Below are 47,246 nucleotides of genomic sequence, written 5' to 3'. Positions count from 1 at the left end.
AGCCAAAACAACCAATCAATAAAACAATTGGTATCAACAAACTTGGCACACTATTGAGTTCTCAAACAACAGACACACCCGGCACCACCACAACCAATCGGCCGTGGATCGCTCCGGAGCAACTTTTCAAACTTACCCGTTTTCCCGCCCCGACGCAAATCCATATTCCAGGACCCACACCAGCAGAAAACACATCCCCACCAAACAAAGGCGCTCAAAAGAACAACCAACATTTGGTCTTGAATTAGGGGGTTTGGCCGCCCGCGGTAACCAGCTCTTCGCTGTTCCCCTCGCGGCGACTTAGAAAACAATACACCCACCCAACCCCCACCGCAAATCCACCCCCACAACAGGCCCCAACCCCGCCATTCCGGGCCCAAAGCCGGTATCGGCACCCAAACCCGGGCGCCGCCGTCGTACATAGCTTCTGTGTGCTGCAGCACAAAGGCCAACACTGCGCGGGATCTCGACAAGCTCGATCACCAGACGGGGCTCTATCAACAGGAAGAGCACGATCACTGGAAGCCTTAAACGCAGAAGGGCCGGCAACCAAATGGTTGCCGGCCCTTCTCAAGCAGCTGGAATCAGCGGTGCTGGATTACCAGGAAGACTTGGTGATGCCCGGGAGCTCACCGCGGTGAGCCATGTCGCGGAAGCGAACACGGGAGATACCGAACTTCTGGAAGGTACCGCGGGGACGGCCGTCGATGATGTCGCGGTTACGCAGACGGACGGGCGACGCGTTGCGGGGAAGCTTCTGCAGGCCGAGGCGTGCAGCTTCGCGAACTTCGTCGGTCGAGTTGGGGTCAACCAGAGCCTTCTTCAGTTCGAGGCGCTTTGCAGCGTAACGCTCAACGATGACTTTACGCTGTTCGTTCTTTGCGATCATTGACTTCTTAGCCATGTGTTTAGCGCTCCTCTCGGAATTCGACGTGCTGACGGATCTTGGGATCGTACTTCTTCAGAACCATACGGTCCGGGTCGTTACGACGGTTCTTCCGCGTCACGTAGGTGTAACCCGTGCCCGCAGTCGACTTGAGCTTGATGATCGGACGTACGTCCTTGTCCTTAGCCATTAGAGCTTCACTCCCCGAGCAAGGATGGCGGCGACGACAACGTCGATGCCGCGTACGTCGATGGTCTTGATGCCCTTTGCAGAAAGCTGCAGAGTGACGTTACGGCGCAGGGACGGAACCCAGTAGCGCTTCTTCTGGATGTTCGGATCGAACCGACGCTTGTTGCGACGGTGCGAGTGCGAAATGCTGTGCCCAAAGCCCGGCTCGGCTCCGGTCACTTGGCAGTGTGCTGCCATGACTTCTCCTCAAGAATTGAATGTAATGATCCGCATATCTGCTGCAGGATCATGCGGCTAAGTGCGACCCAAAGTGATCAGGGTGAACGGTTAGTCACGCAACTTGAGCCCCTAACTACCGGCTACCCTGGAGAAAATTACCGGGCCACCGGAGCAATTGCGCACGCTCCGCGCACTTAGCGCTCACCAAGTCTACGAGTTCACGCAATTAAAGACCAATCCGGGCTCGGACGGTGTATAAGGGCGCCGCTTCAGAGGCGCGTGAGCTGGGCGTACTTGGGCGCCAGTCCGTCGCCCGAGGACTTGCCGGTGACACGGCGGACCACCCAGGGGCCGGCGAATTCGCGGACCCAGCGGGCGTTGGCGCGGAGGGCTTCGGCCCGGTTCAGCTCGGGCACCGGGGTCATGGGCGGGACTTCGATCGAGTGGTCGTGCTCCAGGACGGTAAGGACGCGTTTGGCCATGTTGGCGTGCCCGGCGGCGGACATGTGCATCCGGTCCTGGGCCCACATGCCCCAGTCGTAGTACTCGTTGAAGCGCCAGTAGTCCACCAGCAACGCTCCGTGGTCCCCGGCAATGCCGCGGACCAGTTCGTTGTAGATGGCGGTGCGGCCGCGCATGGTGCTGAAGACCTTGGAGCCGCGCGCGTCGAAGCCGGTGAACATCACCACTGTGGCGCCGGTGGCCGCCAGCTTGCGGATGCCGGCGTCGTACTCCGCCAGCAGATCGTCGATGTCGATCTTGGGCCGCAGAATGTCGTTGGCACCTGCGTAAATGGTCACCAGGGTGGGGTTAAGTTCGACGGCGGCGTCCACCTGTTCTGCCATGATCTGGAGGAGCTTCCTGCCGCGGATGGCCAGATTGGCGTAGCCGAAGCCGGGATCCGCCGCGCCCAGCTGCTCCGCCACGCGATCCGCCCAGCCGCGGACGCCGTTGGGGCGGCTGGGATCGTCATCCCCGACCCCTTCCGTGAAGGAATCGCCGAGCGCTACATACCGGGTCGAAAAGTCCATGGCGTCAGTCTTTCATCTGTTGCCGGGAGCAACCAAGGCGGGCCTGTCCGGACGGTGTCCATCAGGGCGACGGCTTATGGCCGGCTTTCGGTCTCGCGGAGGATCCAGTGGTCATCGTCCAGCCGGGCCACGATCTTTTCGCCGATGCGGGCGAGGTCATTGACGTCGCGTTCCGTCAGCGCGTCCAGGAACTTGGTGCGCACCGCCTCCACGTGCCCCGGTGCGAGTGCCTCCAAAGTGGCCATCCCGACGTCGGACAAGTGTGCGGTGGTGACCCGTGCATCGCGGGGGTGCGGACGCCGCTCCAGCCATCCGCGCTTCTCCAGCTTGGCAACCACATGCGAGAGCCGGGACAGCGACGAACTCGTACGGGCGGCCAGTTGGCTCATCGGCAGGAAGCGGCCCTCGGCTTCGGACAGCATGGCCATGACGTTGTAATCGAACAGGGACACCTTGCCAGCGGTGTGGAGCTGGTTGTCCAGGGCAGCCGGCAGGAGCGTGTTGATGCTCAGGAGTGCCAGCCAGGCACGGCGTTCGTCGGCGTTGAGCCAGCGCGGTTCGGTCATGCGTCCATTCTAGAAGCAGAGCGTGGTTGAGCGTTCAAGTGACGCACCCGTTCCCGTGGACCCATCCGGGTAGGCTGACTTTATGTTTGTTGTATCGCTGACCTACAAGGTGCCCGAAGACATCGTGGACTATCACCGCCCTGCGCACATGGCGTGGGTTAAGCAGGCGTTCGACGACGGCGTGTTCCTTGCGTCCGGACGCCAGGTTCCCGCGGTGGGCGGTGTGCTGTTGTCCAAGGCCGACCGAACCACACTGGATGCTGCGTTGGCCAAGGACCCTTTCTACAGCAACGGCGTGGCCGAGTTCGAAGTTATCGAATTCACCGCCACGACCGTGGCGGAGGGTTACGAAAACCTGCTGGACACCTAGGCCCCTGCCCCTGCGCCAGCAGGCACCGGGGAACTGCCCGGCATCCCCGGCAGCTCCCCGGAAGGACCTACTGCTCCAGAACCAGCAGCTGCGCCTTGTCCGGCTCCCAGGTCACGAACAGCTCCGCGCCTGGCGCGGGCCGACCCGTCGCATCTGAACTGAGTTCGCGCACCTGGAGCTCGTGGCCGCCGGCCGTGAGGCGGTGGCGCACCGTGGCGCCCAGGTTGGTCGAGGAGACCAGCGCCGCCTTGCCGCAGTTGTCCGGGCCTGCTTCGGAGCTGAACTTGAGGTGTTCGGGACGGATGGACACGGCGTAGTTCTCGCCGGTGACGCCGCGGTCGCGCACACGGCCCAGGCCCAGGCCGCCGAGGTCAACCAGCGCCTCGCCGTCCTTGCGTTCCAGGACGGTGCACGGGATGAGGTTGGTGTCGCCCAGGAAGCTGGCCACCCAGTCCGTGAGCGGGTGGTTGTAGACCTCTTCGGGCGGGCCCGACTGGACGATCCTGCCATCCTTCATCACCACGATCCGGTCGGACATGGCCATCGCCTCGTCCTGGTCGTGCGTGACGAAAAGGACGGAGATGCCGAGGCTCTTTTGCAGCGTCTTGATCTCCTCCTGCATGTGTTCGCGGAGCCGCTTGTCGAGGGCGGCCATGGGCTCGTCCAGGAGCAGCGCGGCCGGGTTGAACACCAGCGCGCGGGCCAGGGCCACGCGCTGCTGCTGTCCGCCGGAGAGCTGGCGGGGCTTGCGGTCGCCCATCTTGCCCAGACCCACGCGTTCCAGCGCGCTATCGGCGCGTTGACGCCGTTCGGCCTTGGGCACCTTGCGCATCCGGAGCGCGAACTCCACGTTTTCGCGGGCGCTCATGTGCGGGAAGAGGGCGTAGTTCTGGAACACGACGCCCAGGTTCCGGTCCCGGGGCGGGAGCGAATCCACGGGCTTTCCGTCGATCAGGACGCTCCCGGACGTGTGCTCCTCGAAGCCGGCCACCATCATCATGGTGGTGGTCTTGCCGGATCCGCTCGGTCCCAGCAGGGTGACGAATTCGCCGGGTTCCACCACCAGGTCCAGCTCGTCGACGGCAACTACGTCGCCGTACGTCTTGCGGACCTGCCGGAGTTCAATGGAACCCTGCCTGGACGCCGTCGTCCGGGTGCTTGCTGCTGCGGAAATCACTGAAGTAGTCATGGGCCTTCCTTAGTTTGGTGCGGACACGGCCAGCGGCAGCATCCTGGCGGTGGAACGCCGTTTGAGAACGAACATGACCTGGAACAACAGCCCCAGGGTGGCCACAGTGACCAACAGGGCCGAGGACACCGCGATCTTGGGGGTCAGGTTGAACTGGATGTCGGTGAACATCTTCACGGGCAGGGTGGTGGCGCTGGGCGACTGCATGAACAGCGACATCACGGTCTCGTCGATGGATACCGAGAAGGCGAACAGCGCCCCGGAAACCAGCCCGGGCAGGATGACCGGCAGGTAGACGTGCCGGAACACGGACAGCCATCCGGCGCCCAGGCTCTGCGCCGAATTGACCAGCGCCGGGTTCAGTCCGGCAAGGCTGGCACGCGTGGTCAAGTACACGTAAGGGGTGGCGATGACGGCATGCGCCAGGCCGATGGGGAGGATGCTGCCCAGCACGCCGAGCGAGATGAAGAACTGGTAGAACGCCAGCGCCAGCACCACGGTGGGGACGATCATCGGCGCCAGGATCAGCCCGACGACAGCCTGCTGGCCCGGGAACTTGCGTCCGTGCAGGCCAATTGCCGCGGTCGCGCCGAGAATCACACCGATCACGACGGCGATCACTGCAGATTGGAGGCTGGCCGTCAGGGCCGAGGTCCAAGCCTTATCAGCGAAGAACCCGGCGACGGCGGCGAACGAGATCCCTTCAGGCGGGAACGTGATGTAGCGGCTGTCGTTCAGCGCGACCGGGACCACGATCGCCGTCGGGACCACCAGGAACAGGAACACCGGAATGGAAAGCAGCGTCAGCAGTCGCTGCCGGGGATTAGTTGTCTGCATGTTGGCCTCCCGCCTTGAGCACTCGCTGGTAGATGGCAACGAGGATGCTGACCAGCACTGTCAGGATCACGGCCAGGGCCGCGGCCCCGGAGAAGTCGGTGAGCTGGCGCGCGTAGTAGTCGATCTGGTTGGCGATCATCATGTCGCCGGGTCCGCCCATGACCACCGGGGTGATGAAGAAGCCGGTGCTGATGATGAACACGAGCAAGCCTGCCGCGGAGATGCCCGGCGTGCTGAGCGGCAGGGTGATCCGGCGGAAGATCGAGGCTTCCTTGGCCCCGAGCGAACGCGCCGCCAGGGCAAGCCGGTCATCGATGGAGGTCAGCGAGGAGAAAATCGGGAACACCGCATACGGGAGCAGGCAGTGAACCATGCCGATGATCACGGCCAGCCGGTTGTGCAGCAGCTCAATGGGAGCATCGGTGAGGCCCACCGTCTGGAGGAAGGAGTTCACGATGCCGTTGTCCTGCAGGAGCACGGCCCACGCGAAGTTCTTCACCAGGATGCCGGTCCAGAAGGGCAGCAGCACCACGGCGAACAGGATCACGCGGGTCACCGTGCCGGAGCGCCACAGCACCAGGGCAATGACGTAGCCCAGGACCACGGTGACGACGGTGGATGCCAGGCTGATGCTCAGGGTGTTGATCAGGGAACGGACCACCAGCGGGTCTTCGAGGACGCGCTGGTAGGCGTTGCCGGTGAAGCTCGAGCCCACCAGTTTGCCCAGCGGACTGAGGAACAGTACGACGTCGAAGGCCAGGATCGGGGCCAGCAGCAGCCACCAGGTGGTGCGCCGCCGTCGGGGTTTCTCCTGCTCCGGTGCCAGGGCGCGTCCCTCCGGACGCGCGCGTTGCAAGGTTGCGTTGCTCATGTCAGCTGGCCTGCCACAGCTTGAACTGCTGCTCGGTCTTCTTCAGGTTCTCCGACCACCATTTGTCGTCACGGACCAGGATCTTGTCGGCCAGGCGCGGGCTGGTGGGCAGGGTGTCTGCGACCTCCTTGGGCAGCTTGGACAGCGCCGCGGTGTTGGCCAGGGTCAGGTTGGTGACCGTGTCGAAGGCAGCGCCGGCCTCGGCGTCGTTGGACATGAAGTTCATCAGTTTGAAGGCGGCTTCCTTGTTCTTGGCCCCCTTCGGCACCACGAAGTAGTCGCCGGCCAGGACTGCGTTTTCCGCGCTGAAGTTCAGCTTGGCGCCGTCATTGCGGGCCGCGTTGATGCGGTTGTTGAAGCTCGTGGACAGCGAGACCTCGCCCGAGGTGAGCTGCTGGATGGGCTCCTGGTTGGCCGCGTGGTAAAGCAGGCGGTCCTTGCCGGGGTGGTGGCCCAGCACGCGCAGGGCCCGGTCGACGTCGAGCGGGTAGATCTGGTCGAACGGCACGCCGTCGGCCAGGAGTGCGGCCTCCAGCACGGAGCTGTCCGAGAGCTGGTTGTAGACCGAGCGCTTGGTATCGTACTTGCCCTGGTCGAAGAACTGCGCCCAGTCCTTGGGGGCCTGCGCATCGGGGATGGCCTTCTGGTCCCAGGCCATCACGAACAGGAAGCTCAGGTACTTGATGCCGTACTCCGCCTTGGCGTACCCGGGCAGGCCCTTGTCGCTGATGATGTCGTAGTCGAACGGCTCCAGGAGGCCTTCTGCCACGGCCGTTTCGTACTCCGGGGCGGTGATTTCCACGAGGTCCCACTGCACGTCCCCGGACTGCACCTGGGCCTTGAGTGCGGCCAGGCTGGTGTTGGCCAGCAGCGTGGTCTGGATCCCCGACTGCTTGGAGAAGGGGTCCAGAATCGTCTGGGTCAGCTGGTCATTGTAGGAGCCGCCGTAGGAGGTGACCGTGACTGTCTTGTTGGCTGCCGCGCTATCGGCGGGCTTTGCCCCGCAGCCGGACAGTGCCAGGCCTGCAAATGGGGTCAACGCTGCTGCTTTCAGGAGTTTCCTGCGGTCAAAATGAAGGGAACTGTCAGTCATCGCGGTGGTGCCTCTCAAGGCTGGGGCCCTCCCGGCGCACGCCAAAGGACGCCGTGTGCCGAAGGGGCAGGTTGGGGATTCCGCGTTCACGCTGGCATCCCGACGGCGGCGGTTCACGCCCCGAACGGCCCACACAGCGCTGAGCGGACTAGAGCTGACGCGTTGAGTCGTCGTCAGTGCCGCAACAGTATCTGTGATGTTGCACACAAGTCAACAGCTGTTTACAAACCACTTGCTTTCGGGCTGTTCTTGAGCACCGCGTCCCGGTCCATCAGCTTCTTCAGCCCGCGCTTCCGCGGCACCCTGACGGGTTCCGGCCAGCGCGGCGCCAGTGCATCCCCGAGGGTGACGCCCCTGATTTTGCGGCCAAAAAGCGGCAGCACCCAGTCGTTAACCCAACGCCGCTGCCGCTGTTCCCACTCCCGGAGGCTGAGCCGCTCCGGTGGGTCCCAGTCCTTGAGCCGGATTTTGTGGGGCACCCCGAGCTGGTCCAGCACCTGCCCGGCCAGGTACTTGTGGCCCGCTTTGGACATGTGGAGGCGGTCCGAGTCCCACATCCGCCGGTCATGGAAGGCATCCAGGCACCAGTAATCCACCAGGACCGTCCCGTATTTCACAGAGACCTCGCGGACGCGCTGGTTGTAGACCGTGTTCCGCTTCTTCAGCAGCTCCAGAACGGCCGAGACTTTGACGTCGAAGCCGGTGAAAAGGACCACCGTGGCCCCGGTCCCGGCCAGTCGCGCCACGAGGTCCTCGTACTCGTCCATCAGGGCAGCCATGTCCGTTCCGATGTCCAGGATGTCGTTTCCGCCGGCGTACAGCGTGATCAGCGTGGGCTTCATGGCCAGCGCCGGTTCCAGCTGCTCGGTGATGACGTGACGCAGGCGCTTGCTCCTGATGGCAAGGTTGGCATATTCCCACCCCGGCTCAGCCTTGGCCAGTTTCTCCGCCACCCGGTCAGCCCACCCCCGGACGCCGTTGGGCAGCCGCTCATCCCGGTCCCCAACACCTTCTGTAAACGAGTCCCCCAAAGCAACAAACACCCGCCGGCCCTCACGGTCCGAGAGTAAAGGATTAGAACCCATCCACTGAAAGTAACCGGCCAAAGAAACGCCAAGGTAAACGGACAGCAACAGGACGTGCAGAAAGGTTGCGACCCAGGGGCAGAGTGTGGGGGCGCGTTTGCAGTGCCGCGTGCTAGGCGTGTCCATCAAGCCGCCGCCTCTGATCATCGGCAGCTGCTCAGCCTTTGTCACATTTTTGCGACCTATGGTCACGATCAGGTAACGTTGGCGGCTGGCCCCAATGCAGGGCCCCGGGCGCCCGATCACTGGACCCCCGATGCGCCCCTTCGGCGCCTGCTAGCTCCGGCCCTGCCAAGGGGCCCAAGGATGCTTTCCGCACTTTCATCGTCTCAAGTGCATCAGTAGTTTCTTCCAGTCCTAGCCCGGAGGTATCTTGTTCAAGAAAATAGCCATCATAACCACCATGGGTGCTTTGTCCCTGACAGGATGCAGCCTAGCCCCTACGACCAATGGGGCCTCTGCCCCATCCTCGGCTGGCCGCGCGTCCACTCCAGCCCCCACTGCCGCAGCCACGGCGTCTTCAGCCGCAGCGTCTCCGGCGCCCACGGCTTCGAGCAGCGGCCAGACCCCCGCTTCGGCGGAGGCAGCCCCGGCGGCAGCCGTAGCGCCGCCGGCGCCCGCGCTTGCCGCTGCCCCGGCCCCGGCCCAGCCGGGGCCCGCAGCCGGCCAGGCTCTCGCCACGACGGGTGACGGTGCGCAGGCAGCTGCCGCCTTCGGTTGGGGCCCGGTCCTGACGGGCGACGAATTCTCCTACACCGGCGCACCGGACCGGACAAAATGGAGTGTCTATAACAGTGCTGGGCATGCCGGCAAAGGCCTGCGCAGTCCCCAGGCTTGGTCGGTTGCCAACGGCGTGGCCACCGTCAGCGGAGACGCAGCCGGCACCACGGGCGGGATGTCGGCAAAGTTCGCGGAACAAAGGTATGGCCGCTGGGAAACGCGCATGAAAACCAATTCACGGGACCCGAAATACCACCCGGTCCTGATCCTTAACAACAACGCTGCCCCGAACTGTGCCGAGATCGATTATGCCGAGGGCAGCTCAGTCACCTCCGTGATGAGGTTCTTCCTGCACTACGCCTGTGGTGGAGCGGATTTCCAGACCACAGCGGCGACGCCCGTCGATAGCACACAGTGGCACAACTACGCGGTGGAGTGGACCCCGGCCGGCATCAGCGGATACGTCGACGGAGTAAAGACCTTCACTGACCCGAACCCTGCGCACCAGCCCTCTGTCGCCATGAAGCAGACATTGCAGCTGGATTGGTTCCCGGACGGCTCCGCCACCAAGCCCTCGCAGATGCAGGTCGACTGGGTCCGCGTCTACAAGTAAGACAGACCCACCGGGACCTGGCGAGTTCCAGCGGTCGTTGCAACACCCTGACTTTTCGGGAGTGGCAACGACCGTGGTTCGTTAAGGTGATGATTCATCAAGATCCCGGTGGCAGGGGAAGGGCCAGAAGCGCTCGGCTAGACCTCGGCCTTACCCTGGCGCCAGTACCCCATGAAGGCAACCTGCTTCCGGTCGATCCCCACGTCCCGCACCAGGTACCGCCGCATGTCCTTGATGACTGCAGCCTCACCGGCGATCCAGGCGTAGAAAGGCATGGCGCCGGCAGGCATGTCGGGGTTCTTGGTGGCCTCGATTTCGGCTGTCTCCATCCGCGCGGGGGTCTCCCAGAGGATGTCCACGTCCACATTGACGTCTTCGGGCTCCGGGCCCGCGCCGGCGTCGGACGCTTTGATGCCCACCCAGCCGGGAACGGGAATTGCAGTGCGCACTGCCTGCTGCAGCAGCTCGCCGTGCGGGCGTGAGCGGCCAATGGCGGCGCCGCGGGCAAGCCAGGTGATGTCGATGTCGGCGTCCGTCTTGAGGTCGAGGAAGTCGCCCGCTTCCGGTACTTCCAGGAGGGCGTGGCCGGTCATGTAGGACGGCAGGCTATCGAGGATGGCGGAGATAGCGGGGATGGCGGTTTCATCGCCGGCGAGAAGGACACGCTGGGCCATTCCGGGCCGCCACTCGATGCCACCGTAGACCTCGGCGGTGTAGCACTGGGCGGCTCGGCTGTTGGGGCCGATGATAGTGATGGCGTCGCCCGGCTGGGCGTTCTGGGCCCAGTTCGCGGCGGGACCGCCGTGGCCGTCGGCGTCGAAGTGCATCACGAAGTCGACGTCAATTTCCGGATAAACGGCATCAAGCCGGGACTGGCGGACCGTGTACGTGCGCATGGAGCCGCGTACGGCGGGGTCCATGGCCAGCCATTCCCGGTACCAGCCGGCCTGCGCCATTTCGAAGACCGGCAGGGGCAGCTTTGTGCCGTCGGACGCCAGGGAAGGGATCATCAGTTTGATCCGCAGGTCGAGCGTATCTCCGTTCACGCCGAAGTCCCGCAGCGAGTAGCCGCCGAAGGTGATCCGGCGGAAGTTGGGGCTCAGCTCCTGCACCGAGGAAACGGTCACCTCGAAAGCCAGGGTCATGGGCTCGGTGGCGGCGATGTCGCGGGTCTTCATGAAACGAGCTCCAGTTCGGTTGCGGCGGTGTGGTGGCGGCCGATGGGGATGATCAGGGGTGTGCCCGAGACGGGATCGGGAATCACCCGGGACTCAAGGCCGAAAACGTCGCGGACCAGCTTTTCGGTGACAACAGTTATGGGGTCACCCAGGGCCACGATCTCGCCGCCCTTCATGGCGATGACATGGTCCGCGTAGCGTGCCGCCAGGTTCAGGTCGTGCAGGACGATGGCCACGGTGGTGCCGCGCTTGCGGTTCAGATCCGTGACCAGGTCCAGGACTTCCACCTGGTGCGCCAGGTCCAGATATGTGGTGGGTTCGTCCAGCAGGAGCACGTCGGTTTCCTGGGCGAGCGCCATGGCGATCCAGACGCGCTGGCGCTGGCCGCCGGACAGTTCATCGACGTTCCGCTCAGCGAGTTCCAGCGTTTCCGTCGCTTCGAGCGCGCGCTGCACGGCGGCGTCGTCCTCGGTGCTCCAGCTGCGGAAGAAGCCCTGGTGCGGATACCGGCCGCGGCCCACGAGGTCGCGGACAGCGATGCCGTCCGGCGCCGTGGGGTGCTGCGGGAGGAGCCCCAGGGTGCGCGCCAATTCACGGGCCGGGCGGGCGTGGATGTCCTTGCCGTCCAGGGTCACCGTGCCGGAGGCGGGCTTAAGGAGGCGGGACAGGCCACGGAGGAGCGTGGACTTGCCGCAGGCGTTGGCGCCCACAATCATAGTCACCTTGCCCTCGGGGATTTCCGCCGTGAGGCCGTCCACCACGCAGCGCTGGTCGTATTTGAGGGTGAGGTCCTGGGCGCTGAGAACGGCCATGTCAGGCATCCTTTCGGTTGGCCGTGACCAGAAGCCACAGCAGGAACGGGGCACCGAGCGCGCCGGTGATAACACCGACGGGCAGCACGGTGCCGTCCAGCAGCAAGGGGGCGAGGTTGGCCGCGACGTAGTCGGCGGTGAGGACAATCAGCGCACCCACCAGGGCCGACGCCGGGAGGCTGGCTTTACGGGTGAAGCGCCGGGCGATGGGACCGGCCAGGAAGGCGACGAACGAGACCGGCCCGGCAGCCGCCGTCGCCACTGCGGCCAGTGCGACGGCGGTGACCACCACGGCGAGGCGCGTGAACCCGACGCGGATGCCCAGCCCGGCCGCGGCGTCGTCGCCGAGTTCCAGGATGCGCAGCGGCCCGGCAAGGGCGATGACGGCGGGGACCAGGACCAGCAGCGCCAAGGAGAGCATGCCCGCCCGGTCCCAGTTGGCGGAGTTGAGGGAGCCGTTGAGCCAGACGAGTGCGTCGGCTGCCGTGCGGATGTCCGCACGGGTCATCATGAAGTTGACCACCGCATGCAGGGCGGCGGCGATGCCCACACCGGCCAGAATCAGCCGGTTACCCGCGGCGTTCCCCCGGGTGCCGCCGCCGGAGCCCAATGACGGACCGCGGGAGATGGCGTAGATCAGCGCTGCGATGCCCAGCGCGCCGCCAAGTGCCGCCCCGGACACGGCGGGACCGGTGGCGCCGAAGATCACGATGGCGGTGACCGCGGCCGCGCTGGCTCCGTAGCTGATGCCGATCACGTCCGGGCTGGCCAGCGGGTTGCGGAGCATGGTCTGGAACAGGCCGCCGGACAGGCCGAACGCGGCGCCGATCATCACGCCGATGACGGCCCGCGGCAGCTTGTTCTCCATGACAATGAAGCTTGCGCCCGGGATTCTCTCGCCGCCGGTCAGATGTCCGATGAGGATCTTGAAAAAGTCCGGGACGGTCACGGTGTAGCTGCCCAGCAGCACATAGATGGCGAACATAACCACGACGCCGAGGGCGAGGAAGGCGGTCCGCCAGTGTTGCGCTATCAGTTTTGGTCGCTTAGACCCGGTTTTGGCAACCGGAAGTGATAGGTCAACGGGGGGTTTGGTTTCGACGAGGTTCACAATCCGGCTCCCTTGCCACGGCGGATGAGCCAGACGAAGACGGGCGCACCCACGAGTGCGGTCATGATGCCGGCCGGGACCTCGCCGGGAAGCAGCACAACGCGGCCGATAATGTCCGCGCCAAGCAAAAGTGCCGGCGCGAGGACCAGGGAGAACGGCAGGATCCAGCGGTAGTCGGGGCCGGTGAGTGAGCGGACCGCGTGCGGAATGACCAGGCCAACAAATCCGATGGGCCCTGCCAATGCAGTCGCGGAGCCGCACAGCAGCACGATGCCCAAAGCTGTCACTGCACGCGTCAGGCCCACACGCTGGCCGAGGCCGCGGGCGATGTCATCGCCGAGAGCCAGGCTGTTCAGGATGCGGCCGGTGGCCAGGATGATGAGCGCACCTACGGCCAGGAACGGCAGGCCCGGGAGCACAACGGCCCAGTCGCGGCCGGAGATTCCGCCCACCTGCCAGAAGCGGAAGCGGTCCAGGGTGTCCTGGCTGGAGACGAGGATGACGCTCATCAGGGAATAGAGCCCGGCGCTGAGCGCGGCGCCGGCGAGGGCGAGCTTGACCGGCGTCGCACCGTCCCTGCCCATGGACGCAACAAGGTAAACCACGACGGCGGCGGCGCCGGCGCCGATGAAGGCGAACCAGATGTAGCCGCTGAGGGAGGTGACGCCGAAAAGATAGATGCCGGTCACCACGGCCAGCGCGGCCCCGGCGTTGACGCCCATGATGCCCGGATCTGCCAGCGGATTGCGGGCAACGCCCTGCATGGCGGCGCCGGCCAGGCCCAGGGCACCGCCAACGAGGATTCCCAGGACAGTGCGGGGGATGCGCGCGTGGACCACAGCGTGGTCGCCGTTGGCGGGATCGAACTGGGTGATGGCCTGCCACACGGTGGCCACGGAAAGCCCGCGGGCGCCGATGGCCAGGGAAGCGGCGGCTAACAAAGAAAGTACGACGACGGCGGCCAGCAGCCAGGCAACCTGCCTGGTTCTGAAGCGCGGGCGGGCGGCGTCAGGGCTCCGAGGGGTGAGCTCTCGGCCCCTTCGCGTCACCAAAGCGCCGAGACGTCGTTCCTCGGTGCCCGCCGTCGTCGTACTTTCCGTCATGGAGCGGTGCCTACTTCACTGCATCTGCGGCGGTGGCGAGCTGCGGGAGGAACGTGTCCAGCGCCCACGGCAGGCTCAGCGGCGAGGAGGCGGAGATTGCCAGGACCAGGCTCTTGTCCGCATCGGCAACGAACGCGCCGTTCTTGATGGCCGGAACCTGGCCCAGCAGGGGGTCGGCCTTGACGGCATCAGCGGTCGCGGCATCCTCAACCGAGCTTAGGAAGATATCGGCCTCAAGTTCGTTGGCCTTCTCGGCAGCCCACGGCACGAAGAAGTCCTTGGAGCCGGCGGAAGCCTTCTCCGCGACCGGGGCCAGTTTCATCCCGATGGCTGACAGGAACTTCGGACGGTTGTCATTGGCGGTGTAGAAGCCCGTGGCGGTGAGGTCTGCGGGATCGGTGTAACCGTAGATGAAGCTCTTGCCGGCGATCTGCGGGTACTTGGCAGCTTCCGTCTTGACTGTGGCCTCAGTGTCGGCGATGAGCTTGGTCGCCTCAGCCTCCTTGCCCAGGGCCTTGCCGATGATGGAGGTGGAATCCTGCCATGAGGTTCCATAGGCAACCTCGGGGTGCGCCACCACGGGGGCGATCTCGCTGAGCTTCTTGTAGTCCTCTTCGGTAAGGCCGGAGTAGGCAGCCAGGATGACGTCCGGGGTGAGCTTGGCGATCTCGGTGAAGTTGATGCCGTCGGCCTCGGAGAACTGGACCGGAGCCTTGTCGGAACCGAAGCTCGCGCCGAGTTCCTTCAGCGCCGCGTCCTTCCACGGCGTGGAGCCCTGCTCGTTGCCGCCCCATTCGTTCTTGGGGACTCCCACCGGGACCACGCCGAGGGCAAGGGCAACGTCGTCGTTGACCCAGGAAACGGTGACTACGCGCTTGGGCTGTTCCTTGACGGTGGTTTCACCGAAGGCGTGCTTGATGGTGACCGGGAACTGCGAGCTGCTGGAGCTGGAGCTGCTGGCGTCCGAGGTGGAGGACGCGGGGCCGGTGGAGCAGGCGGACAGTGTGAGTGCCGCGGCGGCCAGAACGGCCGTTGCCTTGCCGGCTGACTTGAACAGCGTGCGGCGGGTGGCTCTCGGGCCGGAGAAGAGGGGGGAAGTCACGGAGCTCCTTAGGTGAATGATGCGAACCTAAGTAAGGGTAGCCTAGCCTGCTCGTAATTAGAAAAGCTTTCTATTGCGTAATTGATCATGTGACGCAATATATAGCGCCAGGTCATTGCCGGCAGGGGGTGAACGATGGTTCACTCTCAAGGGGTAAACACGCGTTCACCTTGCCGCGTGCCCCATCCCAGTCCACACCTGAAAGCACCTGATGCCGCGTTCCAACGCCAACACCAAACGGGGCCCGTCCCCGTCCGCCATCACCGCCGTACTTGCCCTCAGCGGCACGGTGGTGGCCCTCATGCAAACACTCGTAGTGCCGCTCCTGCCGGATTTCCCCCGGATCCTGGGTATCACCGCCGACGACGCCTCCTGGCTGGTGACGGCCACCCTGCTCGCGAGCGCCGTGGCAACACCCATCGTGTCCCGCAGCGCGGACATGTACGGCAAACGCAAGATGATGGTGGTTTGCCTGGCAATCATGGTGGCCGGCTCGGTCATTGCCGCGGTTGGCGGATCCTTCCTGTGGCTGGTCATCGGCAGGACGCTCCAGGGCTTCGCATCTGCCCTGATTCCGGTGGGCATCAGCATCATGCGCGATGAGCTGCCCAAGGAGAAGATGGGCTCCGCCGTTGCCTTGATGAGCGCCACCCTGGGAATCGGCAGCGCCATGGGCCTGCCCCTGGCCGGGGTGCTGTACGAGAGCCTGGGGTGGGCCTCGATCTTCTGGGTGTCCGCTGCCGCGGGCGCACTGCTGCTTGTTGCCGTGGCCCTGGTGGTCCCGGAATCCAAGGTCCGCACACCCGGGCGCTTCGATTACGCAGGGGCGCTGGTGCTCTCCGCAGCCCTGGCTGCCCTGCTGCTGGCGATCTCCAAGGGTGGCGCGTGGGGCTGGGGCTCGGAGCCGGTGCTGCTGCTGTTCCTCACGGCCGCAATACTCCTGGCTGCTTGGGTCCCGTACGAGCTGAAAGTCAGCCAGCCGATGGTTGACCTGCGGACATCGGGCCGCAGGCCGGTGCTCATGACCAACGTGGCCTCGCTGCTCATCGGCTTCGCCATGTTCGCCAACATGCTCCTCACCACCCAGCAGCTCCAGCTGCCTGCCGCCACGGGCTACGGTTTCGGGCTGAACGTCATCACCGCAGGGCTGTGTATGGTCCCCTCCGGGCTCGCGATGGTGATTTTCGCGCCTGTTTCCGGACGTATCATCCGCGTCTTCGGCGGTAAGTCTGCGCTGATCGCCGGCGCCGTCGTGATGATTGTGGGCTACGTGAGCCGCGTCTTCTTCTACGACTCCATCGCATGGGTGATCATCGGTTCAACCGTTGTCAGCGTGGGAACCGCAATCGCCTACGCGGCCATGCCCACACTGATCATGGGCGTGGTGCCGATCACCGAGACGGCCTCGGCCAACGGGCTGAACAGCCTGGTCCGGTCCATCGGCACCTCGACGTCGAGCGCAGCGGTTGCCGCGGTCCTGACCTCGGTCAGCATGACGGTGGGGGCCGTGCAGCTTCCGTCCTTCGATGCCTTCAAGGACGTGTTCTGGCTGGCCGCGCTGGCAGCGGCAGCATCGGTGGCGGCCACGGTCTTCATCCCGAAGGCCACGGCAGCCCGCCGGCCCTCCGCAGCTGACACCGCTGTCTCCGTCAACACCGCCGAAATCGTGGTGCAGGGCCGCGTCCTTGCACCGGACAACCGCCCAGTCACTCCCGCCGTCGTGACCGTACTTCAGACCGCCGGCGAGCCGGTGGACTGGAGCCGGGTGGATACGGAAGGCAATTATTCGGTGGCCCTCCCCGGAGCCGGGAAGTACCTCATGGTGACCAATGCGGCAGGCTGGGCGCCGATGGCCGAGGTCTTCGACTTCGACGGCCGCACCCGGCACCAGAACTTCCTGCTTCGGGACCGGCTGGAGATCAGCGGACTGGTCACGGCCGGAAGCGCGGCTGTGGCCGGCGCCGTGGTGACGCTCCTTGAGGCAAGCGGGGGTTACGTGCACACCACCCTTTCGGACGACGACGGCGCGTATGCGTTTCCGCTGCCCCTCGCCGGCCGCTACGTCGTTAGCATGGTTGATCCGGCGACGCATCAGGCCATGGCGAGGAAGCTCGCGGTGGACAACCGCTCCGTCACCGTTGATCTCGCCGCGCCGCGTGTGGAGGAAAAGTCCATGGAGCCGGTGGGCGCATGAGCAGCCGCAGCCACGACGCGATCTTCAGCGCCGCCGGGCGGCTTTTCGGGGAACGCGGCTACCGCGCCGTCACGGTGCGGGACATAGCCGCGGACGCGGGCGTTTCGGCGACCCTGGTCATGAAACTCTTCGTCTCCAAGGAAAAGCTCTATGCCGCGGTCCGGCCCGACGAGTCGCAGCTCGCCGAACTGCAGGTCCCGACGTCGGAACTCGGCAGGGCCCTGGTGTTCCGCGTGCTGATGCGCCGGGAGCGCGGAACGCAGGAGCCGTGGGCCACCATCCCGTTCGCCGTGCTGGACTCGCCCGACCCCGAGGCTGCCCGGACAGATATCCGCGAACGGTACCTCGCCACCACCGCCCGGCTCATCGGGGATACGACGCCGGAGCGCCGGTTCGCCTCCACCGTGGTGGCCCTGATGACCGGCTTCGGCGAGACAGTCCGCACCCTGGACCTCTTCGACGGCTGGGAATTTGACGAGCTGGTGGGGCACTACGGCGCAATCGTCCAGGCCCAGATCGACGCCTGCACGGCTGCCGGGTAGACGCTCTCTCACTAATGTAGGAAAACGACCAACGCTCTCCCACTTTCTTGAGGAAAGTGAACTGGTCCCGAGAAGTTGGACTGGCCAAATAGGATCCTAAGCTGCGAGGGCCTGGGCACGGTATTGCACCGGGCTTAGGCCCTTGAGCTTTGTTGAGATTCTTTTGGTGTTGTACCAGTGGATGTATTCCTCGATTGCAGCTGCCAGTGCGTCGGTGTTGAGGAATTGGACGCGGTGGAAGAGTTCTTCCTTGAGGTGGCCGAAGAAGTTCTCCATGACGGCGTTGTCGTAGCAATTGCCCTTGCGGGACATTGATTGGACCCCGCCGGCGTCCGCGATCAGGGTCCGCCAAGACGCGTGGCGGTATTGGAAACCTTGGTCCGAGTGCACCAGCGGCTGCTGACCGGGCTGCAGGCAGGTCAGGGCCTCACGGAGGGAATCGTTGGTGAGGGCCAGGTTCGGCGAGAAGCCCAGCGAGTACGAAATGATCTGCCGGTCGAAGAGGTCCATGACCGGTGAGAGGTAGAGTTTCCGGTCGCCGACGCTGAACTCCGTCACATCGGTAACCCACTTCTGGTTCGGTCCGTCAGCGTCGAACTCGCGGTTCAGCACGTTGGGCGCTACCGCGCCCTGTTCGTCCCGGTAGGAGTTGTAGCGCTTCCTGCGCCGGACCTTGCAGGCCAACCCGAGAGCCTGCATCAGCTTCAGCACGGTCTTCTTCGCGACCGTCCATCCTTGCTTGACCAGCTCCATGTGAATGCGGCGGTGCCCGTACCGGCCATGGTTCGTCTCAAAGATCTCCGTGACCGCGGCTTTGAGCTTCTCTTTCGGGTCCGGCGCCTGGAGCCGGGGCTGGTGATAGAAGAACGTGGATCTGGCCAGCCCGGCAACGTCCAGCAGGACCGGGAGGGGATAGTCGGCCTTGAGGGAAACGACGGCTTGAACCTTTACCGTCGTTCCTGTTCCCTCAAGGCCCGCAGTTTTCCCAGGTACGCCACCTCAGCGCGCAGCCGTTCGTTCTCCCGCCGCAAGCGCTCAAGCTCGGGCAGTTCCGCTGGTGGCGGGGAATCGGGTTTCCGCGGTCTGCCTTTGGGCTTTGGCCGCAACCCGTCCTGACCCTCGAGCCGATACGCCCGGACCCACTTTTGCAGCAGCTCACGCGAGGACAAGCCGGCCTCCACCGCCAGATCCGGGCCGGACTCGCCGGCGAGGAACCGCTCGACCAAGGCGAGCTTGAACTCGAACGAGTATGACCTCAGCGGCCTGCTCACCAGCACTCCTTGCCCATGAATCCTCCACCGCCCATACAGTGCCCTGACCGGTACCCACGGCGCATCGAGCGACTTAGTCGCCGCCCGGTACCCGACGCCCTTCTCAAACAACGCTACAGCCGCCTCGCGCTGAGCCTCAGACAATGAACTACGTGCATGCATAAAAACTGCTCCCCGGAAGTCGGAACTGAATTTCTCAGTCCAACTTCCGGGGAGCAGTTCACTTTTCTTGAGGAAAGTGAGAGAGCGTTCGGGGAAAACGTGCAGTAAGTGAGAGAGCGTCCGGGTCAGCGGAGCACGATGTCCACGGGGTTCGCCTCGGACCGCCACTGGCCTTCCGCGCCGGGCCTGGGCCGGATCACCGGGGCGGTGAGCACGCCGGAGCGGTTGGTGCGCTTGTCCCGCAGGATCTCCGTCACCGAGCCCAGATGCCGGGACAGGTCGATCACGTTCTCCGGAGCGGCCAGCAGCAGCTGGAATCCGAATTCGTGCAGCGCCTTGATCCCGGCGCCGGCGAACTCCTCCGAGGCCAGCACGAACGCCTCGTCCATCATCACGGTGCCGTAAGTAGTGAACCCCTGCTCGGCGATGCCCAGCTGGTAGCTCAGCGCCGCGGCCATGATGAACGCGGTGAAACGCTGCCGCTCGCCGCCGGACATGGAGCCGGTGTCGGCGTGCATGTAAACGTCGGTCCGCTTGCCGCCGCCCTTCCTGCCCGACGCCGGCCCGGTCACCTCCCGGTGCTCCTTGCACTGGATAAACAGGTGCCCGCGGACGTCCAGCACTTCGGCGCGCCAGCGCCGGTCTTCCGGGGTGGGCGAGCCCAGCCGCTTTACGAGCGTTTCGAGGGTCTTGTACCGGGCAGTGAGCTCGGCGTCGTCGCCTCCCCCGCTTTCCGGGCCGGAACCCGGGCCGGATCCGGCGCGGGCGGGGCGCGCGTGCCGGGCCTTCAGCGCGTTCTGGATGGCGTCCTTGAACTGCTTGGCCGTGGCCGGCAGGGTCTGCTTGATGTCCAGTTCCAGGAAGCTGCCCTCATGGAAGTTGACCTCGGACAGGATGCCGTTGAGCGGCAGGATGCGGCTGGTGATGGACCGCCGCTCCTCGTCCAGCAGGTGCAGCAGCGTGCTGAACGATTCATGCGTGCGCTGGTTGAAAAACTGCCGAAACTCGGACTCCTGGGCGGGCAGGCCGTCGCTGATGATGGCGTGGTAGCGGCCTTCGAACTCCCCGGCCGCACCGATGGAGGTGCCGTGGTCCGCGGAGATCGCGGAGCCCCACTCGCGCACAAAGCCCTCGAAGATCCGGGTCAGCCGCTCGGAGGTTGCCTGACCGCGCGTCTCGGCGGCGTGCAGCTCCCCGAGCAGCGCCGTCCTGACGCGGTTGCCCAGGTTGTCCAGCTCATGCATCTCGCTGACGTCGCCGAAGTCGGTGAAGTACGGTTCCAGCGCGGTCACGGTGGCGTCCGACGGCGGCGCCTGCTCGAGGCGGGCACGCGCGGCTTCCAGCAGCGAATCGGCAGCGCTCAGCTGCCGGTCCAGGGCCTTGTATTCGCTCTGCAGGACTGCTGCGGCTTCGGTGCTGGCTTGGTGTTTCTGCCGCGCCGTTTCGATGTTGGCCCGCAGCGGTTCCAGGTCGGCCTGGGCCGCGAGGGCATCCTTGAGCCGCTGTTCAATCCGGGTGAGTTCATCGGCGGCGACGGCAGCGGACACCTGTTCCCAGGGCCGGTGGTCCTCCGCGATCCGGCGGAGGGCATCGAGCTGCCGGCTCATGCCCTGGTGCGACTCTTCACGGCTCTGCGCCAGCTCGGCGGCCTTGGCGAGTTCCTGCTGCAGGTCCTCCACCTGGGCAGCCACAAGTTCCAGCTTGGCGGCGTTGTCGAACCCGAGCACGTAGTCCTGGCGGCTGGTGAAACGGTCGTCCTTCTCCACCGTGTGCCGGTTGCGTTTGACCACACCTCCCAGGCTCAGGCCCTTGTCCAGTGTGGCCAGCTCGTTGGGGTCCTCGACGCACGGGTAGGCGAAATCGAGGGCGATCCGCTCCCGGATCCATTCCCCGGCGTCCGCCACCGCGCCGCTGGCGAGGATGTCCAGCTTGGTGAGCAGATCGCCGTCGCGCGCGTCCTCCACGGCGAGGGCGCCGCCCGCGAGCGGCTTGGATACGTCCACCGCGCGCAGGGCGCCACGTACTTTGTTGTCGTTCAGGTACCGGGTCACCGCGGCGAAATGTTCGCCGGGGACCAGCAACGTGGTGGCGAGGTTCCGGAGGGCACGCTCCGCGGCCGGCCGCCAGCGTTCCTCCCCCTCGGCGAGGTCCATCAGCTCGCCGCCGAACGGCATCCGGTCCTCAGGAACGCCGGTGGCCGCGGCGATGGCCGCACGGTTTTCAATGCTCGACGGCGGCAGCAGGGACTTGCGCGTCTTCAGGGACAGCAGCTCCTGCTGGGCTGCCGCCAGCTCACGCTTCTTGGTGGCGTGGCCGTCGAAGGCTTCGAAGCGGAGCTCCTGCAGGGCCTGCGAGTCGTCTTTGAGCTCGGCCGACCTGGCGGCAGCCTGCTCATGGGCCTGTTCCCAACCGTCAGCGGTCCACTCCAGCTGCAGGCCAGCGTCGGACAGGGCCTTGCGGGCCGCTTCCTCCACCTGCTCGCGCAGCCGCAGACCCACCTTGGCGTTGTCCAGCGACTGCTCGATCGCGGAGATCGCGTTGCCGCCCTGGTTGTTGTACTCGGTCTCCAGCTGGCGCAGTTCCTTGGCCAGCCCGTCGCGGACCGAGCGTTCCGCGCCCAGCTCCTTGGCTTTCGCCTGGGCCAGCTCCTTGAACCGGGCCAGCGTCTTCCGGTGCACGGTGACGGCGAGCTGCTGCTTGTACGCTTCGAACTCCTCGCCGGACAGCTCACGGAGCCGGTTTGCGTCCAGGAGCGACTGCGCGTATTCCTTGTTCAGGCCGGGCACGGGGGCCAGCTGGTCCCGCTGCTGCCGCACGTCCTCCAGCCGCTGCCGGATGGACATGAGGTTGCTGAATTCCTCCACCACGTCATCGGCCGCGGCGAGGGTGGCGGGGGCGTCCAGGACCTGGTCGCGGAAGAAGGTGTTGACGCTGCCGCCCAGGCCCTTGCCGGCCTGGATCACGCGCAGCAGGGGCAGAGCCTGGTCCGAACTGATGCCCAGGAGGCGGCGGAAACGCTCCGCGAAGGCCTTGTGGACATCGAAGACCTGGGCGTCCGGGAAGAGCGTCTCCAGCGCAGCCCTGGTGAAGCGCTTGTCCGCGATGTCCTCGATGGCCGGCAGGTCCAGCGGCTTGCTGTCGATCACGTAGAAACGCCCAACGCTGGACTCCGTGCCGTTTTTGGGCAGGTCGAACAGTGCGGACACCGTGATCCGGGTGCCCGCGGCGTTATCAAACGTCAGGGCGACGGCGGACCAGGTGGCACCGGGGCGCTGGAACGCGCTGGCCGAGCCTTCGCCCACCGCCTTGTCGCCCACCTTGCCGCGCATATACGTGAAGGTGGTCCTCTTGTCCTCCACAGCACCGCCGGCACGCTGGGCCGCGGCCTCGTTGGAGCGCGGCCGGGCATCGAACACCCGCAGCATGGCGTCAAATAGCGTGGACTTGCCCACACCCGAGTTGCCCGTCAGCAGGGTTCCGTTCCGGTCCACGTGCATCGTGTGCGCCCCATGGAACGTGCCCCAGTTGACCACCTGCACCAACGCCAGGCGCATCTGGCCGGGGTTCGTGAGATCGCCCAGCGGCAGCATTGTTGCGATGCTCACTTGGCTTCCTCCGTTTCGGTGGTCGAGGCTACCGCGGAGTCGTCGGTGTCTTCATCCTCGGTTTCGACAGGCTCAACCACCGGGGCGTCGAGCTCTATCAGTGCTTCTGTGCCTGTTGGGTCTGTGGTGGCTGCTACCAGGGCTTCGATTTGGGCGGGGATGTCGCCGATGTTTTCGAAGGGGAGGGCCAGCGGGAGGGCGTTGGAGATGGTGTAGACGTCATCCAGGCCCGTGGTGAGGAGCAGCTGGCGGGCCAGGAGCTTGGTGATGGCCCGGGTGACCACGTCCGAATCACGCAGCGCGTCCTGCTGGCCGGCGGGCTGGTAGTGGGCCACGAGGTCGGCGATTTCCTCGCGGGTGATGGTGGCATCGGTCTGGGCCGTGACATGGCGGTCCAAGAGCATCCGCAGGCGGAGCAGCACGATGGTCTCCACCCGGCTCAGCGCACGCTGTTGGCGCAGGATGCTCGACCGGCTACTGCCGCCGATGGCCTCAGGATCCACCGGGCGCAGGACGGCGATCTTGCGCTCGTGGTCCAGCTGCAGGGTCAGGAACAGCTCGGACAGGCGGCTGCGCAGGATGATCTGATTGTCCAGCAGCGTGGTCCACAGCTTCTCGTCGCGGCCGCCGTCAACGTACGGGCCCTTAAGCAGCTTGACCAGCGCCTGGCGCACCTTCATCGAGAGCACGCCGGTGTCGCCGGGAAACAGTGCTGCGCCGTCCACAAACGTGTCCCGGGGCGTAACTCCGGCACCCCTGGTGATTGAGCCTGTCGAAATCCCTTGGATCTCGGGCTCAACCGCCGGTGCGGCCTCCTCAACGTCAGGTGCCGCCGTCGTAATTTCTTCAGTCATCGTCAATCCTTCTTGAGGGTGACCACCGGCAGGTACGCCGTGCGGGTGGTGCCGTCGATCTGTTCGTAGTCCAGGCCGTCCCAGGCGTCGCGGTCAAAGGCCGCGCCATCCTGGAGGGCATGCGAGAGGAGTGCGCGGATGGAGTTGATGTGCTGTTCCTCCGGCGGCAGCTGCCCCCAGGCCTCGGCCAGGGTGGACGCGCCGGCCACGGCGGCCCGGATGGCGTCGGGACGTGCTTTGCCCGTCCTTAGCGAGCGCACCCGGTCTGAGTCGCTGAAGGCGATGGGGTCAGCCAGCTTGGGCGGAACGGCGAACTCGTCCGGGTCGTAGAGCTTGACCATGGCCAGCGATTCGAACCCGGCGTTGAACAGCACCGGACCGCGGACCATGCCCGGCCGTTCGCGTTCATACGGCAGGGACCTGATGGCCTGCTCGGCCTCGCGCAGCACCTTCCGGAGACGGACGGACTGGCGGAAGTCGTCGCTCTGGACGTAAGTGTTCAGGCTTTCGCTGAGCTTGCCGTAGATCCGCTGGATCTGGCTGTGCTGGTGGCGGAGCTCGGCCACCAGGTTCTTGAGCGTCTCGCGGTCCTCCGGCGAAAGGTCGTCGGCGAACTGCCGGCTGAGGACCTCACCGATGGCCGACCGGAACCGGAGCTGCTGCTGCGGGTCTTCCAGGAACGCGGTGAAGGAGCGGAAGGTCCTGCCCTCGGGGCTCTGCCGCAGCCGCTTGTCCGCGTCGAGCACCTGCGCCATGGTGGCGCCTTTGCTCAGCGACTCCTCGATGATCTGGTTGCGCAGCTCGCCCACCAGTTCCTCGATGCGGTCGCGCATCTTTTTGTAGTCGGCGGGCAGGCTCGCGGCGAGGTCCAGGATGTTCCCGGCGGCTTCCACCGCTTCATCGTCGTCCAGCAGGCCGTCAAAGTCGCCGGAGCTGATGTCCTGGATCAGCTGCTGCCGTTCCCCGATCTCGTCCTCCAGGGATTCCAGCCGGGCACTCTGGTCCGGATTGGTCTCGTTGGCCAGCTTCTCCACGTCGCCCAGGAGCGTGCCTAGCCGGGAACCGTTCAGCGTGGACCGCTCGCTGGAGAGGCTGTCCAGGAATGCAAGCACGCGGGCGGCCGGCTCGGTCACCTCGTAAACGATCTGCCCCGACTGGTTGCGGCGGGTCAGGAAATGCTTGCGCGTCCACTCGTCCGCATAGTTCCTGCCGGACGACGTGCCGATGGCGGCACCGCCCGGCCCGGGTTCCTGGCGCCGGAGCTGCTCAAGGAAGGAGTCGACGTCGGCGTGGAACTCCTCGAGCGGAAGCTGCGGACGGGTGCGGGTAAAGGATGCCTGCAGCACCGCGATCACCCAGGGCGCCGAGCGCGTCAGGGCCCAGGCGGGTCCCTTCGTGAGGAGTTCGAGGTCCCGGAGCCGGGCACTGATCGCGTCAGCGGATGACCTGGCGGAGCGGGGCACGCGCTCTCCTTCAGCTGCTGGGGGATGGTTGGGCAGCGCGGATCGCGAAAACTGCCAACTACAAGGTTAACGCAGGCCCCGCGACCGAATAATCGTTGTACCTTGCTGGCCGCGGGAGCACACTGTTTAGATCACCTGAGAGGAGTTTGTCATGCGTGAAAAAGCTGTACTGACCACCGGTCTGGCGGTTGCGGCAGTCATTCTGGGTGGCGCGACAGTGGCGGTCGCCGCGAGCACCGGGACCAGCGGAGATCAGCCCTTGAGCAAGATCGGGGTCAACGTCGACCGGTCAGTGCCGGTGTCCACCGTCCCGGGGCCCGAGCGGGACGACGATTCCAATCTGGCACCACTTAACACTGCGGACCATGACCAGGCCGCGAACGCCGCATTGGCCAGGGTGGGCCAGGGCAGTGTCATCGAGGTGGAACGGGAAAATGACGGGAACGTCGCGTACGAGGTTGAAGTCAGGCTGGACAACGGTTCCCAGGTTGAAGTGGGGCTCGGCGCCGACTTCGCGGTCCTGAACCAGGCCGCCCCGGAGTTCGACGACGATTAAACGCAAGCGCGGACAGTGACTTCCGCGACCGCTCCGTGACCTACGTCCCGGTAGCATTGCGATCCCGCATCAACCCGCCGTGACGGCGGGGCAGGTCTGGCTGGGACGCCTAAGCACCCCCTACGCTCATGCTACTGATCTCAACCGAGGCAACGGCGCAGCAGGGGGAACAATGCAGTTCGACTTAAGTGCAGTGGAGACGGCCACCATGGTGTTCATCGGAACCCTGGTGTTTGGCCTGGTCCTGGTGGCCTTCGTCCTGACAGCTGGCTTCCTGGCCCTGGTCCTGGTTGGGGTAGGCAAGTTCGCCTGGTTCCTCGTCTCCACCACGCTGCTGACGGTGGTCCACGGGATCAACAGCGGCTGGGACAGACTGGTCCACCACGCCTCCACCGGATCCCCGGGGGACTTCCAGGGCCAGCCATCCCCTAGCACTGGAAGCTACCCGCGGGTAATGTTGAGAGACAGCTGAAGGGTTCTCCAACCCGGCGGATCCATGGCTTGAGCCGGCCATCCCGGTCAGAGGAGATACCCCATGAGCTTCGCCACTGACAGTCCCGCCACGAACCCACCTGCCGCCGAAGTGCCTGCCACGGATGCCCCGGACGCCGAAGTCCCCGTCGCCGCGGCCAATATCGGGCCCGAAGCCACCGCGGCGGACGCCCGGGCACTTGCTGAAGCCTCCCGCGAACTCGACTGGGACCGGCCCAGCTTCGCCAAGGGACTCTACCTGGGGAATTTCGACCTCAGCCTCATCCACCCCTGGCCGAAGGCAAAAGCCGATGACGTGGAACGCGGTGAGGCCTTCATGGAGCGCCTCACCGCGTACGCCCGCACCATGTCCGGGCGCGTGATCGAACGCGAGGCCCGGATCCCGGACGAGTACCTCCAGGGCCTGGCGGGCCTGGGCGTCTTTGGCATGAAAATCCCGCAGGAGTACGGCGGACTCGGCTTGTCCCTGGTCTACTACGGCCGGGCCCTGGCGCTGCTCGGCAGCGTCCACCCGAGCATTGGCGCCCTGATCTCCGCCCACCAGTCCATCGGCGTCCCCGAGCCCGTGAAGGTCTTTGGCACGGCGGACCAGAAACGCGAGTACCTGCCGCGCTGCGCCGCCGGCGCCATCACGGCTTTCCTCCTGACGGAACCGGACGTGGGCAGCGATCCCGCCCGGATGGGCAGCACCGCCGTTCCCACGGACGACGGCGGGAGTTACGTCCTGGACGGCGTGAAACTTTGGACCACCAACGGTGTGATCGCCGAGCTGGTGGTGGTGATGGCCGTGGTGCCGGCCCACACCGATGCGGACGGCACCGAACATAAGGGCGGTATCAGCGCCTTTGTGGTGGAAATGGACTCCCCCGGCATCACCGTGGAGAACCGCAACACGTTTATGGGGCTGCGTGGGATCGAAAACGGCGTCACCCGCTTCCACCAGGTGCGGGTGCCTGCAGCAAACAGGCTGGGCCGCGAGGGCCAGGGCCTGAAGATCGCCCTCACCACGCTGAACACGGGCCGGCTTTCCCTGCCGGCGTTGTGCGTAGCGTCCGGCCGCTGGAGCCTGAAGATCGCCCGGGAATGGTCCAACGCCCGCACCCAGTGGGGCCAGCCGGTGGGCAAGCACGAGGCCGTGGGCAAGAAGATCGCCTTTATCGCCGCGACCGCCTTCGCCCTGGACGCCGTCTTCGAACTGTCCGCGGAACTCGCCGACGCCGGGCAGAAGGACGTGCGGATCGAGGCTGCCCTGGCCAAGCTGTGGTCCTCCGAGATCAGCTACCGGATCGCCGACGAACTGGTCCAGATCCGCGGCGGCCGTGGCTTCGAGACGGCGGAGTCCTTGGAAGCCCGGGGAGAACGCGCGGTTCCGGCCGAGCAGCAGCTGCGCGACCTCCGGATCAACCGGATCTTCGAGGGCTCCTCGGAGATCATGAAACTCCTCATCGCCCGGGAAGCCGTGGACGCCCACCTGGCCGCCGCGGGCGACCTTGCGTCCGTGGACGCGAGCCTCCAGGACAAGGCGAGGGCCGCCGTCGGGGCTTCAGGTTTTTATGCCCGCTGGCTGCCCAAACTGGTGGCCGGCGCCGGAATGGACCCCCGGTCCTACAGCGACTTCGGCAGGCTGGCCAAGCAGCTGCGCTTCGTGGAGCGGTCCTCGCGCCGGCTGGCCCGCCAGACGTTCTACGGCATGGGGCGCTGGCAGGCGAAGCTGGAGTACAAGCAGGCGTTCCTGGGCCGGGTGGTGGACATCGGCGCCGAGCTGTTTGCCATGGCCGCCTGCTGTTCCCGGGCCGAAATGATCCTTCGCACCACGCCCGAACATGCCGCCAGTGCCTACGAACTGGCAGAGGCATATTGCGAGCAGGCCCGCGTCCGGATTGACGAGTACTTTGACCAGCTGTGGCGGAACACCGACGACGGCGACCATATCCTCTCCCGCAAGGTCCTGGCCGGGGATTACACCTGGCTTGAGGCGGGCGTACTGGATCAGTCGGAGGGCACCGGTCCGTGGATCGCCGATGCCACGCCGGGGGCGTCCACCAAGGAGAACCTGCACCGGAAGTACCGCTAGCAACTCATAAGCAGGCTTGTTATCGCTGGTCACCAGTGGTTGAGTTGACCCATGAGCAACCAAACAGACCCAGAGGACAGGCTTCCGCCGACGACCCGGAACGCGAATCTACGGAATGAAACTGCTCGTGATCAATCCTTCGCCAGTGGCGAGCCCACGCGCGCCTTCGATCAGACGCCGGCGCCCTATGCCGAGCAGGGCTACGCCCCGGCAGCCGAAGCGCCGGTGGCCGACGCTTCGGTGCTGGATCCCCGCCTGACGGATCCGCGCCTGACCGACCAGCAGACGGCCGTAGCCAGGGAGAAGGAACAGTTCGGCGGCATCAAGGTGGGCTCGGCCTTTTTCGGCTGGCTCGCTGCCACCGGCATGGCCGTCCTCCTCACAGCCTTTGTGGCCGCTGCCGGCACCGCGGTGGGCCTGGCGAACAACACCGACGTGAACGAGGCCGTCAACCAGGTGACGACGAACGGCGCCGTCGGGCTGGTGGGCATCATTGTCCTGCTGGTGGTGCTGTTCGTCTCCTACTACTCCGGCGGCTACGTTGCCGGCCGTATGGCCCGATTCAACGGCGCCCGGCAGGGTTTTATGGTGTGGATCTGGGCGCTTATTGCCGCCGTGGTGATTGCCCTGCTGGGCATCATCGCCGGCCAGCAGTTCAACGTCCTTGCCAACCTGAACAGCTTCCCCCGGATCCCCATCAACGAAGGCGAACTGACGCTCACCAGCATCATTGCCGCCGTTGTGGTGGCCCTGGTCGCACTGGTGGGTGCCGTGCTCGGCGGCCTCGCGGGCATGCACTTCCACCGCAAGGTGGACCGGGCCGGCTTCACGCCGGACGAAACGTACAACGGGGGCTAGGCGAGCATCACGGCGTCGACGTAGTACCAGCGGCGGTTCTCGCGGACAAAACGGCTGGTTTCGTGGTGGACTCCGCGTTCGCCGTCGTGCCGGAAGTGGGCCTTGAACTCCACGGTCCCCTCAGTATCCAGCGGGCCGCCGCGGCTCGTGGACAGGATGTCCAGGCGGCGCCACTCCATGGCCGGGTCCAGCTCCAGATCCGAAGGCGCGGTATCCGGGTGCCAGGTTTTCCGGAGGTATTCGGTGTCCAGCAGGACAAACGCGCTGTAGCGGGAGCGCATCAGCTGCTCCGCCGTGGCGGCGTCGGCCCCGCCATTATGGAACCGTCCGCAGCAATCCGCGTAGGCCTCGCCGGACAGGCAAACGCACGGGCCGGCGTGGATCGGGTTCTCGGTCATGGTGCTCCTGTCGCGGTTGTCTGGACCGCTTTCCGGCGGCCTCGAGGGTCCCTTCCGACTATAGGCCGCAGCCGGTGTCGTCATATCCGGTAACAGCTTCGAAACAACCTCGGACGAACCCCGCCCGGAGCCCGCAGGACCGAAAAATAGTCCGTAAGGTGGAGGAGGGCTGTTGCCCGTGGTGATGTGTGCCGGGACGGACTCCGCCGCCGGCAGAGAGGAGAGATGACGTGGGAGATTCAACGACGATCGCTCTCAACCTGACTTTTTTCGGCACACTCGGCCTGGCGCTCCTGATGTTCCTGGGCCTGTTCCTGCTGGTGGTCATCACCTTGCTGCTTGCCGGCGCCGGGCGTCTGTTTGTGCTGACCGTAATGGCCCTCTTTGGGAGGCTCCCCAAACACGAAACCCTCCCCCTGGTCCGCCTGACCGGGGAGTCCGTGCCGCCGTCGGGCGCTCCCGTTGAAACGCACGACGACGGCGCTGCCGCCCCGTCTGCTGGCAGGATAGCGCCGCGCGACTGGCGCAAAGCCCTTCAAGACGCCCGCACCTTCCTGAAACCCTCCGAACTCCGGCCCCGCTTCCACCATGCGGTGGAGCATCACCCGCTGCTCACCGCGGCCCGCATGGAACCCCCGGTGCTTGCCGAGGACTGGGCTACCGCGGTGGCCGAAGCGGATGCCCGGGCCATGGCGCGCGCCCGGGCCGCTGCCCCCGAAATCAAGATCTCGGTCCGCGATCTTCCCGACCCCTCCGTTCCCGCAGCGAAGGTGGAAGCCGTGGCTCCGTTGGTGGAGTCGGCGCTGCACCAGGACAACCCTGCGCGGGACAGTTCCGACCGCGACCCCAGCCGTGAGAGCGCCGGCCTTGGGGCCGCCCGCTCCTTCACGAAGCCGCCCGCCCCCGCGCCCCTGTCGCTGCTGGACACCGGCTCGCTGGTGTCGTTGTCCGGCCACGCGAACGTCCTCAAGGCCAAGCTGCCTGCCGACCGGAGCTGAGGACCGTGCGGCTCCCGGGCCGTCACAAACCGTCACTGCCCCGGCCCGCGTTACCCCGTGCTACGAAAAGCGAAGCACCAAGGCGCTTTCCTGCGGCACAGTGCCGAATTTGTGTAGCGTCGTGACGATCCACAGCAATCCGCGTGGGAAATCGATTGTGAGGAGCCGGGGATGAGCCTCAGCGAACTTCGTGTGTTCGGGCGGTCCGGCACGCCCATCAGCCCGCTCACACTGGGCACCATGAACTTTGGCGAAGGGCCGGGCGGCGCAGCCGGCGGCGCCCAGGCTGGCGGCGCCCCCACCGGCGCGGATGAAAGCATCCGCATCATCCAGACCGCCCTCGACTCCGGCATCACCGCGGTGGACACCGCCGACGTGTACTCCCAGGGTGAGTCCGAACAGGTGGTGGGCCGGGCGCTCCGCGGCCGCCGCGACGACGTCTTCCTGGCCACCAAGTTCCACGGCCAGATGAGTGCCAACCCCGCCCACTCCGGGAACTCCCGGCGCTGGATCATGCAGGCGGTGGAGGGCAGCCTCCGCCGGCTGCAGACGGACCGGATCGATCTGTACCAGGCGCACCGGCCGGACTACAACACCGACGTGCTCGAAACCATCACCGCCCTGAACGACCTCATCCGGCAGGGAAAGATCCTCTACTACGGCACCTCGGTGTTCACCCCGGCGCAGCTCGTGGAGGCCCAGTGGCTGGCCACCACCAACCACCTGATCCCGCCCGTAGCCAACCAGGTCCCCTATTCGATGCTGGTCCGCGGCAACGAACGCGATGTCCTGCCCATCGCGCAGCAGTACGGCCTGGGCGTGCTGGCGTACGGTCCGCTGGCCGGGGGCTGGCTGTCCGGCGAGTTCGTCCTCGACGCCGGGAAACCGCCAACCCGAGTCCATTCACTTCCGGGACGCTACGACATTTCCGGGCCGTCCAGCGAGCGGAAGCTGCTGGCTGCGGACGCGCTGGCCCGGCTGGCCGACAAGCTGGAGATCTCGCTCGTGGAACTGTCCATCGGGTTTGCGCTGAACCACCCCGCCGTCAGCAGCGTGATCATCGGCCCCCGCACCGAAGACCATCTCAAGGCCTATCTCAAGGCCGCGGACACCCTCCTGGGCGAGTCCGTGCTGGATGCGATCGACGAATTGGTGCCGCCCGGGACCAACTTCGTGGAGCGCGACGCCGGGGCGATAGTGCCGTCCCTGGAGTACGCGGAACTCCGCCGCCGCTGATCGCGGGGGCGGCCGCACCGCCGTCGCGCGTTTTCGGAAAGCCCTTTCCCTCAATAGCTATCTCCGCTAGCGTGGAAACCATGGAATTTAGATACCTCGGAAACAGCGGCCTCAAAGTCTCGGAAATCACGTTCGGCAACTGGCTGACGCACGGCTCACAGGTGGAGAACGACGTCGCCACCCAGTGCGTACGGGCAGCGCTCGACGCCGGCATCAGCACGTTCGACACGGCGGATGTCTACGCGAACACCGCCGCGGAGACAGTCCTCGGTGAGGCACTGAAGGGCGAGCGCCGCGAGTCCCTGGAGATCTTCACCAAGGTCTACGGCCCCACCGGGCCCAAGGGCAAGAACGATGTGGGCCTCTCCCGCAAGCACATCATGGAGTCGATCAACGGCTCACTCAGCCGGCTCCAGACGGACTATGTGGACCTCTACCAGGCCCACCGGTACGACTTCGAGACGCCGCTGGAAGAAACCATGCAGGCGTTCGCGGACATTGTGCGCCAGGGCAAGGCGCTGTACATCGGCGTCAGCGAATGGACCGCAGACCAGCTCCGCGACGGCCACGCGCTGTCCAAGGAACTGGGTTTCCAGCTGATCTCCAACCAGCCCCAATACTCCATGTTGTGGCGCGTCATCGAAGCCGACGTTGTGCCGGCGTCGGAAGAACTGGGTGTGTCCCAGATTGTCTGGTCCCCCATGGCGCAGGGCGTGCTGAGCGGCAAGTACCTGCCCGGCCAGCCTGCACCCGCGGGCAGCCGCGCCACGGATGACAAGGGCGGCGCCAGGATGATCGAGCGCTGGATGCGTGACGACGTCCTCGCCGGTGTCCAGGACCTCAGGCCGATCGCCGCGGAAGCCGGGCTCTCCATGCCCCAGCTCGCGGTGGCCTGGGTGCTGCAGAACCCGAACGTTGCCTCGGCCATCGTGGGTGCGTCCCGGCCCGAGCAGCTGGCAGACACCGTGGCTGCCGCGGGCGTGACGCTGGAGCCGCAGACCATGAAGAAGATCGACCACGCCATCGGCTCACTCGCGGAGCGCGATCCGGCGCAGACCAAGTCCCCCGCCACGCGCGAAGCCTAGGAGGCTCCTGCCCGGGGCCACCCATCCCCGCAGCGTTACCCGCGTCCGCCAGGGTGTCGGCGTAGTGCGTTCCGAGAACGCGACGCCGTATACTCGGTGCCAGCCATGACCATCCTTCCGTCCTCCCCCGCCAGCGTCCGCATTGATGCGTGGCTGTGGGCGATCCGCGCCTACAAGACACGCTCTGCCGCCACCGCATCGTGCCGGGCCGGGCACGTGCGGCTGAACGGAAGCCCGGCCAAAGCCTCGGCCACTCTGGTCACGGGCGACACCGTCACGGTGCGGATGTCCGGCTTCGAACGCACCCTCGAAGTCCGCCGCCTGATCGCCAAACGCGTCGGCGCAGAGGTGGCTTCGCACTGCTTCACCGACCACACGCCGCCAAGGCCGGTGGCGCCGGCACTGGGCCTCCCGCAGCGCGACCGTGGTGCTGGGCGTCCCACTAAAAAGGACCGCCGCGAGATGGAACGGCTCAAGGGCCCCGCAACCTAGGCCCTCGAGGCCGGCAGCGTCGGTACGTGGGACTGCTGCGAAACCCTTCATCAATGTCCCGTCGGGTCAGAGTCCTGCTCCGCGACTGAGCTATCAGAATTGGAACTGTGAACAACATCGTCCTGACCTCCGCCAGACAGCCCGGCGAGGACACCGTCTCGGACCTGCACATCGTTGACGGCATGGTGACCCGGATCAGTGCCGGCGCCGGGATCCCGGGCGACGCCCGCGTGGTCAGCCTGGACGGGCGCTACATCATTCCGGGGCTCTGGGACGAGCACGTCCACATGACCCAGTGGGCACTGCACTCAAACAGGCTGGACCTGTCCGCCGCCGCATCCGCACGAGAGGCGGCGGCCGCCGTCGGACTTTCTGTTCACGACGCCGATCCTTCGGTCACCACCGTAGGGGTGGGCTTCCGCGACGCCCTGTGGCCGGACGTCCCCACTCTGGAAATGCTCGACGCCGCCACCGGCAACCAGCCCACCGCCCTGATCAGCCACGACCTGCATTGTGTCTGGCTGAACAGCGCCGCAGCCCGGCGGTACGGAGTGGAGGTGGATGACGGCGGCCTGCTCCGGGAGGAACCTGCGTTTGCACTGACCCGTGAGCTGGGCCAACTTCCGGACTCAGTGGTGGACGGTTGGGTCCGCGATGCCGCAGAAGCAGCATCCGCCCGGGGCATTGTGGGCGTCGTTGATTTTGAAATGACCTGGAACCGTGACGTCTGGCTGCGCCGCATCGCCGGTGGATTCAACAGCCTGAGGGTGGATGCCGGCGTCTACGCCGAAGGCCTGGAGCGGGCCCGTAACGACGGGATGCGCACGGGCCTGGAGCTCGACGGCGGCAAGGGGCTCCTGCGGGCCGGCCCGCTGAAGGTGCTCATTGACGGTTCGCTGAACACCCGGACGGCGTTTTGTGTGGATCCCTACCCCGACGGCGGCTACGGGCTGCTGACGGTCAGCTTTGATGACTTGTTGTCCCTGCTTAGCCAGGCGCGGGCATACGGCTTTGTCCCGGCGGTCCATGCGATCGGGGATGGCGCCAACCAGGTGGCGCTGGATGCCTTCGAGCGAGCAGGGATCGGCGGCCGGATTGAACACGCGCAGTTTGTCCGGACGGAGGATTTGGCCCGCTTTGGGCGTCTGGGGGTTACGGCAAGCGTGCAGCCGGTGCATGCACTGGATGACCGCGACGCCGCAGAGTCAAACTGGGGCGGCCGCACGCAGCGGGCGTTTCCGCTGAGGTCGCTCCTCAACGCCGGAGCCACGTTGGCGCTGGGTTCGGACGCGCCGGTTGCGCCGCTGGATCCGTGGGCTGCGATGTCCGCGGCCAGCACCCGGTCCCGGCAGGACACCCGCGGGCCGTGGCATCCCCAGGAATGCATCAGCCGACGGCAGGCACTTGCCGCTTCAGCTCGGGGCCGGAGCCGGCTCCGGGCCGGGGACCCGGCGGACCTGGTGGTGCTCGACGCCGATCCGCTGGCCTCGCCGGACCCGGAATTCGCCGCCATGCCGGTTGCGGCAACGCTGGTGGCCGGCCGCTTCACGTACGACGGCGGCCTGGCTTAGTTCCGCACCTTGGCCTGCACGAGATTCGCGTACGGCAGCCGGCCATGCTCCGCAATAAAGGCTGCGTGATACGCGGCCTCGGCTTGGTTTACTTCTTCGGCGGGCAGCTCTTTCCACGCCATGATGAGTTCATCCGTGTGGGTCAGCTGCCAGATGAGGCGGCCGTCCCAATGCCCCGGCGGCCTGCCCCGCCCAAAATCCAGGAACTCCTTGATCTGGTTCCGGAGGCCGCGGTTGCCCTTGCTTCCCGGCCCGGCTTTGCCAAGGTAGAGAATATCGGCGCCGTCCACCCATTCCGCCAGAATGGCCGCCGCAGGCAGGGTGGGATTCTTTTTCTTGAAGGTCCCGGCGGTGCTGATCTTCAGGAAATGCGGCTCGAACTCATTCGGCCGAAGAACGGCGAACACCCCGGTCCCCTGCGGAACCCTGATGATCTCAAGGCTGTCGAAGCTCCGGAAGCCGGCAAAGCCGTCGGACTTGAGCGTTTTCCTGTTCATCATCATGACGTTACCCGGCCAGGCGCCGGTCCGGAGCTAACTTGCACTGCGCACCCATACGCCCAAAAGCGTAGAGTGGGTTAAGACGCCTGTTTCTGGACGCCGTGCTGCTGAGGGAGAGATCGTGACGATTGACTGGGACGAAAAAAAGGCCCTGCTACAGGAACCAAACATCGCGGCGGTAACGCAGCTCTGCGATGAACTGATGGAAAAGAAGCCAGGGTCCGTCGTCCCGTACATCGACCCCGTGCACGACGAGGACGAATGCCGGATCGTCAGCCTTCACGTCAGTCCGGGCAAAGGCACAGAATCCGGCTTCGTCTCCCATTTCAACGACGACGAAGCCGCCCGCCGCGCCACCCAGATTTACGAACTTGCCGAGCTTGATCCGCGCTATGTGATGCCGTGGAATGCGTACCCGTGGGTGCGGGATCCGGAGCTTCCATCGGCGCTGAACGTCCAGGAGAAGACTGACGGCCTGCGGCCCTTCCGGCAGTTCCTGAAGATCAACCGCCGTGTCTCCGCAGTCATCGCCCACGGCACGGACGCTTCCACGTTCCTCACCCTCTTCGAGAAGACCTACCATTCTTCCCTGAAGAACAGCGGCATCAAGATCTACAAGGCCAGCGCGCTCGGCGGGCGGGCCTTTGCTGTTTCCGAAGCAAAACAGGAGGATCTCCTCGCCAAGAGCGTGGACGTCTACAAGGACGCCATGCAGCGGGCAGGCATCCAGCACCTCTAACCACGCACGACGGCGGCAGTCACCGCGGTGCCTCAGCCTTCCAGCAAGCGCCTGCGGTGCTTGAGCTCCTTCACCCACGCCCTGGTGACCATGTCCGGGAACGGCGAGCCGCCGTCGTCGTTCTTCTCCGGACCTCCGAGCCCGGCGAACGCGGTACCTGCCTCCAGGTCGGCGATCAGCGGACCTGACGCCTTCAGGGCGAGCTCCAGCACCTGGGCTGCCGTGCGGTCACTCAGTCCCAGGTCCTTGGCCCAGCCAAGAAAGTGCCGGCGCGAGATCCCGCTCCGCTTCCCGTTCAGCGTCAGCGCAAGGGTCTTGTCCCCGTAGACCACGGTGGAGGGAATGTCGTAGACCGGGGCGATGGTCCACTCGCCATGCGGCTGCTGGACCATGGAAACGTTCTTGGCGTGCAGGTCCCCGTTGCCGCTCAGCCACGCAAACGCCCCCTGGACCGCCAGGTTCCGGAGGGCCGGGAGGGGCGCCGAGCAATAATCGGCCAGAGCACGGCAGACCTGCCCATAAGCCACGTTGTACTTGTCCGCCGGGTAGAGCTTCAGGACCTGGGCCCCGTCCTCCACCGCCAGTCGCCGGACGTCGTCCGGCCCGCCACCGGGGATTGGCACCCGGTCGAAGCGTTCTACCAGGAGCCCGGGCCGGCCCGCGACGTCCCGGATCAGCCGGACCCGGCTCAGCGGAATCCGCAGCTTGGCCGCATACCGGAACATCACGAGCTCGTTCTCCACCACATGCGGGAATTCGGGGGCGTTGAGTTTAAGGATGAACCGCCTGCCGGCGCTGGCCACAGGGAGCGAGATCATGCCGGCAGACAGCTTGTCCTGCACACCGGCCAGCGCCACGGGGTCGATCAGGTCCGGATCGCCGAGCAACTTGTCGAAGTCCACCGGCAGCTTGGGATCCAGCTGGACAGCATGCTCGTCGGGATCCAGCGGCTCGCCGTGGCCCACGATCTGGACGTCGCCCACCGGGTTCCCGCCGGCGGCGATCAGCAGGGACAGGTCATCGTCGGCGCTGGTCTTGATGGACCGCCGCAGCGCGTTGAGCCGGCGGCCCTCCGGCAGGAGGCCGGTGAAATAGGGCGGTGCCGCCCCCGCCGCTGAATCGACGGGGGCGGCGGTGAGCGGCAGGGAACTGGCGACGGCGAGTCCCCCGCTTTGGAGGTAGGCCGGCAGGTAGCTGAACCGGGTGCCGCCGTCGTGCCGTTCAAGCCGCGCTGCAAGCACCCCGGCCTTGTAGATGTCTGCGACGCGGTGTTTCATCGCCGTGGTTCCTGGCCGCTGGTATGGCCTGCGAGCGCGCGGGCACCCTTGCTGGTCCTGGTGGTGATCCGGAGCTCCAGGCCCAGCGTGTCCAGGACGGCCAACAGGGCGTCCAGCTGGACGCTGCGCTTGCCCTGCTCAACGAACCTGACGAAGCGTTCCGAGACCCCGGCCAGGTCTGCGAGGTCCTGTTGGGTCAGGCCCAGCGCTAGGCGGCGCGAGCGGACCTCTGAAGGCAACTGATCCCCAAATGCGTCGGCCATGAGCAACTCCAATAGGTACGATCGTTCCGAATCCAGCTTGCAGCCAGCTTAAGCCTTGGCATTTGCTTCTGCATAGGGCTGAACGGCACGTTCGTACCGATCAGCCGTGATGAGTTCGCGAAGTCCCCTGCCCCGATTGCTGGCGCAACACGCAGAACGGCGGGAGAATCTAAGTACCAGGATCAAAGAATCTGAAGGAGCCAGCAGGCATGCATGCTCCGGCGTTTCCGCGCCCGGTGGAGCGTCTCGACGGGTACTTGCCCATCGAGGATCACGGCCTCATCGGCGATGGTTCCACCTGCGCCCTGGTGGGGCGGGACGGCGGAATCTCCTGGCTCTGCCTGCCCGAATTCGACAGCCCGCCCTTCCTGGCAGGCATTCTGGACACGGATGCGGGCGGCCTCCTTGAGATCACGCCGCTGCCGCTCGTGTCCTCCACGCAGCGGTATACAGAAGATTCCGGGGTGCTGGTCACTTCGCTGTTATCTGACCACGGCACGCTCAAGGTGACGGACTGCATGTCCCTCCGTTCCGGCGCTAACCTCGGCGAACCTGTTCCGGCCGGCCGGCATGAACTACTCCGGTACGCGGAGGCAGTTGGCGGCGATATCCGGGTGCGCGTGCGCCTGGCGCCGAAGGTTGGCACTACCTTTGACCAGCTTGCATCCGGGTGGAGGTTCGACTGGCCGGTGAACGGCACAGCGGAGGTCTACCTGTGGTCATCGGTGGAGCTCCGGCCCGACGGGCGTGGACTCAGTACCGAGCTGACGCTGCGCGCCGGCGAAACACTGACAGTCTCCCTGCACTGGTCGGGCCGCTTCCGGCTGCGGCAACGGCCGGACGCGAGGAAGCTCATCGACCAGACCGTGAGGGCCTGGCGGGAGTGGTCCTCGGGCCTGGATTGCGAAGGCTCCCAGGCAGACCTGATGAAGCGCTCGGCCCTGACCTTGAAGCTGCTCGACCATGCGGAGACCGGCGCCATCATGGCAGCGGCCACATCTTCCCTGCCCGAATGGCCAGGCTCGCCGCGCAATTGGGACTACCGCTACACCTGGGTTCGGGACGCGTCCTTCTCCAACTACGTCTTTAGACGGATCGGCGACCCCAGCGACGCGGATGTGTTCCTGGCTTGGGTGCTGACCAATGTAGAGCGCGACGGCGTCCCGCACATTATGTACGCACTGGACGGTTCGCAGCCGCCGGAGGAAGTGGAGGATCCGGTGCTGCGGGGCTACCGCGGTTCCGCACCTGTGCGCTGGGGAAACGGCGCAATCCACCAACTGCAGCATGATGTCTACGGTGAAATCGTGGACATCGCCTACCAGTGGTCCAACAGCGGCCAGCCAGTGGATAAGCATCTATGGGCGGCACTGACCCCCATTGTGGAAGCAGCCATCACCAGCTGGAAAACACCCGACAGCGGCCCCTGGGAAGTACGGAGCGCCGGGCGACCCTTCACATACTCGGCAGCCATGTGCCACGTGGCTTTGGACCGGGCAATCCAGATCGCCCGGAAGCACAGGCTGCCGTATCCGAAGAGGCGGTGGGAGGCCGCCGCCCGGGAGATACATGACGCCACGCTCCGACTCTCTTGGAATCCGGAACGGCGCACCTTCACCGAACAGCTGGGCGGTTCCGGCGGTGTGGACGCCGCGCTGCTGTCCCTCCCCATCCGGAATGTCATTTCATTCAACGATCCGAGGATGGTCTCCACCACCCAGGCCATCGCGGCGAACCTGGACGCCGGGAACGGGCTGCTGTTCCGCTACCTGCCGCAGGAGTCGCCGGACGGACTTCCCGGCGGCGAGGGCGCCTTCCTGCTGTGCAGCTTCTGGCTGGTGGACAACCTGGCCGGGCAAGGGCGGCTTGACGAGGCGCACGAACTGTACGAATCCCTGTGCAGCCGCGCGAATCCCCTGGGGCTGCTCCCCGAACAGATCCATCCGGACACCGGGGAATTCCTCGGCAACTTCCCCCAGGCCTTCAGCCATGTGGGCGTGCTGGCCAGCGGGTTGCGGCTCCTGAAGGCCCAGCGCCGCAACGCCGCGCACTCCTGAACAGCGCCGTCACAAACATTGACACGCACTATGGCCCGTGCCATATTTGTGGCGTGAACCTGTCGGACAGCCGGACAGCAGAACACCCTGCGGCGGCTTGTCCGCAGCTCCAGGAACTTCCCAGCCCCTAACACCTGGCCAACCTCAGCAAAACAGGCCCCAACCGCCCGTCCCTCCGATCACCATCTGATCCGGGGCACATCGTTGTGCCCAAAATCCCCGCCGGGTTCAGAGACTCAAAGACGAGGTCCCTTCCGGGGGCTGAATCCCGGCACTTAGCCAAGGACTGACTTTGAAAATCAAATCAACGGAATGGATTCTGGCCTCGCTCCTGATGGGAATCATCAGCGGCCTGGTGTTCCACAGGCCCGACCCGCCACGCCCGACGCCACCGGCCTCCCGGCTGAGGACGCAGAAGAGACCCGCGTCCCCGCTCCGGCAATGCGCTGATCGAGTCACGCACTGAAAGGCATGCGAAAAATGATTCATTCACTCACGGTCCCCGAAGACGCGGACCGTCGCCGCGACGTCCGGTCAATGATCATCGAGCATCTCGCCCGTAACGGAGCGAGCAAGGTGTCCGACATCAGCAGCGCCATCAATTCCTCCCGGGAAAACGTCCGCTACCATCTGGCTGCCCTCGAGGCCGCTTCGCTGGTCCGCTCCAACATTTCCCCCGGGACAAGAGGCGGCTGCACCCCCTTCTACGCCCTCATCCCCACGATTGCACGGTCCCGGCAACCAGTTCCCTGAGCGGCGGCCCGCATTCTGCAACTCCTTGTGCGAACCTGACGGCTTGTCCCGACCCTGACGGCCGGCGGACCCTGGTCCGGGGATTCAACCTCCTCGGGCCAGGGCCCGCAGGCCCCTCGGGTACCCGCATTGACACACACTGTGACCCGTGCCATATTTGAGGCGTGAACCTGTCAGACAGCCGGACAGCAGGGCATCCTGCGAAGCCCTCCGGACACCAGTCCCCCGGAGCCCAGCGGCTCGACGCCCAACCGCTGGCCCGTCTCAGCGCGGCGGAAGCTGTCTTCAACGCCATCCGCACCGATATCGAATCCGGCACCGTGGCCGTGGGCGGCAAGCTCAGCTCCGAGGCGATGCTCTCGCAGCAGTACGGGGTCAGCCGCTCGGTCATCCGCGAGGCGCTCCGCTCCTGCACCGCCCTGGGCCTGACTGTCACCAAGACAGGGAAGGGCACGTTTGTGGTCGCCAACAAGGTGGCCAGTGACCTGACCCTGGGGCATTACTCTGCGCGGGACCTCACCGAGGCCCGCCCGCACATCGAGGTTCCGGCAGCAGGGCTGGCCGCCCAGCGCAGGACGGACCAGGAACTCGAGACGCTGCGGCACATCGTCGCCGCCATGACCACGGAAACGGACCCGGAATCCTGGGTTGCCCTGGACTCCAGTTTCCACGCCGCCATCGCCCGCGCCAGCGGCAACAAGGTGTTCGCCAGCGTGGTGGCAGACATCCGGGGAGCCCTGGCCTTCCAGTCGGAAACCCTGAACATGGTGGCCGACCGCCAGAACGCGTCGGACACCGAGCACCAGCAGATCCTCGCGGCCATCGAAGCCGGTTCCGCCGAGGCCGCAAGCCTAGCCATGGCCGAACACCTGCGCGCTGTGGGCGTCGCCCTCGACTCCATCCTCAACAAGTAACTCCCCTAACAAAGACCTTAGGACTCCATGCCTGCCCCTGCCCTTCCTGCTGCCCAAACCGCTGTCCCCGGCACGGCCGCACACGCATTTTTGACCGGCACCGAAGCCGGGATGCTCGCCCGGCACGCACCCCTGGTGGTCGCCACCCGCGACGGCCTCGTGGAAAGCGTCCACTACGGCTCGGCCATCGCCACGGCAGCCGACGGCTCGATCCTGGCAACGGCAGGCGACCCGCTGGCGCCGTTCTACCCGCGCTCTTCCCTCAAACCCCTGCAGGCCGTGGCCATGGTCCGCGCCGGCCTGAACCTCCCCGCCGATCTGCTCGCCCTGACCGCAGCCAGCCACTCCGGCGGAGCCAAACACCGCGGCGGCACCCAGCGCATCCTCGCCATGCACGGGCTTGCTGTGGGCGACCTCGAGAACAGCACCGACCTGCCCTACGGCACCGGCGAGCGCGAGGACTGGCTCCGCACCGGCTTCCGCGCCACCCAGCTGACCCAGAACTGCTCCGGCAAGCACGCCGCCATGGCCGCCACGTGCGTCATCAACGGCTGGCGGGTCAAGGGTTACCTCGATCCTTCCCACCCGCTGCAGCAGCTGATCGCCGCCACCGTCACCGAACTGACCGGCGAAGAGGCCTTTGCCCGCAGCACGGACGGCTGCGGGACGCCCCTCTTCGCCCTCACCCTCCACAGCATGGCCCGCGCATTCGGTGCCATCGCGGCGGCCGCCACCGCGATTACCATCGTCAGCACCTCCGACGACGGCGGGACCGCCCCGCTGCTTGCGGAAGCCGCCGTCGGGCTCGCCATGCGGCAGCACCCTGACATGGTGGCCGGCGATCGCCGGGACGTCACGGAACTGATGCGACTGCTGCCCGGCTCTGTGGCGAAGGACGGTTTTGAAGGTGTGCAGCTCGTCGGCCTGCCGGATGGCCGCGCAGTTGCCGTCAAGATTTCCGACGGCGGGGACCGCGCCCGGATGCCCGCCACAGTCCACGTTCTTGAATCCCTCGGCGTGGACATTGCGCCGCTCGCCGGCATCGGCACAGCCCCTGTCCTGGGCGGCGGCCACAAAGTGGGCCTGCTGCGGCCCACAGATTTCCTGCCTGCACCTATCCTGTCCGCGCCCGCCAACGAAGCCCTGTGAGGACCCCCATGACCAATCTGACCACCAACCTGAGTGCCGTGGATGCCGTCACCGAAACCCGGTCCGAGCATGACCTTCTGGGTGACCGCGACGTCCCAGGCAACGCCTACTGGGGCGTCCACACGCTCCGCGCCGTCGAAAACTTCCCCATCACCGGGCAGCCGCTGTCCTCCAACATGCACCTGGTCCGGGGACTGGCCGCCGTGAAACTCGCCGCCGCCCGCACCAACCGCGAACTGGGACTGCTGGACGCCGAACGCGGCCACGCGATCGAACAGGCGTGCACCGACGTGATGAACGGCCAACTGGCCGACCAGTTTGTGGTGGACGTGATCCAGGGCGGCGCCGGGACGTCGTCGAACATGAACGCGAACGAGGTCATCGCCAACCGCGCCCTCGAAATCCTCGGCCACCCCAAGGGCGACTACACCCGCCTGCACCCGAACGACCACGTGAACCTCAGCCAGTCCACCAACGACGTGTACCCCACCGCTGTGAAGCTGGGCACCATCTTCGCCGGCCGGGAACTGCTGGACGCACTGGCAGAACTCGAAGAGGCCTTCGCCGCCAAAGCACTGGAATTCCGCACCGTGGTGAAGATGGGCCGCACCCAACTGCAGGACGCCGTCCCCATGACGCTGGGCCAGGAGTTCGGCACGTACGCCATCACCATCGGCGAGGACCGGCTGCGCCTGGCCGAGGCGGAACTGCTCATCCACGAAATCAACCTCGGCGCCACCGCCATCGGCACCGGCCTGAATGCCCCCGCCGGCTACACCGAGGCAGCCTGCCGGCACCTGGCCGAGGTCACCGGGCTCCCCCTGGTCACCGCCGTCGACCTCATCGAAGCCACCCAGGACGTGGGCGCCTTTGTGCACCTGTCCGGCGTCCTCAAGCGCGTGGCCGTGAAGCTGTCCAAGATCTGCAACGACCTCCGTCTGCTCTCCTCCGGCCCGCGCGCCGGCTTCGGCGAGATCAACCTGCCGGCCGTCCAGTCCGGCTCCTCCATCATGCCCGGCAAGATCAACCCGGTCATCCCGGAAGTGGTCAGCCAGGTGGCCTACGAGGTCATCGGCAACGACGTCACCATCACCATGGCCGCCGAAGCCGGCCAGCTCCAGCTCAACGCCTTCGAGCCCATCATTGTCCACAGCCTCCACAAGAGCATCTCCCACCTCGAAGCAGCCTGCCGCACCCTCACGGCACGCTGCGTCCGGGGCATCACCGCCAACACCGGTCACCTCCGGCTCACCGTGGAACAGTCAATCGGCCTGGTCACCGCCCTTAATCCCCACCTTGGCTACGCCACCGCCACCGCCATCGCCCAGGAGGCTCTCGCCACCGGCAAGGGTGTGGCCGAACTCGTGCTCGAACACGGCCTGCTCACCGCCGCCCAGCTCCAGGAACTCCTCAGTCCTGAACGCCTGGCGAACCTCAGCAAACAGCCCTAAAGGACATCCCCATGACACATTCCCCCATCACGGACCACACGGTCCCGCCCCAGGCGCACGCCTCTGAGAGTGCCCTGCACGCGGAGGACCAGGGCTACCACAAGAACCTCAAACCGCGGCAGATCCAGATGATCGCCATCGGCGGCGCGATCGGCACCGGCCTGTTCCTCGGTGCCGGCGGCCGCCTCAATGCCGCCGGCCCGTCGCTGGTCATCGCCTACGCCGTCTGCGGCTTCTTCGCGTTCCTCATCCTGCGGGCGCTGGGCGAGCTGGTGCTGCACCGGCCGTCCTCGGGCTCGTTTGTTTCCTACGCCCGTGAATTCTTCGGCGAGAAAGCCGCGTTCGTGTCCGGCTGGTTCTACTGGATCAACTGGGCCACCACCACCATCGTGGACATCACCGCCGCCGCCCTGTACATGAACTTCTTCGGCAACTACATCCCCTGGATGGCCGAGGTCCCGCAGTGGGCCTGGGCCCTGATCGCCCTGGTGGTGGTCCTCGCCCTGAACCTCGTCTCCGTCAAGGTCTTCGGCGAGATGGAATTCTGGTTCGCCCTGATCAAGGTCGCCGCCCTCGTGGTCTTCCTCGTCGTCGGCACCTACTTCGTCATCTTCGGCACGCCCGTCGACGGCCAGCCCGTGGGCCTGAGCCTCCTCTCGGACAACGGCGGAATCTTCCCCAACGGCCTGCTCCCCATGATCATCCTCATGCAAGGCGTCCTGTTCGCCTACGCCTCCATCGAACTCGTCGGCACCGCCGCCGGCGAAACCCAGAACCCCGAAAAGATCATGCCCAAGGCCATCAACTCCGTGGTCTTCCGCATCGCCGTGTTCTACGTCGGCTCCGTCATCCTCCTCGCCCTCCTGCTGCCGTACACGTCTTACGAAAAGGGCGTCAGCCCGTTCGTGACGTTCTTCGGATCCATCGGCATCCAGGGTGTGGACGTGATCATGAACCTGGTGGTCCTCACCGCCGCGCTCTCCTCCCTGAACGCCGGCCTATATTCCACCGGACGCATCCTCCGCTCGATGTCCGTGAACGGTTCCGCCCCGAAATTCGCCGGCCGGATGAACAAGGCCGGCGTCCCCTACGGCGGGATCGCCATCACCGCCGGAGTATCCCTCCTCGGCGTCCCGCTGAACTACCTCGTGCCCGCGCAGGCCTTCGAGATCGTGCTGAACGTCGCCTCCGTGGGCATCATCATGACCTGGGCAACCATCGTGCTCTGCCAGATCCAGCTCCAACGCTGGGCGAACAAGGGCTGGCTTAAGCGCCCGTCGTTCCGGATGTTCGGCGCCCCCTACACCGGCTACCTTTCGCTGCTCTTCCTCGCCAGCGTCCTGGTCATGGTCTTCATCGAATCCCCGCTCACCATGCTGGTCACGGCCATCGCCTCCGTGCTGATGGTGTTCGGCTGGTACGCCTGCCGGGCCCGCATCCGTGAAATCGCCGAGACCCGCGACGGCTTCACCGGCACAGCCCCCGTCATCGCCAACCCGCCCGCGGAGACCTTCAAGAAGTAACGCCCTGCCCGGCCAAAGCGGCCGTGACGCCCGACGGCGGCACCTGGGTTCTGTGGACACGGAACCCAGGTGCCGCCGTCGTACGTTCCGTAATGCAACGCTCCCGCAACCCTTCGCCGCGGTCTGATCGCCTATGCTCAGCAGAGCGCGTCACAGCGCTTTTTGCAGTTCAACGACGAAGCTCACTGACCCGTTCAATGACGAACCACCCGGGAGACACGGCATGACCAACTGGCGCATCAGGGATTTCCATTCCGCAGACCTGGACGGCATCCTGCACCTCTGGGAGTCGCTCAAGGCCTCTGATGTGGAGCCCGTGTATGCCCTCTCCGAAGTGCTGGCATCCTGCGAAAAGGACCACGCAGTGGTGGCGGTGCAGGGCGATCAGGTGGTGGGCGCCGCCGTCGGCCGCGCCGCGCATGACCAGGGCTGGATCGTCTTCCTGGCCACACTCCCTGAATACCGCGGGCGCGGGATCGGCACGTCGCTGCTCGCCGCCGTCGAAAACCGCATGGCCCCGCACGGCCTCAACAAGCTCTCCGCGCTGATGCCGGAAGCGGAAACCCGGGTGGAGGCATTCCTCAGCCGCGGCTTCGCGCTCAAGAAGAACCTGCGCTACTTCGAGCGCACTATCCCCGTGCAGCGTCAGGAGCTCGGCGCGCTGGGCCAGCTGGGCGGCCGGATCCTGGCCCGCGACCTGTGGGAGAACGTGGCCGGCATGCGCAAAGAAAAGGAACTCCTGGAACGCCGGCTGGTCCTGCCCCTCGCCGAGGCCGACCTCGCCGATGAATACGGCGTGGTGCCGCCGCGCGCCGTGGTGCTGTTCGGTCCTCCGGGGACCGGCAAAACCACGTTTGCGAAGGCCATCGCGTCCCGGCTCGAGTGGCCGTTCGTGGAGGTTTTCCCGTCCCGGCTGGCCTCCGATCCCAAGGGCCTCGCCGGGGCCCTCCGCGAAACGTTCCTGGAGATCGCAGAGCTGGAGCACTGCGTGGTGTTCATCGACGAGGTGGAGGAGATCGCCTCCCAGCGTTCGGGGGAACCGCCGTCGCCCCTGCAGGGTGTCACCAACGAGCTCCTGAAGATCATCCCGGCGTTCCGCGAACAGCCCGGCCGCCTGCTGGTCTGCGCCACCAACTTCATCCGCGCACTGGATTCGGCGTTCCTGCGCCACGGCCGGTTCGACTACGTCATCCCCATCGGCTTGCCGGACCGCCAGGCCCGCGAAGCCATGTGGCAGCGCTTCATCCCCGCCACCGTGGTGGACGATGTGGACGTGGAGCTCCTGGTGGAGCGGACCGAAGGCTTCTCCCCCGCGGACATTGAGTACGCCGCCCGCAGCGCCTCCCAGCGGGCGCTGGAAAAGGCAGTGTACGACGACGGCGGCGCGGCTTCCGGAGGCAATTCTTCAGTTCGCGAGGCGGTCCGGAAGGGGCCCTGCACCGAGGACTACCTCGACGCGATTGGCGATACCCGGACCACCGTCAGCCAGGACGTCCACGAGCTGTTCCTTGAGGACATCGACTCGCTGGGGCGGGTCTAAGCCTCCGCGCCTACCGCAGCGCTATCGGATCAATCCTTAAGCCCCACGCGCGCGAAATGCCCTGCATTGCAGCGACGGGTACGGGGGCAGATCGTTGACGATTCCTTATGGTCGCAGGGTTATCCACATAGCCGTTCAGCCTCGCCGTTATTGTCAGCCCCTCCGGGGATGATTTGGGTATGGATAGCAGAGCAGCTGTGGCGGCGGCGGAGGCCCTTTCGGTGTCTTTCGCTGAGCTTGCTTCTGCGCTCCGG

Annotated in this window: 46 protein-coding genes; 22 read left to right on the top strand and 24 right to left on the bottom strand. The window is 65.9% G+C overall.

What is annotated here, in order from left to right; all coding sequences use genetic code 11:
- On the top strand, positions 1-248 hold a 248-nt coding region (locus tag CXR02_RS22695), incomplete at its 5' end, for a hypothetical protein (RefSeq protein WP_219816467.1).
- A gap of 350 nt (positions 249-598) precedes the next feature.
- Here CXR02_RS22695 and rpsN read toward each other — a convergent pair.
- From rpsN to CXR02_RS20585, 5 genes are all read right to left on the bottom strand, one after another.
- Positions 599-904 (bottom strand): 30S ribosomal protein S14, encoded by a 306-nt coding sequence (rpsN, locus tag CXR02_RS20605; protein WP_026266887.1) that lies wholly within the window; start codon positions 902-904, stop codon positions 599-601.
- Between the two features lie 4 nt (positions 905-908).
- Positions 909-1,076, bottom strand: a complete 168-nt coding sequence (rpmG, locus tag CXR02_RS20600; protein WP_013602737.1) for a 50S ribosomal protein L33 — start codon at positions 1,074-1,076, stop codon at positions 909-911.
- Positions 1,076-1,312 carry a 50S ribosomal protein L28 gene (rpmB, locus tag CXR02_RS20595; protein ID WP_056342125.1) on the bottom strand — a complete coding sequence of 79 codons (237 nt, stop codon included), beginning with the start codon at positions 1,310-1,312 and terminating at the stop codon, positions 1,076-1,078. Before rpmB ends, rpmG begins: the two co-directional genes overlap by 1 nt.
- A 251-nt stretch (positions 1,313-1,563) precedes the next feature.
- Positions 1,564-2,325, bottom strand: a complete 762-nt coding sequence (locus CXR02_RS20590) for an SGNH/GDSL hydrolase family protein (RefSeq protein ID WP_104063681.1) — start codon at positions 2,323-2,325, stop codon at positions 1,564-1,566.
- A gap of 74 nt (positions 2,326-2,399) precedes the next feature.
- Positions 2,400-2,891, bottom strand: coding sequence for a MarR family winged helix-turn-helix transcriptional regulator (locus CXR02_RS20585; protein ID WP_056342119.1), 492 nt, complete (start codon positions 2,889-2,891; stop codon positions 2,400-2,402).
- A gap of 82 nt (positions 2,892-2,973) precedes the next feature.
- On the opposite strand from CXR02_RS20585, the gene CXR02_RS20580 reads away from it, so the two are divergent.
- Entirely contained in the window at positions 2,974-3,261 is a 288-nt protein-coding gene (locus CXR02_RS20580) for a YciI family protein (protein WP_104063680.1), read from the top strand.
- A gap of 67 nt (positions 3,262-3,328) precedes the next feature.
- Here CXR02_RS20580 and CXR02_RS20575 read toward each other — a convergent pair whose 3' ends face one another.
- From CXR02_RS20575 to CXR02_RS20555, 5 genes are all read right to left on the bottom strand, one after another.
- Positions 3,329-4,450, bottom strand: a complete 1,122-nt coding sequence (locus CXR02_RS20575) for an ABC transporter ATP-binding protein (protein WP_104063679.1) — start codon at positions 4,448-4,450, stop codon at positions 3,329-3,331.
- 9 nt (positions 4,451-4,459) lie between these two features.
- Positions 4,460-5,287, bottom strand: coding sequence for an ABC transporter permease (locus tag CXR02_RS20570; RefSeq protein WP_104063678.1), 828 nt, complete (start codon positions 5,285-5,287; stop codon positions 4,460-4,462).
- Positions 5,274-6,158 carry an ABC transporter permease gene (locus CXR02_RS20565; RefSeq protein ID WP_104063677.1) on the bottom strand — a complete coding sequence of 295 codons (885 nt, stop codon included), beginning with the start codon at positions 6,156-6,158 and terminating at the stop codon, positions 5,274-5,276. The genes CXR02_RS20570 and CXR02_RS20565 overlap by 14 nt, the downstream gene beginning before the upstream one ends.
- Before the next feature lies 1 nt (position 6,159).
- Positions 6,160-7,251 carry an extracellular solute-binding protein gene (locus tag CXR02_RS20560; protein WP_104063676.1) on the bottom strand — a complete coding sequence of 364 codons (1,092 nt, stop codon included), beginning with the start codon at positions 7,249-7,251 and terminating at the stop codon, positions 6,160-6,162.
- 221 nt (positions 7,252-7,472) lie between these two features.
- Positions 7,473-8,336: an SGNH/GDSL hydrolase family protein gene (locus tag CXR02_RS20555; protein ID WP_104063686.1), complete on the bottom strand. Its 864-nt coding sequence runs from the start codon at positions 8,334-8,336 to the stop codon at positions 7,473-7,475.
- Positions 8,337-8,739: 403 nt separating this feature from the next.
- Here CXR02_RS20555 and CXR02_RS22690 point away from each other — a divergent pair, with 403 nt between their 5' ends.
- Positions 8,740-9,669 carry a glycoside hydrolase family 16 protein gene (locus tag CXR02_RS22690; RefSeq protein ID WP_146072576.1) on the top strand — a complete coding sequence of 310 codons (930 nt, stop codon included), beginning with the start codon at positions 8,740-8,742 and terminating at the stop codon, positions 9,667-9,669.
- 137 nt (positions 9,670-9,806) lie between these two features.
- Here CXR02_RS22690 and CXR02_RS20540 read toward each other — a convergent pair whose 3' ends face one another.
- The 5 genes from CXR02_RS20540 to CXR02_RS20520 form a co-directional block, all read right to left on the bottom strand.
- Positions 9,807-10,847, bottom strand: coding sequence for a siderophore-interacting protein (locus CXR02_RS20540; protein WP_104063675.1), 1,041 nt, complete (start codon positions 10,845-10,847; stop codon positions 9,807-9,809).
- Positions 10,844-11,659, bottom strand: a complete 816-nt coding sequence (locus tag CXR02_RS20535; RefSeq protein ID WP_104063674.1) for an ABC transporter ATP-binding protein — start codon at positions 11,657-11,659, stop codon at positions 10,844-10,846. Before CXR02_RS20535 ends, CXR02_RS20540 begins: the two co-directional genes overlap by 4 nt.
- Before the next feature lies 1 nt (position 11,660).
- On the bottom strand, positions 11,661-12,644 hold the full coding sequence (locus CXR02_RS20530; RefSeq protein WP_104063684.1) for an iron chelate uptake ABC transporter family permease subunit: 984 nt from the start codon (positions 12,642-12,644) through the stop codon (positions 11,661-11,663).
- Positions 12,645-12,766: 122 nt separating this feature from the next.
- A complete protein-coding gene (locus CXR02_RS20525) occupies positions 12,767-13,873 on the bottom strand; it encodes an iron ABC transporter permease (protein WP_104063673.1) in 1,107 nt (368 codons plus the stop codon).
- 10 nt (positions 13,874-13,883) lie between these two features.
- Positions 13,884-14,975, bottom strand: coding sequence for an iron-siderophore ABC transporter substrate-binding protein (locus CXR02_RS20520; protein ID WP_104063672.1), 1,092 nt, complete (start codon positions 14,973-14,975; stop codon positions 13,884-13,886).
- Between the two features lie 211 nt (positions 14,976-15,186).
- Here CXR02_RS20520 and CXR02_RS20515 point away from each other — a divergent pair, with 211 nt between their 5' ends.
- Positions 15,187-17,169: an MFS transporter gene (locus CXR02_RS20515; protein ID WP_104063671.1), complete on the top strand. Its 1,983-nt coding sequence runs from the start codon at positions 15,187-15,189 to the stop codon at positions 17,167-17,169.
- Complete coding sequence (locus tag CXR02_RS20510) at positions 17,166-17,711, top strand: TetR/AcrR family transcriptional regulator (protein WP_104063670.1); 546 nt, start codon at positions 17,166-17,168, stop codon at positions 17,709-17,711. The genes CXR02_RS20515 and CXR02_RS20510 overlap by 4 nt, the downstream gene beginning before the upstream one ends.
- 96 nt (positions 17,712-17,807) lie before the next feature.
- Here CXR02_RS20510 and CXR02_RS20505 read toward each other — a convergent pair whose 3' ends face one another.
- The 5 genes from CXR02_RS20505 to CXR02_RS20490 form a co-directional block, all read right to left on the bottom strand.
- Positions 17,808-18,608, bottom strand: a complete 801-nt coding sequence (locus CXR02_RS20505) for an IS3 family transposase (protein ID WP_258061151.1) — start codon at positions 18,606-18,608, stop codon at positions 17,808-17,810.
- A gap of 50 nt (positions 18,609-18,658) precedes the next feature.
- Positions 18,659-18,982: a helix-turn-helix domain-containing protein gene (locus CXR02_RS22685; RefSeq protein ID WP_219816466.1), complete on the bottom strand. Its 324-nt coding sequence runs from the start codon at positions 18,980-18,982 to the stop codon at positions 18,659-18,661.
- 287 nt (positions 18,983-19,269) lie between these two features.
- Positions 19,270-22,749: an ATP-binding protein gene (locus tag CXR02_RS20500; protein ID WP_104063669.1), complete on the bottom strand. Its 3,480-nt coding sequence runs from the start codon at positions 22,747-22,749 to the stop codon at positions 19,270-19,272.
- On the bottom strand, positions 22,746-23,603 hold the full coding sequence (locus tag CXR02_RS20495; protein WP_104063668.1) for a DUF4194 domain-containing protein: 858 nt from the start codon (positions 23,601-23,603) through the stop codon (positions 22,746-22,748). Before CXR02_RS20495 ends, CXR02_RS20500 begins: the two co-directional genes overlap by 4 nt.
- A gap of 2 nt (positions 23,604-23,605) precedes the next feature.
- Positions 23,606-25,066, bottom strand: coding sequence for a DUF3375 family protein (locus CXR02_RS20490; RefSeq protein WP_104063667.1), 1,461 nt, complete (start codon positions 25,064-25,066; stop codon positions 23,606-23,608).
- Positions 25,067-25,217: 151 nt separating this feature from the next.
- On the opposite strand from CXR02_RS20490, the gene CXR02_RS20485 reads away from it, so the two are divergent.
- The 4 genes from CXR02_RS20485 to CXR02_RS20470 all read left to right on the top strand — a co-directional run bounded on the left by CXR02_RS20485 (position 25,218) and on the right by CXR02_RS20470 (position 29,046).
- The gene (locus tag CXR02_RS20485) at positions 25,218-25,622 is read left to right on the top strand and encodes a PepSY domain-containing protein (RefSeq protein ID WP_104063666.1); all 405 of its coding nucleotides are present in this window, start codon (positions 25,218-25,220) and stop codon (positions 25,620-25,622) included.
- Positions 25,623-25,794: 172 nt separating this feature from the next.
- On the top strand, positions 25,795-26,094 hold the full coding sequence (locus tag CXR02_RS20480) for a hypothetical protein (protein ID WP_104063665.1): 300 nt from the start codon (positions 25,795-25,797) through the stop codon (positions 26,092-26,094).
- A gap of 63 nt (positions 26,095-26,157) precedes the next feature.
- Positions 26,158-28,188: an acyl-CoA dehydrogenase family protein gene (locus CXR02_RS20475; RefSeq protein ID WP_104063664.1), complete on the top strand. Its 2,031-nt coding sequence runs from the start codon at positions 26,158-26,160 to the stop codon at positions 28,186-28,188.
- 51 nt (positions 28,189-28,239) lie between these two features.
- Positions 28,240-29,046 carry a hypothetical protein gene (locus CXR02_RS20470; RefSeq protein WP_104063663.1) on the top strand — a complete coding sequence of 269 codons (807 nt, stop codon included), beginning with the start codon at positions 28,240-28,242 and terminating at the stop codon, positions 29,044-29,046.
- On the opposite strand, the gene CXR02_RS20465 is transcribed toward CXR02_RS20470, so the two are convergent.
- Entirely contained in the window at positions 29,043-29,444 is a 402-nt protein-coding gene (locus CXR02_RS20465; RefSeq protein WP_104063662.1) for a YchJ family protein, read from the bottom strand. The genes CXR02_RS20470 and CXR02_RS20465 overlap by 4 nt on opposite strands.
- A gap of 230 nt (positions 29,445-29,674) precedes the next feature.
- On the opposite strand from CXR02_RS20465, the gene CXR02_RS20460 reads away from it, so the two are divergent.
- From CXR02_RS20460 to CXR02_RS20440, 5 genes are all read left to right on the top strand, one after another.
- Complete coding sequence (locus CXR02_RS20460) at positions 29,675-30,442, top strand: hypothetical protein (RefSeq protein ID WP_104063661.1); 768 nt, start codon at positions 29,675-29,677, stop codon at positions 30,440-30,442.
- Between the two features lie 171 nt (positions 30,443-30,613).
- A complete protein-coding gene (locus CXR02_RS20455) occupies positions 30,614-31,678 on the top strand; it encodes an aldo/keto reductase (RefSeq protein ID WP_104063660.1) in 1,065 nt (354 codons plus the stop codon).
- An 80-nt stretch (positions 31,679-31,758) separates the two neighbouring features.
- Positions 31,759-32,763 (top strand): aldo/keto reductase family protein, encoded by a 1,005-nt coding sequence (locus CXR02_RS20450; protein ID WP_104063659.1) that lies wholly within the window; start codon positions 31,759-31,761, stop codon positions 32,761-32,763.
- 105 nt (positions 32,764-32,868) lie between these two features.
- Positions 32,869-33,255 (top strand): RNA-binding S4 domain-containing protein, encoded by a 387-nt coding sequence (locus CXR02_RS20445; RefSeq protein WP_056342031.1) that lies wholly within the window; start codon positions 32,869-32,871, stop codon positions 33,253-33,255.
- Positions 33,256-33,362: 107 nt separating this feature from the next.
- Positions 33,363-34,826 (top strand): amidohydrolase, encoded by a 1,464-nt coding sequence (locus CXR02_RS20440; RefSeq protein ID WP_258061150.1) that lies wholly within the window; start codon positions 33,363-33,365, stop codon positions 34,824-34,826.
- Here the strand turns inward: CXR02_RS20440 and CXR02_RS20435 are convergent.
- Entirely contained in the window at positions 34,823-35,329 is a 507-nt protein-coding gene (locus tag CXR02_RS20435; protein ID WP_104063658.1) for a hypothetical protein, read from the bottom strand. The genes CXR02_RS20440 and CXR02_RS20435 overlap by 4 nt on opposite strands.
- A 118-nt stretch (positions 35,330-35,447) precedes the next feature.
- On the opposite strand from CXR02_RS20435, the gene CXR02_RS20430 reads away from it, so the two are divergent.
- Entirely contained in the window at positions 35,448-36,065 is a 618-nt protein-coding gene (locus tag CXR02_RS20430; RefSeq protein WP_056342023.1) for a uracil-DNA glycosylase, read from the top strand.
- A 32-nt stretch (positions 36,066-36,097) separates the two neighbouring features.
- On the opposite strand, the gene CXR02_RS20425 is transcribed toward CXR02_RS20430, so the two are convergent.
- Both CXR02_RS20425 and CXR02_RS20420 read right to left on the bottom strand, forming a co-directional pair.
- On the bottom strand, positions 36,098-37,342 hold the full coding sequence (locus CXR02_RS20425) for a type II toxin-antitoxin system HipA family toxin (RefSeq protein ID WP_104063657.1): 1,245 nt from the start codon (positions 37,340-37,342) through the stop codon (positions 36,098-36,100).
- Positions 37,339-37,605 (bottom strand): helix-turn-helix transcriptional regulator, encoded by a 267-nt coding sequence (locus CXR02_RS20420; protein ID WP_104063656.1) that lies wholly within the window; start codon positions 37,603-37,605, stop codon positions 37,339-37,341. The genes CXR02_RS20425 and CXR02_RS20420 overlap by 4 nt, the downstream gene beginning before the upstream one ends.
- Before the next feature lie 209 nt (positions 37,606-37,814).
- On the opposite strand from CXR02_RS20420, the gene CXR02_RS20415 reads away from it, so the two are divergent.
- The 7 genes from CXR02_RS20415 to CXR02_RS20385 all read left to right on the top strand — a co-directional run bounded on the left by CXR02_RS20415 (position 37,815) and on the right by CXR02_RS20385 (position 46,992).
- Complete coding sequence (locus CXR02_RS20415) at positions 37,815-39,662, top strand: glycoside hydrolase family 15 protein (protein ID WP_104063655.1); 1,848 nt, start codon at positions 37,815-37,817, stop codon at positions 39,660-39,662.
- 480 nt (positions 39,663-40,142) lie between these two features.
- Positions 40,143-40,415: a helix-turn-helix domain-containing protein gene (locus tag CXR02_RS20410; RefSeq protein ID WP_181037315.1), complete on the top strand. Its 273-nt coding sequence runs from the start codon at positions 40,143-40,145 to the stop codon at positions 40,413-40,415.
- Between the two features lie 254 nt (positions 40,416-40,669).
- On the top strand, positions 40,670-41,329 hold the full coding sequence (locus tag CXR02_RS20405) for a FadR/GntR family transcriptional regulator (RefSeq protein ID WP_181037316.1): 660 nt from the start codon (positions 40,670-40,672) through the stop codon (positions 41,327-41,329).
- Between the two features lie 27 nt (positions 41,330-41,356).
- Positions 41,357-42,478 (top strand): asparaginase, encoded by a 1,122-nt coding sequence (locus CXR02_RS20400; RefSeq protein ID WP_104063653.1) that lies wholly within the window; start codon positions 41,357-41,359, stop codon positions 42,476-42,478.
- A gap of 8 nt (positions 42,479-42,486) precedes the next feature.
- Complete coding sequence (locus CXR02_RS20395) at positions 42,487-43,929, top strand: aspartate ammonia-lyase (RefSeq protein WP_104063652.1); 1,443 nt, start codon at positions 42,487-42,489, stop codon at positions 43,927-43,929.
- 11 nt (positions 43,930-43,940) lie between these two features.
- On the top strand, positions 43,941-45,452 hold the full coding sequence (locus CXR02_RS20390; protein WP_104063651.1) for an amino acid permease: 1,512 nt from the start codon (positions 43,941-43,943) through the stop codon (positions 45,450-45,452).
- 223 nt (positions 45,453-45,675) lie between these two features.
- Complete coding sequence (locus tag CXR02_RS20385; RefSeq protein WP_104063650.1) at positions 45,676-46,992, top strand: ATP-binding protein; 1,317 nt, start codon at positions 45,676-45,678, stop codon at positions 46,990-46,992.
- Positions 46,993-47,246: the final 254 nt, after the last annotated feature.

It is taken from the genome of Arthrobacter sp. 4R501, assembly GCF_002929755.1.
In the GTDB taxonomy this organism is placed as follows: Bacteria; Actinomycetota; Actinomycetes; order Actinomycetales; family Micrococcaceae; genus Arthrobacter.
This window is presented reverse-complemented; position numbering and strand designations above follow the sequence as displayed.

What these genes read in the sequence shown, in the direction of transcription:
- CXR02_RS20530 (WP_104063684.1), bottom strand. Translation starts at nt 12,644, where the DNA reads ATGTTCGCCATCTATGTGCTGCTGGGCAGCTACACCGTGACCGTCCCG.
- CXR02_RS20435 (WP_104063658.1), bottom strand. Translation starts at nt 35,329, where the DNA reads ATGATGATGAACAGGAAAACGCTCAAGTCCGACGGCTTTGCCGGCTTC.
- CXR02_RS20580 (WP_104063680.1), top strand. Translation starts at nt 2,974, where the DNA reads ATGTTTGTTGTATCGCTGACCTACAAGGTGCCCGAAGACATCGTGGAC.
- CXR02_RS20565 (WP_104063677.1), bottom strand. Translation starts at nt 6,158, where the DNA reads ATGAGCAACGCAACCTTGCAACGCGCGCGTCCGGAGGGACGCGCCCTG.
- CXR02_RS20420 (WP_104063656.1), bottom strand. Translation starts at nt 37,605, where the DNA reads ATGGCCGACGCATTTGGGGATCAGTTGCCTTCAGAGGTCCGCTCGCGC.
- CXR02_RS20455 (WP_104063660.1), top strand. Translation starts at nt 30,614, where the DNA reads ATGAGCCTCAGCGAACTTCGTGTGTTCGGGCGGTCCGGCACGCCCATC.
- CXR02_RS20590 (WP_104063681.1), bottom strand. Translation starts at nt 2,325, where the DNA reads ATGGACTTTTCGACCCGGTATGTAGCGCTCGGCGATTCCTTCACGGAA.
- CXR02_RS20540 (WP_104063675.1), bottom strand. Translation starts at nt 10,847, where the DNA reads ATGAAGACCCGCGACATCGCCGCCACCGAGCCCATGACCCTGGCTTTC.
- CXR02_RS20395 (WP_104063652.1), top strand. Translation starts at nt 42,487, where the DNA reads ATGACCAATCTGACCACCAACCTGAGTGCCGTGGATGCCGTCACCGAA.
- CXR02_RS20385 (WP_104063650.1), top strand. Translation starts at nt 45,676, where the DNA reads ATGACCAACTGGCGCATCAGGGATTTCCATTCCGCAGACCTGGACGGC.
- CXR02_RS20555 (WP_104063686.1), bottom strand. Translation starts at nt 8,336, where the DNA reads ATGGGTTCTAATCCTTTACTCTCGGACCGTGAGGGCCGGCGGGTGTTT.
- CXR02_RS20450 (WP_104063659.1), top strand. Translation starts at nt 31,759, where the DNA reads ATGGAATTTAGATACCTCGGAAACAGCGGCCTCAAAGTCTCGGAAATC.
- rpmG (WP_013602737.1), bottom strand. Translation starts at nt 1,076, where the DNA reads ATGGCTAAGGACAAGGACGTACGTCCGATCATCAAGCTCAAGTCGACT.
- CXR02_RS20485 (WP_104063666.1), top strand. Translation starts at nt 25,218, where the DNA reads ATGCGTGAAAAAGCTGTACTGACCACCGGTCTGGCGGTTGCGGCAGTC.
- CXR02_RS20390 (WP_104063651.1), top strand. Translation starts at nt 43,941, where the DNA reads ATGACACATTCCCCCATCACGGACCACACGGTCCCGCCCCAGGCGCAC.
- CXR02_RS20575 (WP_104063679.1), bottom strand. Translation starts at nt 4,450, where the DNA reads ATGACTACTTCAGTGATTTCCGCAGCAGCAAGCACCCGGACGACGGCG.
- CXR02_RS20495 (WP_104063668.1), bottom strand. Translation starts at nt 23,603, where the DNA reads ATGACTGAAGAAATTACGACGGCGGCACCTGACGTTGAGGAGGCCGCA.
- CXR02_RS20470 (WP_104063663.1), top strand. Translation starts at nt 28,240, where the DNA reads ATGAGCAACCAAACAGACCCAGAGGACAGGCTTCCGCCGACGACCCGG.
- CXR02_RS20480 (WP_104063665.1), top strand. Translation starts at nt 25,795, where the DNA reads ATGCAGTTCGACTTAAGTGCAGTGGAGACGGCCACCATGGTGTTCATC.
- rpsN (WP_026266887.1), bottom strand. Translation starts at nt 904, where the DNA reads ATGGCTAAGAAGTCAATGATCGCAAAGAACGAACAGCGTAAAGTCATC.
- CXR02_RS20415 (WP_104063655.1), top strand. Translation starts at nt 37,815, where the DNA reads ATGCATGCTCCGGCGTTTCCGCGCCCGGTGGAGCGTCTCGACGGGTAC.
- CXR02_RS20525 (WP_104063673.1), bottom strand. Translation starts at nt 13,873, where the DNA reads ATGACGGAAAGTACGACGACGGCGGGCACCGAGGAACGACGTCTCGGC.
- CXR02_RS20560 (WP_104063676.1), bottom strand. Translation starts at nt 7,251, where the DNA reads ATGACTGACAGTTCCCTTCATTTTGACCGCAGGAAACTCCTGAAAGCA.
- CXR02_RS20535 (WP_104063674.1), bottom strand. Translation starts at nt 11,659, where the DNA reads ATGGCCGTTCTCAGCGCCCAGGACCTCACCCTCAAATACGACCAGCGC.
- CXR02_RS20410 (WP_181037315.1), top strand. Translation starts at nt 40,143, where the DNA reads ATGATTCATTCACTCACGGTCCCCGAAGACGCGGACCGTCGCCGCGAC.
- CXR02_RS20425 (WP_104063657.1), bottom strand. Translation starts at nt 37,342, where the DNA reads ATGAAACACCGCGTCGCAGACATCTACAAGGCCGGGGTGCTTGCAGCG.
- CXR02_RS20515 (WP_104063671.1), top strand. Translation starts at nt 15,187, where the DNA reads ATGCCGCGTTCCAACGCCAACACCAAACGGGGCCCGTCCCCGTCCGCC.
- CXR02_RS20445 (WP_056342031.1), top strand. Translation starts at nt 32,869, where the DNA reads ATGACCATCCTTCCGTCCTCCCCCGCCAGCGTCCGCATTGATGCGTGG.
- CXR02_RS22690 (WP_146072576.1), top strand. Translation starts at nt 8,740, where the DNA reads ATGGGTGCTTTGTCCCTGACAGGATGCAGCCTAGCCCCTACGACCAAT.
- CXR02_RS20465 (WP_104063662.1), bottom strand. Translation starts at nt 29,444, where the DNA reads ATGACCGAGAACCCGATCCACGCCGGCCCGTGCGTTTGCCTGTCCGGC.
- CXR02_RS20570 (WP_104063678.1), bottom strand. Translation starts at nt 5,287, where the DNA reads ATGCAGACAACTAATCCCCGGCAGCGACTGCTGACGCTGCTTTCCATT.
- CXR02_RS20585 (WP_056342119.1), bottom strand. Translation starts at nt 2,891, where the DNA reads ATGACCGAACCGCGCTGGCTCAACGCCGACGAACGCCGTGCCTGGCTG.
- CXR02_RS20400 (WP_104063653.1), top strand. Translation starts at nt 41,357, where the DNA reads ATGCCTGCCCCTGCCCTTCCTGCTGCCCAAACCGCTGTCCCCGGCACG.
- CXR02_RS20475 (WP_104063664.1), top strand. Translation starts at nt 26,158, where the DNA reads ATGAGCTTCGCCACTGACAGTCCCGCCACGAACCCACCTGCCGCCGAA.
- rpmB (WP_056342125.1), bottom strand. Translation starts at nt 1,312, where the DNA reads ATGGCAGCACACTGCCAAGTGACCGGAGCCGAGCCGGGCTTTGGGCAC.
- CXR02_RS20510 (WP_104063670.1), top strand. Translation starts at nt 17,166, where the DNA reads ATGAGCAGCCGCAGCCACGACGCGATCTTCAGCGCCGCCGGGCGGCTT.